Origin of the sequence: Rhodococcus sp. IEGM1339 (assembly GCF_050321925.1) — a bacterium.
GTDB classification, from domain to species: domain Bacteria; phylum Actinomycetota; class Actinomycetes; order Mycobacteriales; family Mycobacteriaceae; genus Rhodococcus; species Rhodococcus pyridinivorans.
Genome location: NZ_JBNQFT010000026.1, coordinates 1 through 57,671 on the forward strand (window position 1 = coordinate 1; position 57,671 = coordinate 57,671).

The 57,671-nt window shown below is 67.4% G+C and carries 49 protein-coding genes and 1 tRNA gene (1 of these 50 running past the window's edge); 29 read left to right on the forward strand and 21 right to left on the reverse strand.

Annotated features, from left to right (window positions below; translation table 11 throughout):
* Window positions 1-206: 206 nt before the first annotated feature.
* Together ACQR3U_RS19825 and ACQR3U_RS19830 are read right to left on the reverse strand one after the other, a co-directional pair.
* A complete protein-coding gene (locus ACQR3U_RS19825) occupies window positions 207-797 on the reverse strand; it encodes a lipocalin family protein (protein WP_230811224.1) in 591 nt (196 codons plus the stop codon).
* A gap of 30 nt (window positions 798-827) precedes the next feature.
* Window positions 828-1,499, reverse strand: a complete 672-nt coding sequence (locus tag ACQR3U_RS19830) for a fasciclin domain-containing protein (RefSeq protein ID WP_230811225.1) — start codon at window positions 1,497-1,499, stop codon at window positions 828-830.
* Between the two features lie 170 nt (window positions 1,500-1,669).
* On the opposite strand from ACQR3U_RS19830, the gene ACQR3U_RS19835 reads away from it, so the two are divergent.
* The 3 genes from ACQR3U_RS19835 to ACQR3U_RS19845 all read left to right on the forward strand — a co-directional run bounded on the left by ACQR3U_RS19835 (window position 1,670) and on the right by ACQR3U_RS19845 (window position 3,628).
* Window positions 1,670-2,167, forward strand: coding sequence for a DUF1365 family protein (locus ACQR3U_RS19835; RefSeq protein WP_230811226.1), 498 nt, complete (start codon window positions 1,670-1,672; stop codon window positions 2,165-2,167).
* Between the two features lie 77 nt (window positions 2,168-2,244).
* Entirely contained in the window at window positions 2,245-2,817 is a 573-nt protein-coding gene (locus tag ACQR3U_RS19840) for a sigma-70 family RNA polymerase sigma factor (protein ID WP_024102602.1), read from the forward strand.
* The gene (locus tag ACQR3U_RS19845) at window positions 2,810-3,628 is read left to right on the forward strand and encodes an anti-sigma factor (protein WP_230811227.1); all 819 of its coding nucleotides are present in this window, start codon (window positions 2,810-2,812) and stop codon (window positions 3,626-3,628) included. The genes ACQR3U_RS19840 and ACQR3U_RS19845 overlap by 8 nt, the downstream gene beginning before the upstream one ends.
* Before the next feature lie 22 nt (window positions 3,629-3,650).
* Here ACQR3U_RS19845 and ACQR3U_RS19850 read toward each other — a convergent pair whose 3' ends face one another.
* The gene (locus tag ACQR3U_RS19850) at window positions 3,651-4,427 is read right to left on the reverse strand and encodes a putative protein N(5)-glutamine methyltransferase (protein ID WP_019290411.1); all 777 of its coding nucleotides are present in this window, start codon (window positions 4,425-4,427) and stop codon (window positions 3,651-3,653) included.
* Window positions 4,428-4,719: 292 nt separating this feature from the next.
* Between ACQR3U_RS19850 and ACQR3U_RS19855 the strand changes: the two genes are divergently transcribed.
* From ACQR3U_RS19855 to ACQR3U_RS19865, 3 genes are all read left to right on the forward strand, one after another.
* The gene (locus ACQR3U_RS19855; protein ID WP_230811228.1) at window positions 4,720-6,834 is read left to right on the forward strand and encodes an MMPL family transporter; all 2,115 of its coding nucleotides are present in this window, start codon (window positions 4,720-4,722) and stop codon (window positions 6,832-6,834) included.
* A gap of 130 nt (window positions 6,835-6,964) precedes the next feature.
* The gene (lysX, locus tag ACQR3U_RS19860; RefSeq protein WP_269065967.1) at window positions 6,965-10,297 is read left to right on the forward strand and encodes a bifunctional lysylphosphatidylglycerol synthetase/lysine--tRNA ligase LysX; all 3,333 of its coding nucleotides are present in this window, start codon (window positions 6,965-6,967) and stop codon (window positions 10,295-10,297) included.
* 44 nt (window positions 10,298-10,341) lie between these two features.
* Entirely contained in the window at window positions 10,342-10,941 is a 600-nt protein-coding gene (locus ACQR3U_RS19865) for a histidine phosphatase family protein (RefSeq protein ID WP_230811229.1), read from the forward strand.
* Window positions 10,942-10,997: 56 nt separating this feature from the next.
* Here ACQR3U_RS19865 and ACQR3U_RS19870 read toward each other — a convergent pair whose 3' ends face one another.
* Window positions 10,998-11,480 carry a nuclear transport factor 2 family protein gene (locus tag ACQR3U_RS19870; RefSeq protein WP_033098119.1) on the reverse strand — a complete coding sequence of 161 codons (483 nt, stop codon included), beginning with the start codon at window positions 11,478-11,480 and terminating at the stop codon, window positions 10,998-11,000.
* 179 nt (window positions 11,481-11,659) lie between these two features.
* On the opposite strand from ACQR3U_RS19870, the gene ACQR3U_RS19875 reads away from it, so the two are divergent.
* Complete coding sequence (locus tag ACQR3U_RS19875) at window positions 11,660-12,301, forward strand: MSMEG_1061 family FMN-dependent PPOX-type flavoprotein (protein WP_006553337.1); 642 nt, start codon at window positions 11,660-11,662, stop codon at window positions 12,299-12,301.
* Between the two features lie 36 nt (window positions 12,302-12,337).
* Window positions 12,338-13,249 carry an SDR family NAD(P)-dependent oxidoreductase gene (locus ACQR3U_RS19880; protein ID WP_230811230.1) on the forward strand — a complete coding sequence of 304 codons (912 nt, stop codon included), beginning with the start codon at window positions 12,338-12,340 and terminating at the stop codon, window positions 13,247-13,249.
* 3 nt (window positions 13,250-13,252) lie between these two features.
* Here the strand turns inward: ACQR3U_RS19880 and ACQR3U_RS19885 are convergent, their stop codons facing one another.
* Complete coding sequence (locus tag ACQR3U_RS19885) at window positions 13,253-14,095, reverse strand: cutinase family protein (RefSeq protein WP_269065968.1); 843 nt, start codon at window positions 14,093-14,095, stop codon at window positions 13,253-13,255.
* A gap of 200 nt (window positions 14,096-14,295) precedes the next feature.
* Window positions 14,296-15,066, reverse strand: coding sequence for a hypothetical protein (locus ACQR3U_RS19890; RefSeq protein WP_230811232.1), 771 nt, complete (start codon window positions 15,064-15,066; stop codon window positions 14,296-14,298).
* Window positions 15,067-15,255: 189 nt separating this feature from the next.
* On the opposite strand from ACQR3U_RS19890, the gene ACQR3U_RS19895 reads away from it, so the two are divergent.
* A complete protein-coding gene (locus ACQR3U_RS19895; RefSeq protein WP_230811260.1) occupies window positions 15,256-15,615 on the forward strand; it encodes a DoxX family protein in 360 nt (119 codons plus the stop codon).
* A gap of 78 nt (window positions 15,616-15,693) precedes the next feature.
* On the opposite strand, the gene ACQR3U_RS19900 is transcribed toward ACQR3U_RS19895, so the two are convergent.
* The 3 genes from ACQR3U_RS19900 to ACQR3U_RS19910 form a co-directional block, all read right to left on the reverse strand.
* On the reverse strand, window positions 15,694-17,145 hold the full coding sequence (locus tag ACQR3U_RS19900; protein WP_230811233.1) for a glutamate synthase subunit beta: 1,452 nt from the start codon (window positions 17,143-17,145) through the stop codon (window positions 15,694-15,696).
* Complete coding sequence (gene gltB, locus ACQR3U_RS19905) at window positions 17,138-21,733, reverse strand: glutamate synthase large subunit (RefSeq protein ID WP_230811234.1); 4,596 nt, start codon at window positions 21,731-21,733, stop codon at window positions 17,138-17,140. Before gltB ends, ACQR3U_RS19900 begins: the two co-directional genes overlap by 8 nt.
* 300 nt (window positions 21,734-22,033) lie before the next feature.
* A complete protein-coding gene (locus tag ACQR3U_RS19910; RefSeq protein ID WP_269065969.1) occupies window positions 22,034-22,603 on the reverse strand; it encodes a TetR/AcrR family transcriptional regulator in 570 nt (189 codons plus the stop codon).
* A 59-nt stretch (window positions 22,604-22,662) separates the two neighbouring features.
* Between ACQR3U_RS19910 and ACQR3U_RS19915 the strand changes: the two genes are divergently transcribed.
* From ACQR3U_RS19915 to ACQR3U_RS19940, 6 genes are all read left to right on the forward strand, one after another.
* Window positions 22,663-23,691: an FAD-dependent monooxygenase gene (locus tag ACQR3U_RS19915; protein WP_064852552.1), complete on the forward strand. Its 1,029-nt coding sequence runs from the start codon at window positions 22,663-22,665 to the stop codon at window positions 23,689-23,691.
* Window positions 23,692-23,785: 94 nt separating this feature from the next.
* Window positions 23,786-24,103, forward strand: a complete 318-nt coding sequence (locus ACQR3U_RS19920; RefSeq protein ID WP_219129760.1) for a type VII secretion target — start codon at window positions 23,786-23,788, stop codon at window positions 24,101-24,103.
* Window positions 24,104-26,470: a hypothetical protein gene (locus tag ACQR3U_RS19925; RefSeq protein WP_230811236.1), complete on the forward strand. Its 2,367-nt coding sequence runs from the start codon at window positions 24,104-24,106 to the stop codon at window positions 26,468-26,470.
* Between the two features lie 91 nt (window positions 26,471-26,561).
* Window positions 26,562-27,329 (forward strand): hypothetical protein, encoded by a 768-nt coding sequence (locus ACQR3U_RS19930; protein WP_230811237.1) that lies wholly within the window; start codon window positions 26,562-26,564, stop codon window positions 27,327-27,329.
* Window positions 27,330-27,333: 4 nt separating this feature from the next.
* Window positions 27,334-28,125: a hypothetical protein gene (locus ACQR3U_RS19935; RefSeq protein WP_230811238.1), complete on the forward strand. Its 792-nt coding sequence runs from the start codon at window positions 27,334-27,336 to the stop codon at window positions 28,123-28,125.
* Window positions 28,126-28,177: 52 nt separating this feature from the next.
* Window positions 28,178-28,447 (forward strand): YbaB/EbfC family nucleoid-associated protein, encoded by a 270-nt coding sequence (locus tag ACQR3U_RS19940; RefSeq protein ID WP_230811239.1) that lies wholly within the window; start codon window positions 28,178-28,180, stop codon window positions 28,445-28,447.
* Window positions 28,448-28,558: 111 nt separating this feature from the next.
* Here the strand turns inward: ACQR3U_RS19940 and ACQR3U_RS19945 are convergent, their stop codons facing one another.
* The 4 genes from ACQR3U_RS19945 to ACQR3U_RS19960 all read right to left on the reverse strand — a co-directional run bounded on the left by ACQR3U_RS19945 (window position 28,559) and on the right by ACQR3U_RS19960 (window position 33,733).
* Window positions 28,559-30,676, reverse strand: a complete 2,118-nt coding sequence (locus ACQR3U_RS19945) for a catalase (RefSeq protein ID WP_230811240.1) — start codon at window positions 30,674-30,676, stop codon at window positions 28,559-28,561.
* A gap of 97 nt (window positions 30,677-30,773) precedes the next feature.
* Complete coding sequence (locus ACQR3U_RS19950; protein ID WP_230811241.1) at window positions 30,774-31,430, reverse strand: superoxide dismutase family protein; 657 nt, start codon at window positions 31,428-31,430, stop codon at window positions 30,774-30,776.
* Between the two features lie 85 nt (window positions 31,431-31,515).
* On the reverse strand, window positions 31,516-32,262 hold the full coding sequence (locus ACQR3U_RS19955; protein ID WP_230811242.1) for a Clp protease N-terminal domain-containing protein: 747 nt from the start codon (window positions 32,260-32,262) through the stop codon (window positions 31,516-31,518).
* 49 nt (window positions 32,263-32,311) lie between these two features.
* Window positions 32,312-33,733: a wax ester/triacylglycerol synthase domain-containing protein gene (locus tag ACQR3U_RS19960; RefSeq protein WP_230811243.1), complete on the reverse strand. Its 1,422-nt coding sequence runs from the start codon at window positions 33,731-33,733 to the stop codon at window positions 32,312-32,314.
* Between the two features lie 220 nt (window positions 33,734-33,953).
* Between ACQR3U_RS19960 and ACQR3U_RS19965 the strand changes: the two genes are divergently transcribed.
* From ACQR3U_RS19965 to ACQR3U_RS19995, 7 genes are all read left to right on the forward strand, one after another.
* Window positions 33,954-35,009: an ABC transporter substrate-binding protein gene (locus ACQR3U_RS19965; RefSeq protein WP_033098136.1), complete on the forward strand. Its 1,056-nt coding sequence runs from the start codon at window positions 33,954-33,956 to the stop codon at window positions 35,007-35,009.
* A 20-nt stretch (window positions 35,010-35,029) separates the two neighbouring features.
* Window positions 35,030-36,433 carry an LLM class flavin-dependent oxidoreductase gene (locus tag ACQR3U_RS19970; RefSeq protein WP_230811244.1) on the forward strand — a complete coding sequence of 468 codons (1,404 nt, stop codon included), beginning with the start codon at window positions 35,030-35,032 and terminating at the stop codon, window positions 36,431-36,433.
* Window positions 36,434-36,458: 25 nt separating this feature from the next.
* Window positions 36,459-37,346, forward strand: a complete 888-nt coding sequence (locus tag ACQR3U_RS19975; protein WP_230811245.1) for an ABC transporter permease — start codon at window positions 36,459-36,461, stop codon at window positions 37,344-37,346.
* Entirely contained in the window at window positions 37,322-38,044 is a 723-nt protein-coding gene (locus ACQR3U_RS19980; protein WP_019290435.1) for an ABC transporter ATP-binding protein, read from the forward strand. Before ACQR3U_RS19975 ends, ACQR3U_RS19980 begins: the two co-directional genes overlap by 25 nt.
* A 123-nt stretch (window positions 38,045-38,167) precedes the next feature.
* A complete protein-coding gene (locus tag ACQR3U_RS19985) occupies window positions 38,168-38,884 on the forward strand; it encodes an SOS response-associated peptidase (protein ID WP_019290436.1) in 717 nt (238 codons plus the stop codon).
* A 67-nt stretch (window positions 38,885-38,951) separates the two neighbouring features.
* Window positions 38,952-40,211 (forward strand): glycosyltransferase 87 family protein, encoded by a 1,260-nt coding sequence (locus ACQR3U_RS19990; RefSeq protein ID WP_039584461.1) that lies wholly within the window; start codon window positions 38,952-38,954, stop codon window positions 40,209-40,211.
* A gap of 164 nt (window positions 40,212-40,375) precedes the next feature.
* Window positions 40,376-42,037 (forward strand): catalase, encoded by a 1,662-nt coding sequence (locus ACQR3U_RS19995; protein WP_230811246.1) that lies wholly within the window; start codon window positions 40,376-40,378, stop codon window positions 42,035-42,037.
* A gap of 74 nt (window positions 42,038-42,111) precedes the next feature.
* Here the strand turns inward: ACQR3U_RS19995 and ACQR3U_RS20000 are convergent, their stop codons facing one another.
* From ACQR3U_RS20000 to ACQR3U_RS20035, 8 genes are all read right to left on the reverse strand, one after another.
* Window positions 42,112-43,110, reverse strand: coding sequence for an MDR family oxidoreductase (locus ACQR3U_RS20000; protein WP_088896886.1), 999 nt, complete (start codon window positions 43,108-43,110; stop codon window positions 42,112-42,114).
* A gap of 46 nt (window positions 43,111-43,156) precedes the next feature.
* On the reverse strand, window positions 43,157-45,439 hold the full coding sequence (locus tag ACQR3U_RS20005; RefSeq protein ID WP_059382001.1) for a heavy metal translocating P-type ATPase: 2,283 nt from the start codon (window positions 45,437-45,439) through the stop codon (window positions 43,157-43,159).
* 25 nt (window positions 45,440-45,464) lie between these two features.
* On the reverse strand, window positions 45,465-46,427 hold the full coding sequence (locus ACQR3U_RS20010) for a hypothetical protein (RefSeq protein WP_230811247.1): 963 nt from the start codon (window positions 46,425-46,427) through the stop codon (window positions 45,465-45,467).
* Window positions 46,424-46,630: a heavy-metal-associated domain-containing protein gene (locus tag ACQR3U_RS20015; RefSeq protein WP_230811248.1), complete on the reverse strand. Its 207-nt coding sequence runs from the start codon at window positions 46,628-46,630 to the stop codon at window positions 46,424-46,426. Before ACQR3U_RS20015 ends, ACQR3U_RS20010 begins: the two co-directional genes overlap by 4 nt.
* A gap of 40 nt (window positions 46,631-46,670) precedes the next feature.
* A complete protein-coding gene (locus tag ACQR3U_RS20020; protein ID WP_230811249.1) occupies window positions 46,671-47,018 on the reverse strand; it encodes a metal-sensitive transcriptional regulator in 348 nt (115 codons plus the stop codon).
* Window positions 47,019-47,265: 247 nt separating this feature from the next.
* On the reverse strand, window positions 47,266-47,472 hold the full coding sequence (locus ACQR3U_RS20025; RefSeq protein WP_033098101.1) for a hypothetical protein: 207 nt from the start codon (window positions 47,470-47,472) through the stop codon (window positions 47,266-47,268).
* A 185-nt stretch (window positions 47,473-47,657) separates the two neighbouring features.
* The gene (locus ACQR3U_RS20030; protein WP_230811250.1) at window positions 47,658-48,362 is read right to left on the reverse strand and encodes a methyltransferase domain-containing protein; all 705 of its coding nucleotides are present in this window, start codon (window positions 48,360-48,362) and stop codon (window positions 47,658-47,660) included.
* Between the two features lie 129 nt (window positions 48,363-48,491).
* Window positions 48,492-48,574, reverse strand: a tRNA-Leu gene (locus tag ACQR3U_RS20035).
* 202 nt (window positions 48,575-48,776) lie between these two features.
* Between ACQR3U_RS20035 and ACQR3U_RS20040 the strand changes: the two genes are divergently transcribed.
* The 7 genes from ACQR3U_RS20040 to pknB all read left to right on the forward strand — a co-directional run.
* Window positions 48,777-50,135, forward strand: a complete 1,359-nt coding sequence (locus tag ACQR3U_RS20040; protein WP_317752511.1) for a DUF3662 and FHA domain-containing protein — start codon at window positions 48,777-48,779, stop codon at window positions 50,133-50,135.
* Between the two features lie 154 nt (window positions 50,136-50,289).
* Window positions 50,290-50,751, forward strand: coding sequence for an FHA domain-containing protein FhaB/FipA (locus ACQR3U_RS20045; RefSeq protein ID WP_006550946.1), 462 nt, complete (start codon window positions 50,290-50,292; stop codon window positions 50,749-50,751).
* On the forward strand, window positions 50,748-52,277 hold the full coding sequence (locus ACQR3U_RS20050) for a PP2C family protein-serine/threonine phosphatase (RefSeq protein ID WP_230811251.1): 1,530 nt from the start codon (window positions 50,748-50,750) through the stop codon (window positions 52,275-52,277). Before ACQR3U_RS20045 ends, ACQR3U_RS20050 begins: the two co-directional genes overlap by 4 nt.
* A complete protein-coding gene (locus ACQR3U_RS20055; RefSeq protein ID WP_230811252.1) occupies window positions 52,277-53,725 on the forward strand; it encodes an FtsW/RodA/SpoVE family cell cycle protein in 1,449 nt (482 codons plus the stop codon). The genes ACQR3U_RS20050 and ACQR3U_RS20055 overlap by 1 nt, the downstream gene beginning before the upstream one ends.
* Complete coding sequence (locus ACQR3U_RS20060; RefSeq protein WP_006550943.1) at window positions 53,722-55,206, forward strand: peptidoglycan D,D-transpeptidase FtsI family protein; 1,485 nt, start codon at window positions 53,722-53,724, stop codon at window positions 55,204-55,206. Before ACQR3U_RS20055 ends, ACQR3U_RS20060 begins: the two co-directional genes overlap by 4 nt.
* Window position 55,207: 1 nt before the next feature.
* Window positions 55,208-56,773, forward strand: coding sequence for a serine/threonine-protein kinase (locus tag ACQR3U_RS20065; protein ID WP_230811253.1), 1,566 nt, complete (start codon window positions 55,208-55,210; stop codon window positions 56,771-56,773).
* On the forward strand, window positions 56,770-57,671 hold the 5' end (the start) of the coding sequence (pknB, locus tag ACQR3U_RS20070) for a Stk1 family PASTA domain-containing Ser/Thr kinase (protein WP_006550941.1). Its footprint extends 1,003 nt past the window's final position; the window shows 902 of its 1,905 coding nt (coding positions 1-902); it begins with the start codon at window positions 56,770-56,772; its stop codon lies off the right edge, out of view. The genes ACQR3U_RS20065 and pknB overlap by 4 nt, the downstream gene beginning before the upstream one ends.

Below are 57,671 nucleotides of genomic sequence, written 5' to 3' on the forward strand. Positions count from 1 at the left end.
TGTCGGTGTTCGGCCGACTTCGACGTCGATCATGATGCTTCCGTTTCCCCGCGTCCGTCCCTGAATGTGTCTCACGACCATCCTGGCAACCAACGAATTTGCCGTAGCGGATGGCGAATTCGCGAGCGGATCTTCCGAGACAACGAATCGGGGGTGGTGTGCGGATTTTCCTCTGGACCCGCACACCACTCCGATCGTCCCGAGAGTCACACGGTGCAGAGCGGTTTGATCTCCTGCAGTCCCTCGGTGGTGGGCGAGGTGAGCATCAGGCACGAGTTGTACCCGCTCGCCTCGACGACGTTCCGGATCTCGCGCCACGCGTCGTCGCTGACGACGGGCGAACGCGACAGCACGAATCCGGAGATACGCGTCGGGTCACCGACGAATGCCCACGAGTAATCGTCCGCGAGATACGTGACGATGTAATTGCTCGGTCCGTCGAGCGAATCCTGGAACGGCACCCCCGGGAACGACACGTGCAGTGCGGCGGTGTCGTTCACACGAGCGTTCCCGATGATCCCGCGACGATCACCGGTGAACGTGGTGCACGAGTTCTCCACGCGCACGTTGCGTTCGTCGAGCAGCGTGTAGAACGCCGTCGTGTCGCGAGCGCAGTCGATGTTGTAGGGAGCCGGATTGGCGGCGAGCTGATACCACTGCCCCACATACCGGTTCACGTCGAGCTCGGGAACCGGAGTGAGCGGCGCTGCGGCGGCGGGCGTGACGAACAGGAGTGCGCCTGCGGCGGCGATGAACGCCGCCGCAAGCCCCCGAACGCCGTGTCGGGATCTACGCATGCCTTCTACCCTTCCGTCGTCCGGTATCGGTTACTGCTGGGGCATGAGAACGCCGTCGATCAGGTACACGGTGGCGTTCTCGGTCTCGATGCCACCGCAGATGACGTTGGCGTCGTTGACGGTCCACATCTCACCCTCGCCGGCGACCTCGACGGTGCCGCCCTGGACGGTGGTCTGCGTGCCGGCGATGTCGGCGGTGGTCAGCTCACCGGGAACCACGTGGTAGGTGAGGATGTCGGTCAGTAGAGCCGAATCCGTCTGCAGCGTCTGGACGGTCTCCGGCGGCAGGGCGGCAAACGCGTCGTCGACCGGTGCGAAGACGGTGAACTCGCCACCGTTGAGCGTCTCGACCAGGTTGACGTCGGGGTTGAGCTGGCCGGACAGGGCCTGCGTGAGAGTGGTCAGGATCGGCACGTTTCCGGCGGCCTCGGCGACAGGCTGGTTCGCGAGTTCCTCGACGGACGACGGGCCGGTAGGGTTCGCGGCGACATAATCGGCGCAGCCCGGTCCGACGGGGCCGGCAGCGGGGGCTGCGGTACCGGTTGCAGCCGTGGTGGTTTCCTGCATTGTCTCCTGGGTGGTCTCCATCGTGGTGGTGTCGGTGGTGTCCGTGCCCGAATCATCCGAACACGCCGCGACACCCAGCAGGGACATCGCACCGATTCCGACGACGGCCAGGCTCTTGCGCGCAGTGATGTTCATGACTGTGGTTCCCTTCGTAGGCCGTGGCCGGAAACGGCCACGTCGATCAGGTGTGTCATCGGTCATTCGAACCTCGGGTCGGCCCGGATGGGTCGGATCGAGAGATTTTCTTTCGGATCGGTATCCGGTGTTCGACCCATCCGTATTGCGGTCGGCTCCGAATGCAGGTCATGGACGACGTCGAGGATCTCCGACCGGCTCACGTATTCGTGTTGCCCGGTGGGCGTCCGGTCGGCACCACACCGCCGCGTCCGTGGCATCTGTCGCAGTGGGACCACTTCGTCGCGAGCGATTCGGACACCTTCCGCGGGCGGGTCGAGGATCAGCTCGTGGCCGACGGGGTGCGGGTTCCGGTCGGGCGCATCACTGCGCTGCTGAACATCCGGCGCCTCGGTCTCGGATCGGATCCGCTGAACCTGTTCTGGTGTCACGATCCGAGCGGTTCCCTGGCCTGCGTGGTCGCGGAGATCCATTCGCGCCGGAACGGACGGCACTGTTACACGCTGCGCTCGGACGAGATCGACATCATCACCCGGGCCGGCGACACGTTCGCGGTCTCGGTCGCCCTGCGGCGACCCGGCGTCCCGGTGTTCACCGCGACCGTCAGCGGCGAACGGCTGCCGGCCGATCTCACGACTGTTCTACGTGCTCGGATGTGGATGGGGTGACGCTCGTGGTCGACACGGTTGCCTTGAGTGGAGGGAATGCCCAGGCTAGGCTTTCCCTCGATGAGCGGACTGAGCCGATGACCGGCGTCGGAGGCCATACCGATACCCTCGGCGAACTGCTCGGGCGGGTGGCCCGGCAAGACCCTACGGCGTTCGCCGAACTGTACGACGCGACGCGTTCCCGAGTCTTCGGCATGGTGCTGCGGGTCCTGCGGGATCCCGGTTACAGCGAGGAGACCACCCAGGAGGTCTACCTCCAGGTATGGAGGTCGGCCGACAAGTACGACCCGCGTCAGGGTTCCGCTCTGTCGTGGATCATCACGCTCGCCCATCGGCGTGCCGTCGACCGGGTCCGCAGCGAACAGTCCGGAGCCGACCGCGAGTCGCAGTACGGTTCGACGAACGTCGACGCGGCCTTCGACTCGGTGAGCGAGGAGGTCGCGCAGCGCGACGATCGCCGCCGGGTGAACGAGTGTCTGGGTTCGCTCACCGAACTGCAGCGACGCTCGGTCGAGCTCGCCTACTACAGAGGCTTTACGTATACCGAAGTGGCAGAAGAACTTTCGTCCCCGTTGCCGACGGTCAAGTCGCGCATCCGGGACGGCCTGAAACGACTGAAGAATTGTCTGGGGGTGACTGTGGATGGCTGACGAGGCGAACGATTCCTCGCACGATCTGCTCGACATGGCACCCGTCTTCGCATTGGATGCCGTCACGCCCGACGAACGTCGAGAGCTCGCCGAGCGACTCGCGGAAGCAGACCCGGAGGTGGCCGAACGGTTCGGCGTCGAGGTCCGCGAGGTCCGCGAGACCCTCGCAGCGATGTCGGCCGGTACCGCGACCGAGCCGCCGCCCGAACTCCGGGTGCGACTGCTCGATCTGGTCCACGCCGAACTCACCGCGAAGACGCCCGCCGAGAAGACGCACACGGAACGACCCGGTGACCCGGAGGCGACCGAGGCACCTCGGGCGGAGGACGATCACCCTCCCCCGCCCGTCTCCCTCGACGAGCGCCGCCAGGCCCGACGGCGGAACTTCCTGCTCGCCGCGGCAGCGGCCGTGATCGTCGCGATCGGCGGCGTCGTGGTCGCCGGTCAATGGCAGAACACGTCCGAGCCGGGCACGAGCGAGCGGGTCTTCGCCGCCGAGGACGTACGGACCTCGTCGGGCGAGCTCGACGGTGGCGGCACCGCGACCGTGGTGTTCTCCAAGGAGGAGGACGCCGGCGTGCTGGTGATGAACAACGTCGCCCCGCCGGCCGAGGGCAGCGTCTACCAGATGTGGCTGGTCGGGCCCGAGGGAATGGAGCCCGCAGGCACGATGACACCCGACGACGTCGCGCCGTCGACGACCGCGGTGCTCGAGGACATCTCGGGTGCCACCGCGCTCGCCTTCAGCGTGGAACCGACGGGCGGGTCGACCCAGCCGACCGCGCTCTTCGCTCAGCTGCCGCTCGACTGACATGTTCGCGGCAGCGAGCACGTCATCGGCGGGTGCCGATGACGACGGTCGCGTCGGCCTCCTCGAAACCCCGCGTGTCGGCGTCGAGTCCGGCCCGGGTCATGAGGTCGCGCACGACGGGTGCCTGCGACGCGGCCGACTCGACGAGCAGCGACCCACCGTCGGTGAGCCACCGACCCGCGTCGGCGACGAGCCGACGGTGGACGTCCAGTCCGTCGGGTCCGCCGTCCAGTGCATGTCGCGGCTCGCTGCAGCGCGCCTCCCGCGGCATCGACGCGATCGCCCCCGACGGCACGTAGGGCGCGTTGGCGACGAGCACGTCGACGCGACCGCGCAGCGTGCCCGGCAGGGCGTCGAACAGATCGCCGACGAACACCCGGTGGGGCGGCAGGTTCAGGCGGGCACACGCGGTGGCGACGGGATCGATGTCGGCCGCGTAGACCTCGCAGGCCTCGACGGCGGTGGCGAGCGTGGCACCGACGGCACCGCACCCGCAGCACATGTCGACGATCACGGCGCCGGGCCGCGCGAGTTCGATCGCGCAGTCCACCAGGTACTCGGTGCGGCGACGGGAGACGAACACCCCCTCTCGCACCGCGATGCGCCTGCCGTGGAAGAAGACCTGTCCCAGTACGTGTTCGAGGGGTTCTCCGCCGGCCCGCCGCGCGATGAGCCGCTCCAGATCCGAGGGTGTGGGAGCGGCTTCGACGAGCAGCTGCGCCTCCTCCTCGGCAAACACGCACCCGGCCGCTCGCAGTGCGGAGACAACGTCGGCGTGGGTCCGGTGGGCGGAGACCATGCGGAACCCTACCGCGCGCTCATCCGGCGAATCTCTCCGTTTCCCGGGGCGGGGGCCGGCTCACACCCCGTGAAGGGGTGGAATCTCCCGATCATGGGTATTCCGCGGGCTGTCACGAGGAGCGCTGTGGGAACGAACGATCTCGAGCAGGAGCCTGCGCAGGGTCGCCGGGTCCGAGACCGCGACCGGAGAGTCGCCACCGGTCGCGTCGTCGCGCTCGAGTTCGATCACACGCCGGTAGGCGTCCACGCCCCCGGGTGGGTCGACATATCCGTTCACGCCAGGAGGAATCTTGAGCACTGCTACCGCGCCCCCACGTAGAACCGGCCGATGGCGGTGGCTGCTACCCGCCCTGTTGCTCATCGCGTGGCTCGTGGCCGCCGGTGGCGGCGGCCCGTTCGCAGGCAAGCTCAGCGAGGTCGCCTCCAACGACGCGAGCACCTTCCTCCCGGCATCGGCCGAATCCACCCGCGCGGACGAGCTGTACGCGCAGTTCAACGAGAGCGAGTTCATCCCCGCGATCGTCGTCGCCGAACGCGACGGTGGGATCACCGACGAGGACCTCGCCTTCCTCGCCACCGAATCGGCCGGACCGCCGCCGATCCCGTCCGAGGACGGCGCAGCGGCGCAGATGATCGTGCCGCTCGACGCCTCCGGGGAGGTCCAGGAGGCCGTCGAGGAACTCCGGACGGCCCTCGAAGGCGCACCGGACGGCCTGACCGTCTACGTCACCGGCCCCGCCGGGCAGGCCGCCGACCTGTCGTCGGCCTTCGGCGGCATCGACGGACTGCTTCTGCTCGTCGCGGGCGGTGTCGTCCTCGTCATCCTCGTGGTGGTCTACCGCAGCCCGATCCTGCCGTTCGTCGTCATCATCTCGGCGCTGTTCGCACTCGCCCTCGCGAGCCTGCTGATCTATGTGCTCGCCGACGCCGGAGCGATCGCGCTCAACGGCCAGAGCCAGGGCATCATGTTCATCCTCGTGTTCGGCGCCGCCACCGACTACGCGCTGCTGCTGGTCTCCCGGTACCGCGAGGAACTGCGACTGCAGCAGGACAAGTACGCCGCGATGCGCAGCGCGCTCCGCGGCTCGATCGAGCCGATCGCGGCGTCGGCCGGCACCGTCATCCTCGGTGTGCTGTGCCTACTGCTGTCGGACCTGAACTCCAACCGCGGTCTCGGCCCGGTGGCCGCCATCGGCATCGCGACGTCGTTCCTCGCGTCGCTCACCTTCCTGCCCGCAGTGCTCGTGCTGCTCGGCCGCGTCGCGTTCTGGCCCACCCGCCCGGTCTACGACCCGAACGCCGACGCCGACGACATGCAGAAGTCCCACAAGGTGTGGGGTCGGGTGGCCGACTTCGTCGGGTCGAAGCCGCGTCCCATCTGGATCGTGTGCAGCCTCGTGCTCGTCGCCTTCGCCCTGCTGGCACCGCAGTTCAAGGCGAGCGGTGTCGCGTCCTCGGATCTGTTCCTCCTGCAAACCGATTCGAAGTCCGGCCAGGAGGTGCTCGGTGAGCACTTCGACGCCGGCACCGGTTCGCCCAGCATCGTCGTCGCCCGCGAAGGCGCGCTCGAGGGTGTCGTCGGCGCCACCGAGGGCGTCGAGGGCGTGACGACCGTCCAGCCCGTCCCCGGCCCCGACGGCGCGCCGCGCGTGGTCGACGGACTGGTCGCGGTGCAGGCGACGCTCTCGGATCCCGCCGACTCCCTCGCCGCCGAGGAGACCGTCGAACGCATCCGCGAGGCGGTGCACGCCGTGCCCGGGTCCGAGGCACTCGTCGGCGGACCCACGGCCGTCGACCTCGACACGAAGGACACCGCGACCCGCGACCGCACCGTCATCATCCCGGTTGTGACGCTCGTGGTGCTGCTGGTGCTCATCGCGTTGCTGCGGGCGGTCGTCGCACCGATCCTGCTGATGCTCACCGTGATCGTCTCGTTCGCGGCGACCCTCGGTATCTCGTCGCTCGTGTTCAACCACCTGTTCGGTTTCCCGGGCGCCGACCCGGTGGTGCCTCTGTTCGGGTTCGTCTTCCTCGTGGCGCTGGGTATCGACTACAACATCTTCCTCATGACCCGCGTCCGCGAGGAGACGAAGAAGGTCGGTACCCGTGCGGGCACCCTGCGGGCGCTGACCGTCACCGGTGGTGTCATCACGTCCGCCGGCGTGGTGCTCGCGGCCACGTTCTCGGCGCTGGCGGTGATCCCACTGCTGTTCCTGGCTCAGCTGGCGTTCATCGTCGCCTTCGGTGTCCTGCTCGACGCGCTGCTCGTGCGGTCGCTGGTGGTGCCGGCCCTGACGATCGACATCGGCAAGAAGATCTGGTGGCCGAGCAAGCCGGCGCGGGCCGAACCGTCCGAGCCGGACGCCACCGAGGACGTCGCGACCGCGGGAGCGCCGCGCTCATGAGCGCGCTGAGCGCGCAGTGCTACTGACAGGCGCATGAGCGGATGAGAGCGGCCGCGGGACCGGGCATGTGATCCGGTCCCGCGCCCGTTCGTCCCACGGCTGCCGCGTTTGCCCGTTACCGTTCTATCCCATGTCTGCGGATTCCGCCGCTCCTGTCGAGCGCCCGCGTCCGGTGGAGGACGCCCGACCGCCCTCCCGACCGTCGCTGACCGACCGTGTCGGTGGACGTCTGTCCGCCGTACCGCACATCTTCGGCCTGATCCTGGGCATCTACGCGGTCGTGGTCGCATTGTGGTCGATCTCCCCGACCCTGCGTTACTGGATCCACGCCCCGCGCGAATATCTCGACGAGTACTACTTCGACGCCCCCGACACGAGCCTGTCGTTCGCGCTCGTCCTCGGCCTGCTCGCCGGTGCGATCGCCGGCCGAAAACGCATCGCGTGGTGGATCCTGACGATCTACCTCGGCGGATTCTCCATCACCAATCTCGTGATGAGTATCGTCGAGCGCGACCCGAACCACCTCGTCGCGTTGGTCGTCCATCTGCTGATCGTCGCGCTCCTGCTGCTGTCCTATCCCGAGTTCTACACGCGCGTGCGGCGCGGAAACGCCTGGGCCGCACTCGGTGTGCTCGTGGGTGGTCTGGTCGTCGCGACGCTCATCGGCTGGGGCCTGGTGGAACTGTTCCCTGGCACCCTGCCCGCTACCGACCGGTTCCTGTGGGCGCTCAACCGCGTCACCGCGCTGACGTTCATCGACAACGACCAGTTCGGTGGCCGCCCGCACGGGCTGGTCAACACGATCCTCGGCCTCCTCGGCGCCCTCGCCGTGCTCGCGGCGGTCGTGGTGCTGTTCCGTTCACAGCGAGCGAGCAACGCGCTCACCGGCAGTGACGAATCGGCCATCCGCGGTCTGCTCGCCCAGAGCGACGATTCGCTCGGCTACTTCGCGACCCGCCGCGACAAGGCCGTGGTGTTCGCCCCCAGCGGCAAGGCCGCGGTGACCTACCGCGTCGAACTCGGCGTGTGCCTCGCGAGCGGTGATCCGATCGGCAACCCCGAAGCGTGGCCACACGCCATCGACGAATGGCTCGACCTCGCCCGCGCCTATGGGTGGACACCCGCGGTGATGGGGGCGAGCGAGGACGGTGCGACGGCCTACCACCGTGCGGGTCTGAACGCGCTGCAGCTCGGCGACGAGGCCGTCCTGCTCACCCGCGACTTCAGTCTCGCCGGACGGGACATGCGACCGGTGCGGCAGGCCGTCAACCGCGCCCGCAAACACGGTGTGACCGCGCGGATCATGCGTCACCGCGAACTGTCACCCATCGAGCTGTCGGCAGCGATCCAGCGCGCCGAGGCCTGGCGCGACACCGAAAACGAGCGCGGTTTCTCGATGGCCCTCGGCCGGCTCGGCGACCCGCTCGACGGCGACTGCCTGCTCGTCGAAGCGGTCGCGGACGGCAAGGTCGTCGCGATGCTCTCGCTCGTGCCCTGGGGATCGGACGGCGTGTCACTCGACCTCATGCGCCGCGACCCGCAGGCCCCCAACGGCGTCGTCGAACTCATGGTCTCCGAGCTCGCCTCACGCGGTGCCGAATTCGACGTCGAGCGGATCTCGTTGAACTTCGCGGTCTTCCGGTCGGTCTTCGAGGAGGGCGCGCGGATCGGTGCCGGCCCGATCCTGCGGTTGTGGCGGTCGATCCTGCTGTTCTTCTCACGGTGGTGGCAGCTCGAGGCGTTGTACCGGTCCAACGTCAAGTACCACCCCGAATGGGTGCCCCGCTTCCTGTGTTTCCGCGACAACCGGCTCATCCCGCGCGTCGCGCTCGCGTCGGCGATCGCCGAGGGCTTCCTCACCCTCCCCACCTTCGGTCGTCGGAACACCCAGCAGCACACGGGAACACACTCGGCGTTCCCCGAGGACCAGGTGGCCGCGGCAGAACTGCACGACGACGGCAGCGCACCCGACGTCGAGCTTGCCGACGGCACGCCCGCCGTCTCGCACGGACGTCGCCGCCCCGAACAGGTCCAGGTGCGGATGAACACCCTGCAGCGGATCGTCGAGCACGGTGTCGATCCCTATCCGGTCGCGCATCCCCCGACCCACACGGCCGCCGAGGCCCGGGCCGCGAAGTCCGGCACCCCGGTGACCGTGGCGGGACGCCTGCTGCGCATCCGCAACTTCGGCGGTGTGCTGTTCGCGGTGCTGCGCGACTGGTCGGGCGACGTCCAGATCCTCATCGACCGGCAACGGGTTGCCGGACAACGCTTCCTGTTCGACCTCGGTGACCTCGTCGAGGTGTCGGGCGAGGTGGGACGCAGCCGCACCGGCGAGATCTCGGTGCTCGCCGACTCGTGGCGCATCGACGGCAAGTGCCTGCATCCGCTGCCCGACAAGTACCACGGCCTCGTCGACCCGGAAGCCCGCGTGCGGCAACGCTATCTGCATCTCGCGATCGACCGCGGGGCACGCGACCACCTCGCGGCACGCAGCGCGGTGGTGCGGTCGCTACGCGACGAACTGCAGGCGCGCGGCTATCTCGAGGTGGAGACCCCCATCCTGCAGTCGGTGCACGGCGGCGCGAACGCCGCACCGTTCATCACGCACATCAACGCCTACGACGCCGATCTGTACCTGCGGATCGCCCCCGAGCTGTATCTGAAGCGGTTGTGCGTCGCGGGCATGGCGAAGGTCTTCGAGATCGGCCGGGTGTTCCGCAACGAGGGTGCGGATTTCAAGCACAACCCGGAGTTCACGATCCTCGAGGCATACGAGGCGCACAGCGACTACGAGAAGATGCGGGTGGTCGCACGCGAGTTGATCCAGGCAGCGGCCCGCGCGGCACACGGACGCGAGATCATCCTGCGGCCCGGACCCGACGGTATCCCGGTCGAGATCGACATCTCCGGCGAGTGGCCCGTCAAGACCTTCCACGACGCGATCTCCGAGGCGCTCGGGACATTCGTCGATGCGCAGACCCCCGTCGACGTCCTGCGACGCCTGTGCGACGAACACGAGATCCCCTACAACCCGGCCTGGGACGCCGGCGCCACCGCGCAGGAGATGTACGAGCACCTCGTCGAATCGAAGACGGAGTTCCCCACCTTCTACACCGACTTCCCGACCTCGGTGTCGCCGTTGACCCGGCCGCACCCCCGCAAGCCGGGTGTCGCGGCGAAGTGGGACCTGGTGGCCTGGGGTGTCGAGCTGGGGACCGCCTACAGCGAGCTCACCGATCCGCTCGACCAGCGTGCTCGCCTCACGGAGCAGTCGCTGCTCGCCGCGGGCGGTGACGAGGAGGCGATGGAACTCGACGAGGAGTTCCTCGAAGCACTCGAATACGCGATGCCTCCCACCGGCGGCCTCGGTATGGGTGTCGACCGGATCGTGATGCTCGTACTCGGAGGGAGCATCCGCGAGTCGCTGGCGTTCCCGTTCACGAAGCCGCGGCGCTCCTGACGGGTGGTTTCACGTGAAACCGCTCCACCTGGCATCGTGAGGTCGTGCAGCTACTCCTGATCCGTCACGCCGAGCCGAACAACGCCCGCGCCGAGACCGGGGGCGCCGACCCGCCGCTCACGGAGGCCGGTCGTCTCCAGGCGTCGCGGTTGCCGGACGCGCTGTCCCCCTACAACATCACCCGCCTGTTCTCGAGCCCGCAGTTGCGGGCCCTGCAGACGGCCGCGCCGGTCGCGGAACGACGCGGGCTCGACGTGGAGAAGATGGAGGACATCGCCGAGTACGACTACGGCCACGACCACTACTTCACGATCGACGCCGCGAAGGACGTCGCACCGGCCGCCTACAAGCGCATCCTGGCAGGTCACCTGCCCGATTTCGTGGACGGGGACGCCTTCCGCACGCGGGTGCTGCGAGGGATCGACCAGGTGGTGGACACGTGCGACCACGCCGAGACCGTGGCGCTGTTCGCCCACGGTGGGGTCGTGAACATCGTGCTGCAGCACCTGCTCGAGCTGCCCCGGCCGCTGATGTTCCCCATCGAGTACGCGTCGGTGACGCGCATCCTCGTCTCACGCAGCGGCGCGCGCCGCGTCGCGTCGATCAACGAGACCGGGCACGTACGCGACACCCTGCGCGTCTGAGCGCCCCGGGAGTCGGCCGCGGGTGAGCCCCCAGCGCCCACCCGCGAGTCGTGGGTTCAGCGCCGTGCGCTCGCGAGGAGGTCGCGGGCGGCGGTGCTGCCGTCGAGCAACCGCGACGTGCGGCGCACGATCTTCCAGCTGCCGTCGATCCGGGCGAGTTCGAAACGATTGGCGCTCACCCGCCACACCCGGAACGAATCCGAATCGGCGTTGCGGCGCAGCAGCAGGGAGTGGCAGGTCGCGACGGCGGTGTCGCCGCCGACCCGGATGTGCACCGGGTCGAGCAGATGACCGCAGCCCTCCTCGATGTAGTCCTGGTGCGGTCGGGTGCGCACCATCTTCATGATGGCGTCGCGACCCTCCATCAGGCGGATGTCGACGTCGTAGACGGCGTCCTCGGCCCACAGTTCCCCCACCGCCTCGGCGTCACCGGCGTCGACGGCCGGGCCGTACGCCGTGAGGACCTCGTGGATCGCAGCCTTGTCCTCGAGGAGCTGTACGCGTTCGAGGAGGGAGGCCAGCAGGGCGGAGTCGGTCATCTCGATCCTTCCGGGCGGGGGCGTCGCCACCCGTTCTACCGGGGTCCGGAGTCCTGCCTCCCGGGTCGTCCCGGTGACCGGAAGCAATCGACTGTGCAGCCCCTGACCAGGGCATGACACGGACGCCGACATGATCTTCCCGTGCAGGATTGATACGGTCACCGCCGGAGGTGCACCGGATGGATGCGGACAGGATCGACGAACTCGTACAGGGCGGGATACGGACACAGGACGAGCTCGAGGCCGTCCTGGGCATTCCGCACCCGGCGATCGTCGACAAGGCGCGACCACACCTGACGCCGCTCATCAGGCATTTCCTGTCGCTGGCGCGGTTCTTCACGATCGCCACCGCCGACGCCGTCGGCAACTGCGACTGCTCGCCGCGCGGCGACATCGAGTCGGCGGTGCTCGTCCTCGACGACCACACGATCGCGCTGCCCGACCGGCCCGGCAATCGCCGCGCCGACTCGTACCGGAACATCCTCGAGAACCCTCACGTCGGGCTGCTGTTCTTCGTCCCCGGCGACGAGGAGGTGCTGCGGATCAACGGCCGCGCCACGCTGTCGACCGACCCCGACCTGCTCGGGAAGCTGTCGCTGCAGAACAAGCCGGCGCAGCTCGCTGTGATCGTGCAGATCGACGAGGTCTTCCTGCACTGCGCGCGGGCGTTGCTCCGCGCCAAGCTGTGGGATCCGTCGACCTATCCCGACCGTGCGGCGGTCCCCTCGATGCGCGACATGCACGCCGAACTCCACTCGATCGAGATCCCGGCCGACGCCGAGCCGGGCAAACGCGAGCTCTACCGCGAGTTCCTGTACTGACCGGACCACACGCGGCGAGTGCGTCACGATGGTGGGGTGACCTCTCGGATCGCCCAGATATGCCGCTGGCGCGCCGGCGCTGCACTACGCAGCCGCCTGCGCGACCTGACCGGCGCCCTCGTCGTCGTCACCGGTGGTGGTAGCGGGATCGGCCGGGCCTCGGCGATCGCCTTCGCCGCCGAAGGTGCCATCGTCGTCGTGGCAGACAAGGATCTCGACAGCGCCCGCGAGACGGTGGCGCTCGTGAACGTCCCGGCTCCCGGTGCCGGAGGTTCCGAGGCCGTCTTCGGCGGCGCCGCTCACGCCTACGAACTCGACGTCTCCGACGAACAGCAGGTCCGGAAGTTCGCGCAGACCGTTCGCGAGCGGCACGGCGTCGCCGACGTGCTCGTCAACAACGCGGGCATCGGTGTCATCGGTGCCTTCGCCGACACTCCGCAGAGCGTCTTCCAGAACGTGATGGACGTGAACTTCTGGGGAGTGGTCTACGGCTGCCGCGCCTTCACGGAGCAGATGATCGAGGCCGGCACGGGCGGGCAGATCGTCAACGTCTCGTCGGCCGCGGCGTACATGCCGCAACGCAACCTCGCCGCCTACACGACGAGCAAGGCCGGGGTGTTCATGCTGTCGGAGTGCCTGCGCGCCGAACTGCTCGAACACGGGATCGGCGTGACCGTCGTGTGTCCCGACCTGGTGGACACCAACCTCACCCGGGCGACGGAGTACGTCGCGCCGAACAAGGAACTACGAGCAGCACGACGCACCCGCACCCTCGCGATGTACCGGCGCCTGCACATCGCGCCGGAGAAGGTGGCCAAGGCGATCGTCGGGGCGGTCCGTCACAACAAGCCTGTGGTGACGGTCGCCCCGGGCGTGAAGGTCCGCAAGTGGCTGATGCGCTTCGCGCCCCGTGTCATGCGTGTGGGCGCACGATTCGACATCGATTGATGGTCAGGCCTTCGAGGCGATCCAGTCGTGCAGCCACCGCGTGGCCGTCGTTCCGCGACCGTCGACTACGTAGTTCGAGTAGTCCTGGTGGATCTGCGACTCGTAGAAGGTTCGGATCTTCTGCTCGCGCACCTCGTTCGCCTCGGGCGTGAGCTGTAGCTGCAGCATCGGGATGCCCCCGGCGGTCATGATGTCGTTGTAGAGCGCCGTCGCCTCGTCGCGGTAGTTCTCGAGTTGCTCGAACGGGCTGCCCGCCGAGATCGCGAGGAAGCCGGCCAGTCGCGTGACGAAGTCCTCCGGCGGCGTCGAGCAGTAGAGGTCGCCCACCGCGCAGATGGTGCGCACGTTGGGCGTTACGAATCCGAAGCCTCCCGCGCGGGCACCTCCCGCACCGGTGCCGGCGACGGGCGGACCGACGAACGGGTCGAGTTCGGAGCGGCGCGGATCGGACAGCAGACCCACCGCGACGAGGCGGTGCGGACCGATCACTCCCAGCCCGGTGCCGATCTCGGCGGCGAGATCGCCTGCGGCATCGGCACCCTGGCTGTAGCCGACGAGGGCGAAGTTCGTGAGGGGGCACCGCTCGGCGGTGGCCGCGATGATGCCGCGTGCGTTGTCGACGGCGCGATTGCGGGAGGCCGCGTACACGTCGCCCTCCCACGGAAAGGCCGTGGCGGGATACGCGACGTAGTCGACGCGGGCGCCGGCGGGAAGATTGGACGTGACCTGGGCGAGCATGCCGTTCCCGCGGCCGGGGTCGGGGGTGTTCGAGGTCTCCCATGTTCCAGGCACAGCGACCACGTTCAGGGTCGGACATCCGGGCGGATTGGCTTGCGCCGCAGGCATTGCGGCGAATACTGCTGCACATGCCGCCACTGCGGCCACCGTTGCCGCCCACACTCTTCTCATAGCCATGTCCCCGCCCCGCTACTGTCCTGGTGCCGCGTCCCTCCCCGGCAGTATCGAGTAGAAGGATGACATATTCGTGAACCGGATGTGATGTATCCGAGTCCGGAACGTTGTCGGGAAACGACGGGGCCGGCGGATCAGCCGCGGACGACGGTCACCTGTCCCCCACCGATGTTCGTCACGAAGACGTTGCCCGTCCCGTAGTCGACCGCCGTTCCCGGAACCGGCCGCTCGACGACGCTCCCTTCGGCGGTCGAGGCGGGTTCCGCGACGACGATGTCGGTCCCGAAAAGGTTTGTCACATAGATGTTTCCGCTGAACGGATCGGTGACCACCGCGCCCGGCGGAGGCGGTGGCGGGGCCGGGAGCTCCGCCGGCGCGACGGCACGGTCGACGACCGTGACACCGCCCGTACCGACATTCGTGACGAAGACGCCGTCGGTTCCCGCGTCGAGGATCAGCTCCGGCATCCCGGGGAGCGGAGCCTGTGCAGGCCCCGCAACGGGCTCGGGCGTGACCTCCGTCCGGTGCACCGTGACCGCACCGGTACCGACATTGGTGACGGCGACGTTGCCGAGCCCGCCGTCGACCCGCATCTCCACGAGCGCGGTGGACACCTCGGTGCGTCCCGGGACACGCCCCTCGGGATGCGTGACGGTCACGGCGCCGGGACCCACGTTGGTGATGCATGCGTTGCCGACGCCGCCCTGGAGTCCGAGCAGGCGGGGACCGTCGAATCCGAAAACCGGTGGGACGGGCTCGGCGCCGTCGATCGTCACGAGCCCGCCACCGTTGCGGATGCACGCGTCCGCAGGGTCCGCGGTCGCGGCCGGAGCCGCCGCGACGGCAGCCACGACGGCACCCGCACCCATCACGACCGTCGCCAGTGCCCGTCTCGTAGCCGTCATGCGCAGAACCATAACGGGTGCGACGCCCGGCGACACGGAAATATCACAAGCGCAGCGCGTCCGGTGGTCCCTGTTGAGCGGATTTCTGTGGATCCACCCCCGGAAAGCAGGGGCAGCTCCACCGAAACCCGAGGAACGATGACCAAGCACCCCGCATGTAAGGGTAGGCATGCTTTACTTCCGCACGTGATGAACTCAGTTCGCCATTGGCCGGACCGTTTCGGCGATCACGCCGTCGCCGCCTTCCGCATCGCCGTCGGTTTCCTGTTCCTCTGCCACGGCACCACGAGCCTGTGGGCGTGGCCGGCGGAACCCTACGGCGGAACCACCGCACAACTCGGCGCATGGCCCGGCTGGTGGGGTGCGATCATCCAGGTCGTGTGCGGCACCGCCCTGATCGTCGGTCTCGGTACCCGGCTCGCGGCCTTCCTCGGCTCCGGATCGTGGGCCGTGGATCGCCTCCTCGCGCGGCGGCGCGAGGAGGCCACACCCGAACCGGCGCCGGCCACCGCAACCGACACCGATCCCGCGTCGCTCGTCGACGCCTGACCCCACCCACGAACGCCGCCCCCCGAACGCCACTGGGCCGCACACCTTCCGGTGTGCGGCCCAGTGGTCGTACCTCGTTCAGCGCTGCGGCATCGTGGTGGTCGCGATCGGCGCCGGCAACGCCGTCTCACCCTCGAGGAAGCGGTCCACCGCAGCGGCGCACGCGCGACCCTCGGCGATCGCCCAGACGATGAGCGACTGTCCGCGACCCATGTCGCCGGCGACGAAGACACCGTCGACGTTGGTGGACCACTCCGACGAACGGGCGACGTTGCCACGCTGGTCGAAGTCGACCCCGAGATCGGTGAGCAGACCCGGCTTCTCGGCACCGGTGAAGCCCATCGCGAGCAGCACCAGATCGGCCTCGAGTTCGAAGTCGCTTCCTTCGACCTTCTCGAAGCGACCGTCGACCATCTGCACCTCGTGCGCCTTCAGCGCGGTGACCTTGCCGTCCTTGCCGATGAATTCCTCGGTGTTGACGGAGAAGACACGCTCGCCGCCCTCCTCGTGCGCCGACGAGACGCGGTACATGAGGGGGTAGGTCGGCCACGGGGTGGACTCGGCGCGCTGCTCCGGCGGCCGCGGCATGATCTCGAACTGGTGGACGCTCTCCGCACCCTGACGGTGCGAGGTGCCCAGGCAGTCGGCGCCGGTGTCACCACCGCCGATGATGACGACCTTCTTACCCTCGGCCGTGATGGTCGGGGCCGGAAGATCGCCGAGCTGCACGCGGTTGGCGATCGGCAGGAACTCCATCGCCTGGTGGATGCCGTCGAGCTCGCGTCCGGGGATCTGCAGGTCGCGGGCGACGGTCGCGCCGCCGGCGAGCACCACGGCGTCGAACTGCTCGCGCAGCTCATCGGCGGTGATGTCGACACCCACGTTCACGCCCGGCTTGAAGACGGTGCCCTCGGCCTCCATCTGCGCGAGACGGCGGTCGATGAAGCGCTTCTCCATCTTGAACTCGGGGATGCCGTAACGGAGAAGACCACCGATGCGGTCGGCCAGCTCGAACACCGTCACCGAGTGACCGGCACGCGTGAGCTGCTGTGCCGCAGCGAGACCGGCAGGCCCGGAGCCGACTACCGCGACCTTGCGGCCGGTGAGCTTCGACGGCGGAACCGGCTTGACGCGGCCGTCGTCGAATGCCTTCTCGACCAGCTCGACCTCGACCTGCTTGATGGTCACCGGGTCCTGGTTGATGCCGAGCACGCACGACGCCTCGCAGGGCGCCGGGCAGAGCCGGCCGGTGAACTCGGGGAAGTTGTTCGTGGCGTGGAGACGCTCGATCCCGTCCTCCCACTTACCCTTGTAGGCGAGGTCGTTCCACTCGGGGATGAGATTCCCGAGCGGGCAACCGTTGTGGCAAAAGGGGATACCGCAGTCCATGCAACGGCTTGCCTGGGTCCGGAGGGTGTCGAGCGGGAACGGCTCGTAGACCTCCTTCCAGTCGAGGAGTCGCAGCGGGACAGGCCGGCGGACCGGCGTCTCGCGGGAACCGTGCTTGAGGAAACCGGTGGGATCAGCCACGAGCAGCCTCCATGATCGCCTCGTCCACGTTCGCACCACGGATGGTGGCGTCCTTGATAGCCATGAGTACCTTCTTGTAATCGCGAGGCATGACCTTCGCGAAGTGGCTGACCTGTTGTGACCAGTCGGCCAGGATGCGGGCTGCGACCTCGGAGCCCGTTTCGTCACGATGCCGTTCGACGGCGCCCTTGAGCCACGCGAAGTCCTCGCCCTCGAGATCCTCGAGGTCGACCAGCTCGGTGTTCAGGTTGTTCTCGAAGTCCTTGTCCGGGTTGTACACGAACGCGACGCCACCGGACATGCCCGCACCGAAGTTGCGGCCGGTCTTGCCGAGGATGACGACCTTGCCACCCGTCATGTACTCGCAGCCGTGGTCGCCGACGCCTTCGACGACGGCCGTGGCTCCGGAGTTGCGGACCGCGAAGCGCTCACCCGCGATGCCACGGATGAGGACCTCACCCGAGGTGGCACCGAACAGGATGACGTTGCCGGCGATGATGTTGTCCTCGGGCACGAAACCCTCGGCCGCATTGTGCGGCGGGCGCACGATGATGCGACCACCCGACAGGCCCTTGCCGACGAAGTCGTTCGCGTCGCCGTTGAGCCGCATCGTGATGCCGCGCGGGACGAACGCACCGAAGCTGTTGCCGGCCGAACCTGCGAAGGTGATGTCGATCGTGTTGTCCGGCAACCCTTCCGCACCGTACTTCTTGGTGAGCTCGTGGCCGAGCATCGTGCCGACGGTGCGGTTGACGTTGGTGATCGGAGTGTCGAACGAGACCGACGTACCCGACTCGAGAGCGGGCTGCGCTTTCGCGATCAGCTCGTTGTCGAGTGCCTTGTCGAGAGCGTGGTACTGCTCCTTGGTGCAGTGCATGTCCTGCTCCCCGAAGATCGGGGAGGTGACCTTCTCGAGCAGCGGCGACAGGTCGAGCTTCGACGCGCGGTAGTGCTCGACGGCCTTGCGGGTGTCGAGGACGTCCACCTGGCCGATGGCCTCGTCGAGACTGCGGAAACCGAGTTCGGCGAGGTACTCGCGCACCTCTTCGGCGATGTACAGCATGAAGTTCTCGACGAACTCCGGCTTGCCGGTGAACCGCTTGCGCAGCACCGGGTTCTGCGTCGCGACACCCACGGGGCAGGTGTCGAGGTGGCACACACGCATCATGATGCAGCCCGAGACCACGAGCGGCGCGGTCGCGAAACCGTACTCCTCGGCGCCGAGGAGAGCGGCGACCACGACGTCGCGGCCGGTCTTCATCTGGCCGTCGACCTGCACGACGATGCGGTCGCGCAGACCGTTGAGCATCAGCGTCTGCTGGGTCTCGGCGAGACCGATCTCCCAGGGAGCACCCGCGTGCTTGAGGGAGGTCAGCGGCGACGCGCCGGTACCACCGTCGTGACCCGAGATGAGCACGACGTCGGCGTGTGCCTTCGACACACCCGCGGCGACCGTGCCGACACCGAGCTCGGAGACCAGCTTCACGTGGATGCGGGCCTTCGGGTTGGCGTTCTTCAGGTCGTGGATCAACTGCGCGAGATCCTCGATCGAGTAGATGTCGTGGTGCGGCGGCGGCGAGATCAGGCCGACGCCGGGCGTCGAACCACGGACCTCGGCGACCCACGGGTACACCTTGTGCGGCGGCAGCTGGCCGCCCTCACCGGGCTTAGCGCCCTGCGCCATCTTGATCTGGATGTCGGTGCAGTTGCTCAGGTAGTGCGCGGTCACACCGAAGCGACCCGAGGCGACCTGCTTGATCGCCGAGCGCCGCCAGTCGCCGTTCTCGTCCGGGGTGAAACGGCTCGGATGCTCGCCGCCCTCACCGGAGTTCGAGCGGCCACCGAGACGGTTCATCGCGATCGCGAGGGTCTCGTGCGCCTCGGCCGAGATGGAGCCGTAGCTCATCGCACCGGTCGAGAAGCGCTTGACGATCTCGCTCGCCGGCTCGACCTCGTCGAGCGGCACCGGCGGGCGCACGCCCTTCTTGAACTCGAACAGACCGCGCAGCGACGCGAGTCGCTCCGACTGGTCGTCGACGAGCTTCGTGTACTCCTTGAAGATCGAGTACTGGCCGGTGCGGGTCGCGTGCTGGAGCTTGAACACCGTGTCCGGGTTGAACAGGTGGTACTCGCCCTCACGACGCCACTGGTACTCGCCACCCACCTCGAGCTCGCGGTGCGCGCGCTCGGACTGGCGGTCGAGGAAGGCCGTGCGGTGACGGGCCGCGACGTCCGCGGCGATCTCGTCGAGACCGACACCGCCGAGCTGCGACTGCAGACCGGTGAAGTACTCGTCGACGAGTTCCTGCGACAGGCCGATGACCTGGAACAACTGCGCACCGGTGTAGGAGGCAAGCGTGGAGATGCCCATCTTGGACATCACCTTGAGCACGCCCTTCGAGGCCGCCTTGATGTAGTTGGCGATGGCCTTGTCGAGGGTCATGCCCTCGGGCAGGTCGCCGTTCTGCAACAGCTCGTCGATGCTCTCGAACGCCATGTACGGGTTGACCACGGCCGCACCGAAACCGCACAGGGCGGCGATGTGGTGGACCTCGCGGGCGTCGCCGGCCTCGACGAGCAGACCGACCTTGGTGCGGGTCTTCTCGCGGACGAGGTGGTGGTGCACCGCGGAGGTGAGCAGCAGCGACGGGATCGGCGCCAGCTTCTCGTCGGACTCGCGGTCGGACAGCACGATCAGGCGTGCGCCCTTCTCGATGGCCTGCGAGACCTGCTCGCGGATCGAGGCGAGGGCGCGACGCAGACCCTCACCGCCCTCCGCGACCGGGTACAGGCCGCGGATGATGACGCTGTTGAAGCCGGGGAACTGCTTCTCGTCGTTGACGTGGATGAGCTTCTGCAGGTCGTCGTTGTCGATGACCGGCGCACCGATGAGAATCTGCCGGCACGACGCCTCGGTCGGGTTCAGCAGGTCGCCCTCGGGGCCGAGCATGCCGCCCATGCTGGTGACGATCTCCTCGCGGATCGCGTCGAGCGGCGGGTTGGTGACCTGGGCGAACAGCTGCGAGAAGAAGTCGAACAGCTGACGCGGACGCGACGACAGCACGGCGATCGGCGTGTCGGTGCCCATCGAGCCGAGCGCCTCGGCTCCGGAGGCCGCCATCGGCTTGACGAGGAGATCAACCTCTTCGCGGGTGTAGCCGAATACCTGCTGCCGCAGCACGACACGCTCGTGCGACATGTAGGTGTACTTGCTCTCGGGCAGATCCTCGAGACGGGTGACGCCGCCTGCGACCCACTCCTCGTAGGGATGCTCGGCGGCGAGCTCGCGCTTGATCTCCTCGTCCTCGACGATGCGGCCCTTGGCCGTGTCGACGAGGAACATGCGGCCCGGCTGCAGGCGACGCTTGCTGACGATCTTCTCGGTGGGGATGTCGAGCACACCCACCTCGGAGGCCATGACGACGAGGCCGTCGTCGGTGACCCAGGCACGCGAGGGGCGCAGGCCGTTGCGGTCGAGCACGGCGCCGATGACGGTGCCGTCGGTGAAGCACACCGAGGCCGGTCCGTCCCACGGCTCCATGAGGGCCGCGTGGTACTCGTAGAACGCGCGACGGGCCGGATCCATCGAGTCATGGCGCTCCCACGCCTCGGGGATCATCATGAGCACGGCGTGCGGCAGGCTGCGACCACCGAGGTGCAGCAGTTCGAGCACCTCGTCGAAACGCGCGGTGTCGGACGCACCCGGCGTGCAGACCGGGAAGATCTTCTCGAGCTTGTCGCGACCGCCGAAGACCTCGGTGTCGATGAGTGCCTCACGGGCGCGCATCCAGTTGGCATTGCCCGTGACGGTGTTGATCTCGCCGTTGTGCGCCACGCGGCGGAAGGGATGCGCGAGCGGCCACGACGGGAACGTGTTGGTGGAGAAGCGCGAGTGCACGAGACCGAGGGCCGAGACGACGCGCTCGTCCTGCAGGTCGCGGTAGAAGCCCTTCATCTGGGGCGTGGTGAGCATGCCCTTGTAGACGAAGGTCGACGCCGACAGGCTCGGGAAGTAGACGGTCTCGCTGCCGGGACCGTCCTCGCCCGCGCCGTGGTGGCCGAGCTCGTGCTCGGTGCGCTTGCGCACGACGTACGCGCGGCGCTCGAGCTCGAGGCCGGTGAGCGCGCGAGCGCCGGAGGCGATGAAGATCTGCCGGAAGGTGGGCATGGCGTCCTTGGCCATGGAACCCAGCTCGGACTCGTCGATCGGCACCTCGCGCCAGCCGAGGACCTCGAGGCCCTCTTCGGCGACGATGCGGTCGACCTCGGCGGCCGCGGCGTCGGCCTCGGCGGTGTCCTTGGGCAGGAACGCGATACCGGTCGCGTATGCGCCTTCGGCGGGAAGATCGAAGTCGACGACCTCACGGAAGTAGGCGTCGGGGACCTGGATCAGGATGCCGGCGCCGTCGCCGGTGTTCTGTTCCGCTCCCGCTGCACCGCGGTGTTCGAGATTCACCAGGGCGGTGATCGCCTTCTCCACGATGTCGCGACTGCGACGACCGTGCATGTCGACGACGAACGCGACGCCACAGGAGTCGTGCTCGTTCGCCGGGTGGTAGAGCCCTCGAGGCCCGGGGAGATGAGTCATACCTAGCCTTCGTTGATGCGATAGCACCGACGACCAGCAGCGCTGATGGCCATCTACTGCCGTAGACGGGTATCGGCCGGGTGCCCGATACCTTCGACATCGCCAGTATCCGCTCATCCGCGACGGTGCGGGTGCCTTTTCGGCAGCGCGAGCGTGGACCCGGCGACCGGTGGGACGTCGTGGTCCCACCGTCTTCGAAACGAACGATATGCCAGGTGGCGGGGGGTAATGCAAGCAAGCCTGCCCTATTCTTCCGCCCACCTGCGGAAACGCAGCCGTAACGCACCGGAATCGCGGACGTCACCCTGCCGTGGAAAGCAGCATTCGCACCATTCGGGACACGCCGTCGCGCGGGTCCGGCCCGTCGTCCTGCGAGGTGCAGCGATGCAGGATCAGTCCGTCCAGGTAGTCGATGAGAACCCGCGCGGCGGTGGCGGAATCGTCGACGCCGAGGCCCGCGAGCACGGTCCCGATCCATCCGCGCAGTTCGCTGCGGCGGGTTTCGACCCCGGCACGCAGTTCGGGCGTCGCCATCGCCTCGACGAACATCGCGAAGCGTGCGCGGGTCCGCACGAGGTCGCCCCCCGTCACGAACATCACATATCCGTGCGCCAGGTCTTCGAGCTCACGTGCGTCCCCCGGCAACGCGGCGCCGATCGCCTCGAGCTGGACCCGGTCCCGCTCGAGGAGCCTGTCGAGCACCCCTTCGACGAGAGCCTGGCGGGTGCGGAAGTAGTTCGACGTGGAGCCGGCCGGCACACCGGCGATGGCATCCACGCGGCGGTGGGTGAGGGCGCGCAATCCTTCGGTCCCCACGAGTTCGATTGCGGCGTCGAGGACGGTGGCGCGTTTGTCGGTCACGAGAGACATTCTACGAGGATCACTACAGGGGTAGTCACTGTCCACTACATACGTAGTACCGTCATGACATGACCGTGAAGCCAGGCAGTGCGGCGATCCTCGGCGGCGGAATCGGAGGGCTCACCGCCGCGAACACCCTCCTCCGCCACGGATGGCACATCGACGTGTTCGAACGATCTCCGGAGCCTCCGCGCACCGGCACCGCGCTCGGGATGTGGCCTCCTGCCCTGGCCGCACTCGAAGTTGCCGGCGTCGGCGGACGGGTGGAACAACTCGGCGTGCCACAGCGCTCCGCGACGCTCAGGCGCTGGGACGGTGTGGTGCTCGCCCACGTCGGGGACCTTCGCCGGGCACCGGTCATGGTTTCCCGGCCCGCCCTCCTCGACATCCTGCTGTCCGGCCTCCCCGACCACATCGTGAAGTTCGACGCCCCCGCGCCACCGCTCACGGCCCTCGCCGGATACGACGTGATGATCGGCGCGGACGGAATCGGCAGTGCGGTACGTGACGAGGTGTTCGGTCCGGCCTACCGGCCCGTGCACACCGGGTACGGAGCGTGGCGCGGCTGGGTCGGCGGCTCCACCACTAACCATGGAGAAACCTGGGGTCCCGGCGCGCTCTTCGGAATCACCGACCGCGACGGCGACCTCACCAACTGGTTCGCCGCCGTCCGCACCACCGAAGGCACCGGCGGCACCCTCGACGACCTGTACGGCCGCTTCCACGACTGGCACCCCGGCGTACGCGACATCCTCGGCCGCCTCGACCCCGACGACGTCATGTACCACCACCTGTACGAATCCCCCCGTCTCCCGTCGTACGTCCGCGGCAACACCGCACTGATCGGCGACGCGGCGCATGCGATGGCACCGAATCTCGGCCGCGGCGCATGCGAAGCAATCGTCGACGCCACGACACTCGCGACGCTGTTGTCCGAGCATCCGGTACCGATCGCTCTGCAGCGCTATGACCGTGCCCGTCGACGCCGCACCCAGCTCCTCGTGCCCGCGTCACGGGCGGTCGCCAGGATCGCGACCGCGTCCCGGCTGACATCTCTCCGCGACTCCTCCATCACAGCATTCGGCCGCATCGCCTGAAACGTTCCGAAAATCACCCGGTCGAGGGAACCGATCGTCACGCTGCTGCGTCCAACCCTGATGGAACGTCTGCCGGACGGGAGTTGGTGAGCTGATGTCAGCGCTGAAGGTCGACCCGGACTCGTTGAAGAGCCTGGCCCATGCCCTGGAGGGAGAAGCCGAGACCATCTACGCGTTGGAACCGTCCGCGGCGCTCGAGTCGGTAGCGGGCGCGATGCCATCCTCAGCGGTCGGTGGTGTCGCCGGACGCGCGGGAGCACCACTCGACACCGCCTACCGCGCTATGGCCAACTGCCTGCGACGCATGGCCGAGGCCACCGAAGCGGCCGCACGGAACTACGAGGTGGCCGAGGAGGAATTCGGCCGCCAACTCGCGGCCGTCGGATCCGACTTCGAAGGAACGGCCCCGTAGATGTTGTCTCCTTCCGCGATCCGCTCGCTCGATCCGGCTGCGCTCACCACGGCTGCCGACGCGGTCGAGTCCGCAAACAACACATTCCGGGAGTCGACCCACCGCGTCGACCAGAATGTGGATGCCACGTTCGGTGAATGGGACGGTGAAGGCGGGGCGGCCGCCGCGGCACGTGCGTGGAGTGACCGGGTGGCCGGCCAAGGCATCAGCCGCGCTGTCGACGAGCAGGTCGACGCCCTCCGCGACGCCGCAAACACGCTCATTCCCGCCCGCGCCACCGTCGTCGGAATCGTCGACAACGCGGTTGCAGCCGGCTTCACCGTCCACGACGACGCGCGGGTCGAGGCACCCCGAACCCACACGGGCGACGCGCAGACCGACCTCGTCGTACAAGCGGGTCTCGACGACACCGCCATGAACTTCGAGGTCCAACTGAAATCGGCGGTGCGCACATTCGACGAACTGGATCGAGACGCCGCCGTCCGACTCGAGCAGGTCAGCATCCGGATCTCCACGTTCGGCGGTGAATTCCGTTCCCAGAACACACATTCCATCGATGCTCCGGACGGTGCTGCCGACGCTGCGCTCCTAGCATCCGGGGCTGCACGCGATACCGATCTCGAACGCATCGGACGCACCCTGTCGCTACCGTCGGGTGCGAGCATCGAGTACCTCGACGCCTTCTACAACAGCCTCGACGAGGACGAACTGGCGAACCTGCACGAGACGTACAAGACATGGGAAGCCGAAGGCAACCCCGACGCGGCGCGCTGGGCCGACGGTCTCGGCAACGGTCTGCTCATCCTGTCGAATCCCGAATACGGCGGGTCGTGGGAGTCGGTGCCGCAGGACATCCGAGACACCATTCGATACAGCTACGAACCCGACCCGAACGCCGAGCACCCCGGTGAACCACTGGACCGGCTGGATCGACTCGGCGCGATACTCGGCGAGGCCAACCCTCAGTATCGACCCGGAACCGAGGTGGGCATCGAGATGAGCCGGGTCGCCGGATATATGGCGGGCATCCCCACCTACGCCGATCCCCACATCATTCCCACCCCCGACCCTTCCTATTACGACCACACGGCAAGCACATTCCTCGACATCGCCACCCGGAACACCGACACGTCGTATCACCTGCTCACCGGCACCGACGTCGACGGCAGCCCTGCGGACTTCAGTAGGGACGAGGTGCTCGTTCCGCTGCTCACCCGCGAATGGGCCGACGACGGAGCAACTCTGGCCGGCCTTACGGATTGGATCGCTGCCGACGCGTTGCCCGCCGACCCGGGTGACCCCGTCGCAGTAATCCGAGCCGAACGTGCGGGCGAGGCAGCATTCGGTTTGGCCGAGGTGTTGTCTGCGCCGGAATCGGAGTGGAACTCCGACAACAACTTCAACCGTTTCCTCCATATGCCGGGTGCCTTCCGGGAGGAAACCGACCTGACCATAGGTGAAGTCAATCCTGTTGCTGTCCGTTCCTTCGCGACCGCCCTGTCACCGTTCGTCGGCGACATGGTCGGTTCCGTCGACGACGCCACCGCCACCAGCGGCTTCGGTGAACTCGGCCCCGTCCCGGCGACGCGCGTATTCACCCTCATGAACACCGACCCTGCGGCAGGTGCCCTTCTCAACGGTGCAGCAATCGCGCAGGCCACCGATTTCGACCGCCGGTTCGCTCTCGAACAACTCGACGGTGTGAACAAGTACAGCTACGGAACGTATTCGGGCCGGTTGCAAAGCCTCGTCGAGGTCGGTTTGAGCAGCACCTACGAGAACGAGAAGCTGGTCGAGCAGGCGGCGATCGACAACCGGAACCAGTCCAGAGCAGACGCGTATGCCGTGGCCCAAACCCTCGTCACCGGTGCGGTGACGGCGTTGCCGGGTGGCGTGGTCACGGGTCCGCTCGTGTACTCGACAGGGGTTCTGCTGCAATCCGAAATCGTCGATGCTGAAGGGCGATACGTGGGGCATCCGTCGGGGGTCGAGGGGTTCGATTCCGAAATGTATCTGACGGAGACGGGTGCTGATAATACTCGGAGATACAACATGATCGGCGCGTTGGTCGATTCTGGCACAGTCGATCCGGCGAACCTCCCATTGGCATGGCACGAGAACGGCGCCCTCAAAGATCGCAACAACATCGGGGACGCTGCCTTGGCGAATATCGGGGATAACACGCTGGTCGAGTCAGGGATAGAACGGCATGCTATCGACGGCTATCTCCGTAGTTCCTTCTTGGGTCAGGGCGACCTCCGGAACATTGTCTACGCAGATCAAAGAGACGGTGAGGACAGTTTCCGCGACATTGTCGTGAACGATGTCGTTCCGCACGGAGGCGAACGCTGGAACTACGGTGCGTGATTTCGTGGCTGTATCTTCGTCGTCATCTTCACGAATACACGTTATCGAAGGGTCCGCAATGAATTATCCGCCGAGGCTATTCGTAGCGGTAATGAGTGCTCTTGCAATCGCTGCAACGGCATGTACAACCAACGAGATCACACCGGTCGAGACCAGTCGGCCTCCCGCCACGCCGACGATCTATCAGCCACCCGGACAGGTCCGAAACTCCACCTTCGTGTGGTCCGCAGAACCGGGAATCGACCTTGCGGATCAACGCAGCATCCTCACCCGAGCCGCGTACGAATCCATGATCATCGCCCACTACGGCGGACTCGATACCACCTATCCCGGGTTCGCCGGAGCACTCGTCCCTTCCTACGCACGCAAAGTCCCAACTGCGCTGGAAACGTCCCTCGTCGGAACATTTCGGGCGCACATCCTCCAGGTGCTCGATACGGCGGCTGGGTTCAAAGCAACCGTGTGCACCCAATGGTCGAAGGTGGGCATCAGGGTCCGAGACGGCGACTATCGCATCAACCAATTTTCCGGGCAGGAGGAATTTGTCGAGTTCACCCGTGACACCGAGGAACATCGGCTCGAAGGGCAACTCCACAGGCACGACCCGGAACCACCGACACCAAGCGATCAGTACCTGACTTCTCTCCCCACCACCGAGCACCAATGGTCCGCTCCTACGGAAGATCTGTTCACCGATACCGGACTCAGAATCGACTTCGGGGGCGACTTGGGCGAAACGATGTATCGATGCGAAGCATGGGGTCGCAGCATCGAACCCAGCTTGCCGCCCTACAGAAGTTCCGAAACCATCATCTCCCCCACCCCACCCGAAACCCTGCCCGCCTACCCGGGCTGGTGAGCACATGAACCGAATTATCTGCGCTGCAATAGCATTCCTTGTCGGATCATCCCTCCTTGCAAGCTGCACACCCGATCGAGCGCCGGCACCGGTTGCGCCCCAGACCATCATCACCGCCGAGTACGAACCACCCGGACAGGTCCGAAATACCACGTTCGTGTGGTCCGCAGAACCCGACGTCGACCTGTTCGATGAACGCGGCAGGTTGATTCGCGCAGCACAGGAATCGAAGATTATCGCCTACTACGCAGGAATCGATGTCACATACCCGGGCTTCGCCGAGGCGCTCGATCCACACTACGCAATCGGGATCAGTACAACACTGCAGACATCTCTCGCTGGCACCATCCGCGCACATATCCTCAAAATCAACGACATACACGAGGGATTCGAAGCGACCATCTGCAGTCAAGAATCGAATTTGGCCACACGAGTACGCGATGAGGACTATCGGATCAAGGTTTTCTCCGGCCGTGAAGAGTTTGTGGAATTCGGCCCGACAACCGAAGCGCACCGCCACGAAAAATGGATGCAACGGCACGAACCACCGCGCCCCGCGCCGGAAACACAATACTTGTCGGCGCTCCCCACCTCTGAGCATCGATGGTCTGCCCCAACGGAAGATCTGTTCACCGGAACGGGACTGACAGTCACCTTCGGCTCCGACCTCGGCGAGACGATGCATCGCTGCGAGGAGTGGGGTCGCAGTATCGAACCCGATGTGCCGGACAGAGGGTCCGAGCTCATCATCTCCCCCACCCCACCCGAAACTCTCCCCGCCTACCCGGGCTGGTGAGAAAGGAACCGTGTTGACGTATCCGGAAGAACTCTCTGTCACCGTCAGGCGTGTGCAGGACACGATCGAACGGATAGTAGGCAACGGATCGGTCCACGGCATCCGTATCAGCGTCACCCCGACCGGCCGCATCGTCGCCCTCGAGATCCCGCCCGAGGCGTACAACTGGTCGCCGGACGTGCTCGCGACTCGCATTGCCGCCGCCCACGACCTCGCATCCGCGGACGCCGACGAGCAGGCCCGCTACGCGCGCGCCGAGTTGGCCGACGACCCGCGTATCCGGCGCATCGTCTCTGGGATCGGGCAGCTGACCTCGAGGTGAACGGCCCGTAAATAACAACTGGCCGCAGCGATAAGAATCAGCTGCGGCCAGAGGTAACGAAAGAATAACTTGGGGCACCCGAAACCGTAAGCCCGTCTCAGGTGAGGTCTGTCACAAAGTGTCTCGTTCCCACACCCGGTGGGTACCGAGCAGATCGAGCACCTGCGTAACCGCCGTCTGGGGATCGTCCGCGACGACGACACCCGGTGCCGCCAGACCCTCGAGTGCCGCAGCTCCCGGACCCCACGCCGCCAGCGTTTTCTGGTGGCGGAACGTCTCGTCCACGAGGATCTGCACCCTCTTATCTGCGGGTGCAGCGGCCAGAATGACCGCGTCGAACTCGATCGAGCGGGCCGTGAGGAAGGTGCGCGAGATCGGCACGACTCCCCCGAGCATCCCGCCGTGCGGGGCGACGACCAGCGGGACGCAGTCGGCCGCGTCCACGGCCTGCACGGCCGCGAGCACCTGATCGACGTCGGTGGTGTCGTCGGCGACGATGCCGATCAACCGGCCCTGCACGGGCCACGTCTTGCCGACCTGCGCCAGCGCGGGGCTCTGCGGGAGATCGGAGACCTCGACGGTCGGCTTCGGAGCGGGCAGACCGAGACCGGCCGCCACCTTCTCGCACAACCCGGTGTCGATGTTCGCCAGAATCTGCAGCTGCCGCTCCTTGATGGACTGCTCGTAGCACTTGCCCAGCTCGAAGGTGTAGGCGTAGGCCACGTGGTCCTGCTCTATCTCCGACAGGCTCAGGTAGAACTGGCGGACCTGCGTGTAGTGGTCGTCGAACGACCGGGAGACCTCACGCTCCTTCCTCGCCGCCGGTACCTCCACCGGCAGGTCGACGAAGGCACCCTCGGTGACACCGGCCATGAACGGGCATCCCGCGTCGAGCGAGTTCGGCTTGTACGGAGCGACACCGGTGTGGACGGCGTGCTGGTGGAAGCCGTCGCGGAACATGTCGTTGACGGGTGCGTGCGGACGGTTGATCGGGATCTGCCCGAAGTTCGGTCCGCCGAGTCGCGTCAGCTGGGTGTCGAGGTACGAGAACAGGCGGCCCTGCAGCAGCGGATCGTCGGTGACGTCGATGCCCGGAACGAGATGGCCCGGGTGGAAGGCGACCTGCTCGGTCTCGGCGAAGAAATTGGTGGGGTTGGCATTGAGGACCATTGTGCCGATGATCTGCACGGGCGCGAGTTCCTCGGGGACGATCTTGGTGGGATCGAGCAGGTCGATGCCTTCGAAGACCTGCTCCGGGGTGTCCGGGAAGACCTGTACGCCGAGATCCCATTCGGGGTAGGCACCGGCCTCGATCGCGTCGGCGAGGTCGCGGCGGTGGAAGTCGGGATCGAAGCCGTTGATGAGCTGGGCTTCCTCCCACACCAGCGAATGCACGCCGAGCCGCGGCTTCCAGTGGAACTTCACCAGCGCGGTATCACCCTCGGCGTTGACCACACGGAAGGTGTGGACGCCGAAGCCCTCCATCATGCGGTAGGAGCGCGGGATGCCGCGGTCGGACATGTTCCACATCGTGTGCGCCGTGGCCTCGGTGTGGAGCGAGACGAAATCCCAGAACGTGTCGTGAGCGCTCTGTGCCTGCGGGATCTCGCGATCCGGGTGCGGTTTGGCCGCGTGGACGACGTCCGGGAACTTGATGGCGTCCTGGATGAAGAACACCGGGATGTTGTTGCCGACGAGGTCGAAAGTGCCTTCCTCGGTGTAGAACTTCGTCGCGAAGCCACGAGTGTCGCGCACCGTGTCGGCCGAGCCACGGGAACCGAGCACCGTCGAGAACCGCACGAACACCGGTGTCTCCACGTCCTTCTGGAGGAACTGGGCACGCGTGATCGAGCTTGCGGCACCCGTCGCGCGGAAGACGCCGTGGGCACCGGCGCCGCGGGCGTGCACCACGCGCTCCGGGATGCGTTCGTGGTCGAAGTGGGTGATCTTCTCGCGGAAGTGATGATCCTGCAACAGGATCGGCCCGCGCCGACCGGCCTTGAGCGAGTGGTCGGTATCCGTCAGCCGCGCCCCCTGAGCCGTCGTCAGGTACTCGCCCTGCTGGGCACGGCCGCGCGGCAGATCCGCGGGAGTGCCGGTGGCCGTCCTGACCTCGGGCTCCGCCTGATCGGACTTGGGCTCGGGCGGAGTCGTGGTCGTCGTGGGTTCCTCCACGGGTGGCACGGTGGACGAGGGAACACCAGGGATCTTCGGGGTGTCGGCGGGCATGGGAACTCCGATTCGTGTGCTGTCGTCGGGGCTGGACACGTCTTTTCCACGGCTACCCGGAAGGACGGCGGCCAAACGCGGCGGCGGGGCCGTCGGGTCAGAAGTCCTCGTCGATGCAGGCGAGCCGGTCGCCGGCCTGTCCGGCCTCACCCGGTGCGGTCTTGGTGTGCTGTGCGTGGAGCACCACCGAGTTGGCTTCGCCGTCGCGGAACTCCCAGTCGACGGTCGTGGACGCCTCGGCGTTGCCCTGCGCGTCGGTGGTGATGTCGAGCCAGATCTCGTTCTGCGGATTGGCGTAGGCGGGATCGGTGGACGGGGAGTCGGGGTTCGCCGCCGGGTCGACCCGGTTCTGGTAGTGCGGCCCCGAATCGGACGGGTTCGGCCCGCACGGCCGGGTGTGGACGTGCGCCCCGAAGTCCCGATCGGGTTGCAGACCCAGCACCCTGAGGGTGACGGTGGTCCGGCCGTTCTCCTCTTCGGATTCGACGTCGAAGGTCGCGCCGACCGGCACGGCCGCTTCGTCGTAGGTGAAGGCGTTGTCGTCGTCGCCTCCCTCGTTCGGGAGCCCGAAGGCGTCGCCACTCATCCCGGGCAGCGGCGTGGGCATGGAATCGGTGGTGGTGGTCGTGAGCGAAGTGGGTGGGGTCTCGACGGTGGTCTCGGTGTCGGTGGACGAGTCGTCGCTGCTGCACCCGGCAGCCACGAGCGTGGCGACGGAGAAGCCCGCGACGAGACATGCGTGACGTGTGTTCATGACTTCGACGTACCCCGAGGGGCCGTCGGCGAACCTGGCCGCGGGGAACGTGCCCGCGCCGGGGGCGCGCAGGTCCTGCCCGGTGTTACGACCCGGCCTCGCCGTCCTCGGCCTTCTGTGCCTCGACGATCGCGGCGAGATCCTCCGCGACCTTCTTCTCCACGGCGCTCTTGTTCACGCCGGCCGCCGAGAGCACGCCGTCGCCGTTCTCGAGTTCGAGGAGCGCGAGGAGGATGTGCTCGGTGCCGATGTAGTTGTGCCCGAGTCGCAGGGCTTCGCGGAAGGTCAGCTCGAGGGCCTTGCGGGCACCCGCGTCGTACGGGATGAGTTCGGGGACGTCGCTCGACGGTTCGGGGAGCGTCGCCACGGCGGCCGAGCGCAGCGCCGCGAAGTCGACATCCTGGGCCGCGAGTGCGCGGGCGGCGAGCGACTCGGTGTCGACGAGCAGACCGAGAATCAGATGGACGGGCGTGATCTCGGGGCTTCCCGTGGCACGCGCTTCGTTCATCGACGCCATCACGGTGTTCTGCGCGCGCGGGGTGAATCGCGAGAACCCCTGCTCGGGGTCGAGGTCGTTGTCGCTCTTCGAGACGAACCGTTTCTGGGCTGCCTGCTTGGACACGCCCATGCTCTGCCCGATCTCGGACCACGACTTGCCGGACCGTCGGGCCTGATCGACGAAGTGGCCGATCAGGTGATCGGCGACCTCACCGAGGTGGTCGGCCGCGATGACGGCATCGGAGAGTTGTTCGAGCGGATCTTCGTGGACCTTTTCGATCGCATCGATGAGGTCGTCGAGCCGGATGAGATGGGACGGCCGAATGGGTTCCATGCGTCAACTCTAAGTTGACGCATGGTTTTCGTCAACCTTGGGTTGACGATCAGGTTTGCGCGGTCGTCGTAGCGGAGAGCGAGACCTCGATGCGCGTGCCCTCGCCTCCCACGGCGAGCACGTCGCCGAAGCCCTCCACCAGCGACTCGACGAGGACGGGCAGGTCGGGGACGGCGGCGGAGTCTGCGTTGATTCCGATGCAGCAGTGGCTCGTGTGCGACATCAGCGTGATGTTGACGGCCGAACCGACGGTGGGAGCGAACGGGTAGTACCTCAGCACCTCCGCACCGGCCATGTACAGCGGGATCGGGGAACCCGGGACGTTCGACGCGAGAAAGTCGATGTGCTCGAGGATCCCACCCAGCACACCGGCCGGGAGCACGTTCAGCACACCCGCGATGGCGGACGAGAGCGGCACGGCCGGTTCGTCCCGCCACGACCGGACGATCCGGTCCACCCGGTGCATCGACGCGACCGGATCGGCGACATCGAGGGGAAGAGCGAACCGCGCCAGGGTGATCCGGTTTCCCCCGATCGCGTCACTCTCGCGCCGGAGACTGATCGGCAGCGTCGCCCTCAGTTCGGCGACCTGCGCGCCGTGCCGGGAATGGTAGTGCTTCAGCCCCAACAGGATTCCTGCCAGGAAAGCGTCGTTGAGCGAGGAGTTCGCTGCCCGTCCGGCCTGCCGCAGAGCGTCGAGCGGCAGATCGAGGGCTGCGACCTCCCGGACGGTGCTGCGGCCGACCATCACCGGGGACAGCGTCGTGAACACCGGTTGCACGAACCGGGCCGTCGAGCGGGTCGTGTCCACCACGCTGCGCAGCGCCGCGACCGGATTCGTCACCGACCTCAGACCGGAACGCACGAGCCACGGCACACCCCTCCCCACCATCTCGCCGGCCGTCGAGAGGTACCAACCCACGGAATCGGCGAGGGCCGACGCCGGAGCCGAGGTCGGCGGATCCTCGGGCAGTGGCCCGCGGTCGGTACCGTCGCGCTCGAAGTCGACCATCTCGTTCGCGATCTGAATGCCGCCGATGCCGTCGGTGAGCGAGTGGTGCACCTTGAGAACGATCGCGGCGCGACCGTCGGCGAGGCCGTCGACGATCGTCGCCTCCCAGAGGGGACGGTCCTTGTCGAAGGCCGACATCGCCGCGGCGCGCACGAGCGGGAGCACGGCGTCCAGTCCCCCGGGATGCGGGAGCGCGATGCGCCGCAGATGCCAGGACAGGTCGAAGTCGGGGTCGTCCACCCATCGCGGTGGGGTCCGCCCGAACGGGGATTCGACGAGCTTGCGGCGGAAGCTCGGCACCGCACGTGTTCCGCGCTCCATCATCCGGACGAAGCGCTCCTGGTCGGGTGACCGGTCGAGCAGAGCCACCGCGACGATCGTGGACCGCAGGACGGGGTCCTTCTCCATCCGCCACGACATCAGATCCGGCTGCGACATGTGCCGACCGTCCGCACCCATGCGCACCACCTCCCGCCTCCGGTTCTCCTCGCACGGTAACCACCGCGATGTGCGGATACCGGCGCTATCGGCCCGCGAACAGCACCGATGGGCCGGATCGAGGACCTTTCGCTCATGCTGACGCAAACCCTGGTCCCCCGCCGACGGATCGCACAGGATCGGTGACGACTTCGACGCCGTCGAAGTTCGCTCCCCCATCGCCAGTACCGTGAGGAAGTCCATGCCCCGTCTACGTCGTGCCGGATCGACGGCCGTCATCGCGCTCCTTCTGACCGCGGTCGCGGCATGTAGCTCCGGTTCCTCGGGCGACGGCCTCGCTTCCGACAGCGCGCTGCCCACGGAGATCCCGGCGGGCACCAAGCTCGTCATCGCCGACCAGGGTGAGCGACAGCTGTCCCTCCTCACCGGTTCCGGACAACTCGACGCCCTGCCGTTCGAGTACGAGTTCGCGACCTTCCAGGGCGCGCCCGCGATCCTCGAGGCCTTCCGCGCCGACGCGGTCGACGTCGCGTGGGCCGGCGAGATCATGACCGTCCAGTCGCTGGTCGCCGGTGACGACGTGCAGGTCGTCGCGGCCATGCAGACGAACAACAGCCTCAACATGGGCATCGCCCCGAACGCTTCGGACATCACGACGCTCGCGGACCTGAAGGGCAAGCGCATCGGCTACGCCGAGGGCACCTCGCAGCAGGCCTTCGTGCTCCGCGGTCTCGACAAGGCCGGCCTGTCGGTCGACGACGTCGAGCTCGTGTCGATGTCACTGCCGGACTTCCCGGATGCACTGCGCTCCAACCAGATCGACGCCGCCCCGATGAGCGAGCCGGTCTTCTCCCGGTACATGCAGACCCCGGGTGCGACGTCGCTGCCGCGCCCCGAGATCGAGGACCTCAGCGAAGGCATCTCGTACCTCTACTCGAGCAAGAAGGCCCTGTCCGACCCGGCGACCGCCGCAGCGGTCCGCGCCTACGTCACCGCGTACATCACGTCCGTCGACTGGGCCGACAACAACCGCGACGCGTACATCGACACCTACTTCGTGAAGAGCCAGGGCCTGACGGCCGAGGCCGGCGAGCGCATCCTCGACACCTCCGGGATCACCACCTTCCCACACCTCGACGAGGAGCTCATCGCGACCCAGCAGCACACCATCGACGTGATCAATGCCGCCGGTGAACTGCCCAAGCCCGTCGACGCCGCCGACGCCTTCGATCTGCGCTTCGACGAGGTCGTCACCGAAGCGGTCGCCGAGACCGGCGCCTCCCACACCCGCAGCTGACCTTCCGAGGGGAATCCGACATGACGAACCGCCAACTCAACCTCAACGCCTTCATCTACCCGACCGGCCACCACGAGGCCTCGTGGCGCCATTCCGGCAGCGTGCCCGAGCGTCTCTACGACGTCACCTACTTCCAGGAGCTCGCCCGCCTCGCGGAGAGCGCGAAACTCGACGCGGTGTTCTTCGCCGACGGTCCGGCTCTGCGCACCGAGGTGAAATACCGTCCGGACTACGGCCTCGAACCGATCACCACGCTGGTCGCGATGGCCACGGTCACCACGCATCTCGGGCTGATCGCCACGGCGTCGACCACCTACTACGAGCCCTACAACCTCGCCCGGTTGTTCTCCTCGCTCGATCACATCTCCGGTGGCCGCGCCGCCTGGAACATCGTCACCACCGCGACCGACGCAGCGGCAGCGAACTTCGGGTACACCGAACACCCCGACGTGCACGAACGATACGCCCGGGCACGCGAATTCGTCGACGCCGCGATCAAGCTGTGGGATTCGTGGGAGGACGACGCACTCGTCCTCGACAAGACCGCCGGCGTCTACGCCGACCCGGACAAGATCCACCGCATCGACGTCGAGGGTGACTACGTCAAGGTGCGCGGCCCGTTCGGTTCGGCCCGCTCGCCGCAAGGGCGCCCGGTGCTCGTGCAGGCCGGATCCTCCAACGACGGCCGCGATTTCGCGTCGACCTACGCCGAGGCGATCTTCACCGCGCACCAGCGCATCGAGGACGCCCAGGCCTTCTACACCGACATCAAGACCCGCGCAGCAGCATTCGGACGCAACCCCGATCACGTGAAGATCCTTCCCGGCCTGAGCCCGTTCATCGGCGCAACCGAGGCCGAAGCGAAGGAACTGCATCGCGAGTTCAACGAACTCACCATCGTCGAATACGGTCTCGGGCAGCTCCAGAAGATGGGCCGCATCGACGTGTCCCGGCTCGAGTTGGACGAGAAGGTGCCGGTCGATTTGTTCGCCGGCGCAGGCGACATCACCGACAACAACAACAGCCGCCGCCTGGTCTTCGCGAAGATCGTCGAGCGCGAACAGCCGACCCTGCGTCAGCTGCTGCACAAGCTCGCCGGCGCACGCGGCCACAACGTCGTCGCGGGCACGCCGGTGCAGATCGCCGACATCATCGAGGAGTGGTTCACCAACGGCGCCGCCGACGGCTTCAACATCATGCCGCCGCAGTACCCGCAGGGCCTCGAGGCGTTCGCTTCCCAGGTGGTGCCGATCCTGCAGGAGCGCAGCCTGTTCCGGACCGAGTACACCGGCACCACCCTGCGCGACCACTACGGCTTGCCGCGTCCGGAGAGCCAGTACGCACACGAACTCGCCCTGTCCGGTGCCACCGGTGATTTCGCACCGGGCGGCGCCACCGGCGACTTCGCACTGTCCGGCGTCTGATCGAACCGACGAAAGGACTGGAGCCATGAGCGTCTCCGTCGAACCCCGGCGTTTCGGCAGTGGCCTGGCCGGTGACGCCGACACCGACCAGAAGCCCGACTCCGGCGCGACGGCCGACCTGTCGCCGCGCACGACCCGCAGCCGCCTCGCTCCCGGCAAGCCGATCAAGTTCGGCCTGGCGATCGGCCCGGCGCTGCTGCTGGTGGCATGGATCGTCACCTCGGCCACCGGGGTACTCGATCCGAAGACCCTCTCGGCGCCGTGGACGGTCGTCACCACCGCATGGGAACTGATCGGCGACGGGCGACTGCAGTCGAACCTGTGGACCTCCGTCCAGCGCGCCCTGATCGGCGGGGTCATCGGCGTCGTCCTCGGACTGGTGCTCGCACTGGCCGCCGGCCTGTCGCGCATCGGTGAGGCGCTGATCGACGGACCGGTGCAGATCAAGCGCTCCATCCCCACCCTGGCGTTGATGCCGCTGGCGATCCTGTGGTTCGGCATCGGCGAGGAGATGAAGATCCTGCTCATCGCCCTGTCGGTCTTCGTCCCCGTCTACATCAACACCTACTCGTCGCTGCGCGGCATCGACGCCCGCTACGTCGAACTGGCCGAGACGCTGGATCTGTCCCGCGCCCAGTTCGTCCGGCGCATCGCCCTGCCGGGGGCGCTGCCCGGTTTCTTCACCGGCCTGCGCCTGGCGGTGACCATCTCGTGGCTGGCCCTGGTGGTCGTCGAGCAGGTCAACGCTTCGAGCGGTATCGGCTACCTGATGTACCAGGCCCGCAATTACGGCATGACCGAGATCATCATCGTCGGACTGGTGGTCTACGCGATCCTCGGATTCGGCAGCGACCTGCTGGTCCGTGCGGCAGAGAGGAAGGCGCTGGCATGGCGCAGGACGATCGGCAACTGACCGTACGCACCCGGGGACTGAGCCGCGGCTTCGACGGACGCGCGGTGCTGAACAACATCGACCTCGAGATCGCCCCCGGCGAGTTCGTGGCACTGCTCGGCCGCAGCGGCTCGGGCAAGAGCACCCTGTTGCGTGCCCTGGCCGAACTCGACCACGGCGTGCCCGGTTCTGGCACCCTCGAGGTGCCGCAGAAGCGGGCGGTGGTCTTCCAGGACTCGCGACTGCTGCCCTGGGCGCGGGTGCTCGACAACGTGATCCTCGGCCTCGACGGCGACGACGCCGCCGAGCGCGGCCGCACGGCCCTGGCGGAGGTCGGGCTCGCCGGACGCGAGAAGGCCTGGCCCACCGAGCTGTCCGGGGGTGAACAGCAGCGGGTGTCGCTGGCGCGGTCGCTCGTGCGCGAACCCGAACTGTTGCTCGCCGACGAACCGTTCGGTGCCCTCGACGCACTGACGAAGATCAGGATGCACGGACTGCTGCAGGAACTGTGCGCCAAGCACCGGCCCGCGGTCCTGCTCGTCACCCACGACGTGGACGAGGCCATCGCTCTCGCCGACCGCGTGCTCGTGCTCGACCACGGCTCGTTCGCCGTCGAACTGACCATCGACCTGCCGCATCCGCGAGCCGATCACGTCGTCGAGATCGCGGAGTACCGCCGCACCCTGCTCGAGGCACTGGGGGTCGAGGTCGCCGTCTGAGCGATCCACGCTGTCTCCGATGGAGCGACCCCCCGCTCCGTCTCCGTCCGAGCGATCCGCTCCGGAGCGATCGATGAGAGAGAATCGAATCGTCGCTCCGGAGTCGCCGACGGGAGATGCATCGTGTGTGGACGCTATGCCAGCACCAGTACCCGTGGGGATCTGCTCGCGGCCTACGACGCCGTCGAGGCAGTGGGTGAGGAACTGCCCCCGTCGTACAACATCGCCCCCACCCAGCGCGTGAACGTCGTGCTCGAGCGGGCGCCACGCGAGGACCCGGATGCCGAGCCGATCCGCATCGTGTCCTCGCAGATCAAGTGGGGGCTCGTGCCGTTCTGGGCGAAGGACCCGAAGATCGGGTCGCGGATGATCAACGCCCGGTCCGAGACCATCACCCAGAAGCCGGCCTTCAAGGCGGCCGCGGCGAAGCGGCGGTGCGTGCTGCCGGCCGACGGATACTACGAGTGGATGAAGGGTGAGGACGGGAAGAAGATCCCGTTCTTCCTGCACGCGGACGGGCCGATCTCGATGGCCGGGCTCTACGAGCTGTGGCCGGACCCGGAGCTGCCGGAGGACCATCCCGACCGCTGGTTGTGGACGTGCACCGTGCTGACCCGTCCGGCGACCGACGCCGCCGGGCACATCCACGAACGGTCGCCGGTGATCCTGCCCGACACCTTCGTCGATCCGTGGCTCGATCCCGACCTGAAGAACCGCGACGACGTCGACGCCCTGCTGAATTCGATTCCCGAACCGACCCTCGAACCCTACGAGGTGAGCACGGCGGTCAATTCGCCGCGGAACAACAACCCCGACCTGCTGCGTCCTGTCGATTCGTGATATTTCGGCCGTATGGCGTTCCCCACGTCGGACCGGAACGAATATCGGAATTGACTAAAGTTGCCGGGTGCGACAATCACGGCTGACTCCGACCGGTTCGACGACGCCTCCGTTCCTCACCGGATCTCGCGGTACCGCCGTCGCGGTGATCGCGTCGCTCGTCTCCGCGGGTGTGCTCATCGCGATCCTCGTCAGAAGCGAACTCATCGACTTCCTGGTCTACCGGATGGGCGCGCGGGTCCTGCTCGACGGCGCCGACATCTACGGGCAGATGCCTCCGGTGACCGATGACTTCGCGTTGCCGTTCACCTACCCGCCGCTGTCGGCGATGCTCTTCGCTCCCCTGGCGCTGATCCCCGTGACGTTCGGCAAGATCGTCTTCACCCTCGTCTCGGTCGCCGCGCTCGTCGTCACCCTACGGGTCGTGCTGGACCGGCTCCGTCCGGACTTCGAGGCGCGGACGGCGTGGATCGTCACCGCGGTCGCGGTCGCCGGAGCACTGTTGCTCGAACCCGTGCGTGAGACGATCTCGTTCGGGCAGATCAACCTCGTCCTGATGGCGCTCGTCGCCCTCGACGTCCTGGTGAAGACCCCGAAGTGGCCGCGCGGAATGCTGATCGGACTGGCCGCCGCCGTCAAGCTCACGCCCATCGCGTTCCTGCTGCTGTTCCTGCTGCGGCGCGACCGGCGGACCAGTGCCATCATCATCGCGTCGACCTTCGGGTTCACCGCCCTCGCATTCGCCGTGATGCCCGCGACCTCCGCGAAGTACTGGCTGGACACCCTGCCCGACACCGGCCGGATCGGCGCGGCGTACTTCGCCACCAACCAGTCCTTCAAGGCCGTGATCTCCCGCTTCGGGCCGCCCGAACTCATGGCTTCCGTGCTGTGGCTGCTGGCCGTCGCGGTGATGCTGCTGGTCGCGGTGGTGGCCATCCGCCGTGCCCTCGAGCAGGGCGATCTCGTGCTCGCCCTGTTCGCGAACGCGACGGCCGTGCTGCTGGCGTCGCCGGTGTCGTGGTCGCACCACTGGGTGTGGGTCGCGCCGGCACTGCTGGCCCTCGCACTAGCGGCGGGGCGCGCAACCGATGCGCAGAGACTCACCGCGATCGCCGTCGGCGTCACGCTCGTTTTCCTGATCGGCCCGCACCACCTGTTCCCCACGGGAGGCGATCTCGAACTCGGCTGGGCCGCATGGCAGCACCTGCTCGGCACGCTCTACGTCACGGCCGGATTCGGATTCCTGCTCTGGCTCGCCTTCGGTCGGCGGACCGATCCGGACTCCGCCTCACCGAAACAACTGCCGAACGCGGAGACCGCGAGTTGATCGTGTAGACGGTGCGCCGGTTGTCGGGCATCCGGGTTGTTGTTCGCGAAAGGCCGACGAGAACCCGGAAAGAACGTAATAGTGAGAGGATGTCGCCCCCGCACAGGACGGTCGACAACTCGATTACGAGATAGCCCATCAACTGCATCCGAGGGGAGAACACCGTGACCGATGTTTCGTCGCAGGGCCCGGCCCGGAGAGACGACCGACGTGTGTTGACGAACCGCCAGGGCCATCCCGTATACGACAACCAGAATCAGAGGACGGTGGGCCCACGCGGACCCGCGACGCTGGAGAACTATCAGTTCCTCGAAAAGATCAGCCATTTCGATCGAGAACGCATTCCGGAAAGAGTGGTGCACGCGCGCGGTTTCGTCGCCTACGGATATTTCGAAGCCACCGGGAAATGGGGCGATGAACCCATCACGAACTACACGCGCGCGAAACTCTTCGCCGAGCCGGGGAAGCGGACCGACGTCGCTATCCGGCTCTCCACGGTCATCGGTGGACGCGACTCGTCGGAAACCGCCCGCGATCCGCGAGGTTTCGCGGTCAAGTTCTACACCGAGGACGGTAACTGGGATCTTGTCGGAAACAACCTCGCGGTCTTCTTCATTCGCGACGCGATCAAGTTCCCCGACGTCATCCATTCGCTGAAGCCCGACCCCGTCACTTTCCGGCAGGAACCCGCACGCATCTTCGACTTCATGTCGCAGACCCCCGAAGCAATGCACATGCTGGTGAATCTGTTCAGTCCCCGGGGCATTCCGGCCAACTACCGGACTCAGCAGGGCTTCGGGGTCAACACCTACAAGTGGGTCAACGCCGAGGGCGTGACACACCTCGTGAAATACCATTGGATTCCGAAGATCGGTGTCAAGAGCCTGACCGAGGACGACGCGGCGGCCATTCAGGCGCACGATCTCGGGCATGCCAGCAAGGACATGTACGAGGCCATCGAGCGCGGTGACCATCCCGAATGGGAACTGCGCGTACAGATGATGAGCGACGACGACCATCCGGAGTTGAACTTCGACCCCCTGGACGACACGAAGGTCTGGCCGGAGAACGAATTCCCCGCCATGTCGGTCGGCAGGATGGTGATCGACCGCAACGTCGAGAACCACTTCCTCGAGAACGAACAGATCTCCTTCGGCACCGGCGTCCTCGTCGACGGACTCGACTTTTCCGACGACAAGATGCTCGTAGGACGCACGTTCTCCTATTCCGACACGCAGCGTTACCGGGTGGGTCCCAATTACCTGCAACTTCCGGTCAACTCGGCGAAGAACGCCCACGTGGCCACCAATCAGCAGGGCGGACCGATGGCATACGGCGTCGACGATGTCGGCGACAACCCGCACGTGAACTACGAACCGTCCATCACCGGCGGTCTGCGCGAGGCCGAGTTCCCGACCCACGACGATCAGGGGCCGGAGATCCGGGGTCGTCTCACGCGCAAACGTATTCCGCGTACCAACGACTACGAGCAGGCCGGTCAGCGCTACCAGCTCATGGAGCAGTGGGAGAAGGACGACCTGGTGAAGAACCTCGTCGACGGTATCGGTCAGGCCGTCCGCGACGTGCAGGAGCGGATGGTGTGGCACTTCTTCATGTACGACGACGAGCTCGGACAACGCGTCGGCGACGGACTCGGTATCAGTGCCGACGACGTACGGGATCTACCTCCGTTGCAGAGCCAGACCCTCGACGAGGACGAACTGCAACGCGCAGCGAATCTCGGCAAGAACGGTCCCCGTGATGTGACCGGATTACAGATGACGCATTGCGTGCCCAACGAGCGCGAGGTCCACGCGTCCTCGTAGCGTCCGTCCGTCTCGGCCCGGTGGGCAGTCACTTGTCGAAGTGGCTGCCCACCGGTCGTTCTCCGGAACCGTTCTCAGGCAGTGACGTCGACGACCACCCGGCCGCGCACCTTGCCCGCGAGGATCTCCTCGGCTAGTCGTGGGACGTCCGAGAGCGGTTCGACCCGCGACAGCGAATCCAGGGTGCTCGCAGGCAGATCGCGGGCGAGACGATCCCATGCCGACCGGCGCAGCGGAGCCGGCGCCATCACCGAGTCGACGCCCAGCAAGGCGACGCCGCGCAGGATGTGCGGCATCACCGTGGCATCGGGCATCGACGGCGACTCCGTGAGACCGCACGCGGCGACGGCACCGCCGTAGCGGATCTGCGACAGTACGTTCACGAGCGTCGAACCGCCCACCGCGTCCACCGCGGCATCCCAGCGTTCCTTGCCCAGGGGCCGGCCCTTGCCCTGCAGTTCGGCGCGGTCGACGAACGACGACGCACCGAGTTCGCTCAGGAAGTCGTGGGTCTCGGGACGGCCGGTCGCGGCGACGACCGTGTGTCCCGCGGCAGCGGCGAGGGCGACGGCGATCGACCCGACGCCACCGGCCGCGCCGGTGACGAGCAGTTCCGCGTCCGATGCGATCCCGTACCGCTCGAGCGCGTCGAGGCACAGGGCGGACGTGTAGCCGGCGGTGCCGATGGCCATGGCGTCGCGGGTGGAGAAGGCGTCGGGGATGCGGACGAGCCATTCGGGCTTCACACGCTGGCGCCGGGTGTACCCGCCCGATTGCGTCTCGGACAGACCCCAGCCGTTGACGACGACGCGGTCGCCGGGCTTCCAGTCGGGGTTGCTGCTCTCGAGGACGGTCCCGGCGAGATCGGCTCCGGCGACCAGCGGGGTGCGTCGCGCCATCTTCTGCGGTCCCGCGATCACGAGACCGTCCTTGTAGTTCAGCGAGGAGTACTCGACCTCGACGAGGACGTCGTGGTCGGGAAGGTCGGTGTCGGTCAGTTCGCGGAACTGTGCCACCTGGCCGTCGTCGGTGTCGTCGACGACCAGGGCACGGAAGGAGGACGGCTGTGTCATGGATCCGATCCTGACAGGCCGTCCTCCTCGCTGCAGCCGAAAGCGGTCAGGCCGCGTGTGCGCGGAACCGTCGCAGTCGCAGGCTGTTGGAGACCACGAACACCGACGAGAACGCCATCGCCGCACCGGCGAGCATCGGGTTGAGCAGGCCCGCGGCCGCCAGCGGCAGAGCCGCGACGTTGTACGCGAACGCCCAGAACAGGTTGCCCTTGATCGTCGTCAGCGTGCGGCGCGACAACCGGATGGCGTCGACCGCGACCATCAGGTCGCCGCGGACCAACGTCAGGTCGCTCGCCTCGATCGCCACGTCGGTGCCCGTGCCCATCGCCAGACCCAGGTCGGCCCGGGCGAGCGCCGCGGCGTCGTTGACACCGTCGCCGACCATCGCGACCACCGCACCCTCGCGCTGGAGTCGCTCGACCACATCGACCTTGTCGGTGGGCAGCACGTCGGCGATCACGTCGGCCTCGTCGATGCCGACCTCGGCCGCCACGGTGTGCGCGACGGCGGCGTTGTCACCGGTGAGCAGGATCGGACGCAGACCGAGTTCCCGCAGTTCGGCGACGGCCTTCGTAGAGGTCGGCTTGACCGCGTCCGCCACGACTACGATGCCGCGCGCCTTACCGTCCCAGCCGACGGCGATGGCCGTGCCACCGGACTTCTGGGCCTGCTCGAACGCCTGCTGCAACTTCTCGGAGAGATGCTGTGACCAGTCGGCCAGCAACTTCGGGCGTCCCACCAGCACGGCGCGGCTCGTGTCGCCGTCGACGAGCACTCCCTGAACGCCGAGACCCTCGACGTTCGTGAAGTCCTCGACCTCGGGCAGACCGCCGAACCTGTCCGCCGCCGCATCGCTGACGGCACGTGCGATCGGGTGTTCCGACGCCGACTCGAGTGCCCCGGCGTACCGCAGCACGTCGTCGGCGTTCTCACCGTCGTCGGCGACGACCTCGCGCAGGGTCATCCGGCCGGTGGTGACCGTACCGGTCTTGTCGAGGACCACGGTGTCGACCGAACGGGTCGACTCGAGGACCTCGGGTCCCTTGATGAGGATGCCGAGCTGGGCGCCGCGACCGGTACCGACCATCAGCGCGGTCGGGGTGGCGAGGCCGAGGGCACAGGGGCAGGCGATGATCAGCACCGCGACCGCCGCGGTGAAGGCCGCCGCGGCTCCGTTGCCGGTGCCGAGCCAGAAACCGAGCGTGCCGGCGGCGATCAGCAGGACGATCGGCACGAAGATGCCGGAGATCCGGTCGGCCAGGCGCTGCACCTGGGCCTTGCCGTTCTGGGCGTCCTCCACCAGCTTCGCCATCTGCGCGAGCTGGGTGTCGGAGCCGACGCGGGTCGCGCGCACCACGAGTCGTCCACCCACGTCGACCGTGCCGCCCACGACACTGTCGCCCACACCGACCTCGACGGGAACGGACTCACCGGTCAGCATCGACGCGTCGACGGCCGACGTGCCCCGCTCGATCACACCGTCGGTGGCGATCTTCTCGCCCGGCCGTACGACGAACAGATCCCCGACCGCCAACTGCTCCACCGGCACCCGGGTTTCGGTGGTCCCGTCCGGTCCGAGGACCGCGACGTCCTTGGCCCCGAGTTCGAGCAGGGCACGCAGGGCGGCGCCTGCGCGTCGCTTCGACCGTTGCTCGAAGTAGCGTCCGGCGAGGATGAACGTCGTGACACCGGCCGCGGCCTCGAGATAGATGTTGCCGCTGCCGTCGCCCCGCTCGATGGTGAACTCGAACGGGTGGACCATCCCCGGTTCACCCGCCGTGCCCCAGAACAGGGCGTAGACCGACCACCCCAGGGCGGCAAGGGTTCCCAGCGACACGAGGGTGTCCATGGTGGACGTGCCGTGGCGCAGGTTGATCCACGCTGCCCGGTGGAACGGCCACGCACCCCACACCACAACCGGTGCGGCGAGGGTGAGCGAGAGCCACTGCCAGTTGGTGAACTGCAGGGCCGGGATCATCGCCATCGCGATCACCGGCACCGTCAGAATCGCCGAGACGACGAGCCGGTGACGAAGCGCCGCAACGGGATCGGCTTCGGGCACGTCATCGGTCCGGTCGGCCCCCTGCGCGGGCGGCGGCGGCAGTGCGGCGCCGTAGCCGGCCTGTTCGACGACCGTGACGAGTTGCTCGGGTGTCAGGTCGTCGGGGTAGGTGACCTTCGCCTTCTCGGTGGCATAGTTGACGGTCGCGGTGACGCCGTCGAGCTTGTTGAGCTTGCGCTCGATGCGATTGGCGCAGGATGCGCAGGTCATGCCGGTGATGGCGAGTTCGATCGATTCGGCGGCGACCGGCTGACTCTGCGTGGTCATGTGTGTCTCCTCGGGAAAAGGGCCGTCAGCGGCCGGAATGGCTGTGGTCACCGTGCGCGCCGGACCCCGACTGCACCTCGCCGGTGCCCCCGGCGGTGAGGGTGAACGCCGCGGTGCGAACCACTCCGTCGTGCTGGAAGTCGAGATAGAGGTGATAGGTGCCGGCACTCGGGACGGAGGTGTGGAAGACGACCTCGGGACCGGGTCGTGTGGTGCCGTCGCCGGGTGTCCCGTCCGGGTGGACGTGGAGATAGGCGAGGTCGCCGCCGCGCAGTGCCACCAGGTGTCCGTAGGCACCGAGATAGGGCTGCAGGTCGGTGAGCGGCCGTCCGTCCTTGCTCACCGTGAGGGTGAGCATCGCGTCGCTGCCCGACGACAGGTCGCCGTCGAGGGTGACCTCGTAGTCGTCGACGGTTGCGGTGCGGTTGTCGGCCTGCGGTGCGGCAGGAACGAATTCGCCTGCCACCGCGAGGTCGGTGCCCAACGTGAGCGGCTCTCCCCCGGTGGGTGTGAAGTCGGTGAAGACCCGCCACGTGCCGGGCGTGAGGTCGACGTCGACGGACCAGATGCCGGTGTTCTCCTCGAGCACGGGATGGACGTGCTGGAATCCGGTGAAGTCGCGGCGCACGGCGATCAGGTGCAGCTCTTTGTCGTGGGTGACGTCGAAGTCGGTCACCGGCGCGCCGCCGGGACCGTTGATCGCGAATGTCAGGTTCCTGTCCTCGCCCGACTCGAGGTCGGTCTCGGCGAGTGCGAGGGCATAACCGTTCCGGTACGTCATCAGACCTCCCAGGATCTCCTCCACAGCAGGTGTTTCGGCGGCGCTGCCGGTGACGGTGCCATTACCGTGACCGGCGTCGTGGGCGCTCGCGGTCGGATCCTCGGTCTGCTCTTCCACCGGGCCGACGGCCGCGCCGACGAGCAACGCGATACCGAAGACAGCGGCTACGGCGGTGACGAAGCCGGTGAGCTTGGCCGGGGTGTTCATGCGAGGCTGTAGCCGGCCTCCTCGACGGCGGCCGCGACGGCGGCATCGTCGAGGGACTCGGCGCTCGTGACGGTGACGACACCGGTGGCCAGATCGATCGCGACGTTCTCGACGCCCGGGATCTCCTGGACCTCTTCGGTGACCGACGCGACGCAGTGCTGGCAGGTCATACCGGTGACGGTGTAGGTGCTGGTCCGGCTCATGGGAACTCCTCGGATACGGGTCGTGAACGGGTCTGGACGATCAGGAACGGACGAGGCGCGCGATGGCGTCGCCGGCTTCCTTCAACTTGAGGTCGGCCTCGTCGCCGCCGGCGCGCACGGCACCGGCCACGCAGTGCGCCATGTGCTCGTCGAGCAGACCGAGCGCGACGGCCTCGAGGGCCTTCTTCATCGCCGCGATCTGCGTGAGGATGTCGATGCAGTACTTCTCTTCCTCGACCATCCGCTGCAGGCCGCGGGCCTGCCCCTCGATGCGACGCAGTCGCTTGAGGTAGTCGGCCTTGGTGTTGTTGGCGATATAGCTGTGCCGATGCGCGCCGTCGTGTGCGACGGCATCGGTGTGCACGGTCTCGCTCGGGGTATTCGGCATCGGAATCGTCCTTGTCGCGTCGGTCGTCCTGCCAGATACCATACCCCCCTAGGGTATGCACGGCAACCAACAGACTGCGCAGGCTATTTGCGCAGGTAGAGGCGCATGACATCGTGATGGCTGCAAGAGTGCCCAGCATCCCTCGAAAATGCGGGGCCGCTCCGAAGAGGTTCCGTAGCCGGTGGACGACATGCCCGAGCGCCTCACGAGGCGATCGAGCGCCTCGTAGCCGATTCGTCGCGGGACGTCACGGCACGTGCATCATCTTCCCGGCGAGGGTGAACAGCCGGCGGGAGAGCCGGATGACAGGGATACCCAGTGGGATCAGCAGGATCGTCACGCACAACACCGCACCCAGGAGCATCACCACGGCGGCGACGATCCCCAGAACGGTGCCGAGCAGGGCGGTGAGAAGTCCGAGCACGACATTCAGTAGGCCACTCAGAGCACGCATGACGACCTCCTACCCCCATCTCCCATTGTGCGCCGGTCTCGCGCTGTATCTCACCGGACCGCAACTCGCCGGCGCGCACGGCAATCGACGGACACGAGTACCCACCGGAGTGCCGGTACCGCGGAGTTGGTCGAGCGAGTAGCCGGATCGGGAAGGGCGCGGCCACCCTGCGCCCTTCCTTTCGCTCAGGGAAACCCGGTGCGGCGGCACACCAGCATGTGGTGGGCGCCCTTCTGGAATCGGTAGTCGACCTCCACGACCTCACCGTCGATGCCGTGTTCCCGGAGATCGGTGAGCAGTTCGTCCAGGTAGGGGCAGAGGACCGAGGTTCCGGACTCCACGAGCGGGAAGATGCGCAGTTCGTCCCGGGCGACACGCATCAGTTCCCGGATCGCGTCGAGGTGGAAGGTGCGGTCGAGTCGGTCGGCGTAGCTGAACAGCAGGTGCGAACTGAGCACGAGATCGAATGCCGCATCGGGGAACGGCAGGGACGGCAACCACCCGGCGACATATCGGTGCGGATGCCGACGGATGTCCTCGGCGAAATCCCGGACCGCCTGCCGCCGCACCCGTGCGTGTTCGTCGGGTTCGGCGAAGAACGTCCAGGCGTAGTTCTCGGCGTGGTCCCGGATGTACCGGTTCCCGCGCTCGGCCTCAGCAGCGGCAACGACGGTGAGGTGCTCAGCGTCGGAGTCGGAGTAGGCCGTGTCGCAGGCCGTCACGTCACCACCGAGGCGGTTCACCACGGCGGTGAAGCCCGCCGCGCCGGCCGGGCAGTCCAGGATCCTCCGCGACAGATCGTCGTCGGAGAGGTCGAACATCGACCGGTACTCGTCCAGGGAGCGCGAGCTGATGAGGATTGCGCCGATATCTGCCGTGTTGGGAGTCACCGGGCCATCACCGCCCCAGTAAAGCACGGCCGAAAAGGCATCGGATCGGGGCCGGACAAACGAAAACGAGGTCACGATCTCCGAAGAGTTCGTGACCTCGTCCGTCGCAGTTCGTGGAACTGCACACTGTGGGCGAAGGGGGACTTGAACCCCCACGTCCCGAAGGACACTGGCACCTGAAGCCAGCGCGTCTGCCATTCCGCCACTCGCCCGAGCAACGCCGAAAACAGTAACACACACCGGAGCCGAACAACTATTCGCCTGGTCAGAGGGCCGCGAACACTTCCGGCTCGATCGCCGAGCACATCCGGGCGAGACGTGCCGCATACCGCAGGGTCGAATCCGGGGAAAAGTGGATACCATGCAGTGACGAGATCTGCATTGCGACACGCTGAGTACGGAAAGGGGGTCGCCATGGGCATCGCCCAGCGCTTCGAGCGCAAACTCCAGGCCGCGATCGGCGACGCTTTCGCCCGCGTGTTCGGCGGCGGCGTCGTGCCCCAGGAAGTCGAGGCGGCGCTGCAGCAGGAGGCAACGGACGGCGTCCGACAGCTCGATCGGGGCCACATGCTCGCCCCCAATCACTACGTCATCACGATCAGCGAAACCGATCACGACGCCCTCGCAGCGGATCGGGACTTGACTGTGAAGGCATTCTCCCGTCACCTTGAGGACTTCATCCGAGAACAGGGATGGCAGACATACGGTGAGATCCAAGTCGTCTTCGAGTCGTCGTCGGCACTGCACACCGGGCAGTTCCGGACTCGCGGCTCGGTAGATCCCGATGCGGGGCGCTCAGCGACGCGTGCTCCGTCACCGCGGAACCCGCAGAACCGCCCACCCGTGACCTCTGAACCAGGAGCTGGCCCAATGACGCAGAACCCCGGCTACGACCCCAGCCGTGACCCCGCCGAGGCGGAACCGCAGTACGCACGCAACGGTCACGCGCACGTCGGCCAGGAGCAGCGCTACAACCAGGGCTACGGCAACGCCGGCTACGACCAGGCTCCCGGCGGTTACGACCAGCAGGGCGGTTACGACCAGCAGGGCGGTTACGACCAGCAGGGCGGTTACGACCAGCAGGGCGGTTACGACCAGCAGGCGTACGGCCAGGCCTACAGCGAGCAGGACTACCAGCAGGGCGGCTACGACCAGGGTGGCTACGACCAGCAGGCCTACGGCGCTCGAGGCGCCCAACCGCAGGCGTACGGCCAGGACTACCCGCAGCAGGGCGGGTACGACCAGCAGGCGTACGGCCAGCAGGGTTACGCACAGCCCGGTTACGACCAGGCCTACCAGGACCAGGGCTACCAGCAGGGCGGCTACGACCAGCAGGCCTACGGCCAGCAGAGCTACGCACAGCCGGGTTACGACCAGCAGTATGGCGCGCAGCAGGGCGGTTACGACCAGGGCTACGCCGCCGCGGCCCCCGGCTACGACCAGGGTTACCAGCAGGCCGGCTACCAGTCCCCCGCCGCCGGTCGGGTGCTGACCGCGACGCTCCAGCTCGAGGACGGCAGCGGCCGCTACTACCAGCTCCGCGAGGGCAGCAACATCATCGGCCGCGGCCAGGACGCACAGTTCCGCTTGCCCGACACCGGCGTCTCGCGTCGCCACATCGACATCCGCTGGGACGGCCAGGTCGCGATGCTCTCCGATCTCGGGTCGACGAACGGCACGACGGTCAACGGCGCCTCGGTGCAGGACTGGCAGCTCGCCGATGGTGACGTGATTCGCGCCGGGCACTCCGAAATCCTCGTGCGCATCCTCTGATCAGCCGGTATCGAAGGACCCACCGGACCCGTTCATACCGTCCGACGCGTGTGACAGCGCGTCGGACGCTGCATGGAGTCGTCCGGTGTCCGTATTGTGAGTGACCGCACGACCTGGAACACGACCGGTCGACTACCCCGAAGGAGGATGCACCGTGCAGGGGCTGATTCTGCAGCTGACCCGAGCGGGATTCCTCCTCCTGCTGTGGTTGTTCGTATGGGCGGTGTTGCGCACGCTCCGGTCCGACATCTACGCCGGTGCCGCGCGACCGCTCCCGCGTTACTCGCCCAAGCAGTCGGTGCTGCCGACGCTGAGCCGTAACAAGACCGCCAAGTACCTGGTAGTCACGCAGGGCGCGCTGGCCGGCACGAGGATCACGCTCGGCACCCAGCCGGTTCTCATCGGCCGTGCCGACGACTCCACACTCGTGCTGACCGACGACTACGCATCCACGCGCCACGCACGCCTGTCGCCACGAGGTTCCGACTGGTACGTCGAAGACCTGGGGTCGACGAACGGCACGTATCTCGACCGCGCGAAGGTCACCACCGCTGTCCGTGTCCCGCTCGGAACCCCGGTCCGGGTGGGCAAGACCGTGATCGAGCTCCGCCCGTGACCCTCGTACTCCGATATGCCGCCCGCAGCGATCGCGGCCTCGTGCGCTCCAACAACGAGGACTCCGTCTACGCCGGTGCCCGCCTGCTCGCCCTCGCCGACGGCATGGGCGGCCACGCGGCCGGTGAGGTCGCCTCACAGCTGATGATCGCGGCGCTCGCCCACCTCGACGACGACGAGCCGGGCGGCGACCTCCTCGGTAAGCTCGCCGCGGCCGTCCGCGAAGGCAACGCCTCCATCGCCGACCAGGTCGAGGAAGAGCCCGAACTCGACGGCATGGGCACGACGCTCACGGCCATCCTCTTCGCAGGCAGCAAACTCGGACTCGCCCACATCGGCGATTCCCGCGCCTATCTGCTGCGCGACGACCAGCTCACCCAGATCACCCGCGACGACACCTTCGTGCAGTCGCTCGTGGACGAGGGCCGCATCACCCCCGAGCAGGCGCACACGCACCCGCAGCGGTCGTTGATCATGCGCGCCCTGACGGGCAGCGAGGTCGAACCGACCCTCACCGTGCGCGAGGCCCGCGCCGGCGACCGCTACCTCGTGTGCTCCGACGGTCTGTCCGACGTCGTCAGCGACGAGACGATCGCCGACACCATGCGGCAGGGCACGCACGACGAGTGCGCCGACCGGCTCATCGAGCTGGCGCTGCGCAGCGGCGGCCCCGACAACGTCACCGTGGTCGTCGCCGACGTGATCGATCTCGACTACGGCCAGTCGCATCCCATCGTCGCCGGAGCGGCATCCGCGGACGACGACGAGGACACTCCCCCGCCGAACACCGCAGCGGGTCGCGCCGCCGCGATGCGGCCACCGCGCGCCACCCCGAAGCGGGTCATCAACAAGGCCCCGGAACCGGCGCCGAAGAAGAAGCGCAGCCGCCTGTGGTGGCCGGTCGCCGCCGTCGTGATCATCGCGGTGCTGGTCGGTGGCCTGTTCGTCGGCCGCCAGCTGATCCGCAACAACTACTACGTCGGCGCCGACGACGGTCGCGTGACCGTGCTGCGCGGTATCCCCGGCGACGTCTTCGGTTACTCGCTGCAGGAGGCCGCGCGCGTCGGGTGCGTCACCGACGAGGGCGACCTCACGCTCGTCGATCCGAACAGCGCGTCGTGCCGGGTCATGCTCGTCGACGACCTGTGGCCCGCCGCTCGCGAGCAGGTCCGTGCCGGGCTTCCGTCGGGGTCGCTCGACGACACCCGCGAGCAGATGCAGCGGCTCGCCGAACTGGACCTGCTGCCGGTGTGCACCCCGGAGGAACCCGAGCCCGCTCCCGCACCGGCCCCCGGCCCGGGAGAGCCGGCGCCGGCTCCCGGACCGAACGGCACCCCGCCCACCGAGACACCCACGGTGCAGCCGCCGGCGTCCGGTGAGCCGCAGCCGGGCCAACCGGCACCGGCCTCCCAGCCCGGCGAACTGCTTCCCGGCGAGCCGACTCCCGGCGAACCCGCTCCGAACACGGAGCCGGCTCCCGAGCCCGCGCCCCAGATCCCCGGTCAGAACTGCAGGGTGGGCGCCTGATGTCGGTGTCCCATGGTGTGGGGGACTTCCCGAGCCCTCCGGGAGGTTTCGCCCCGGCGCCCGTCCAGTCGACCCGGCGCAACACCGAACTGGCCCTGATCGTCGCGGCCATCGGTGTCACGACGGTGTCGCTCATGCTCGTCGAGGTCTCGATGGAGCAGGCGCTGACCCTCGACCTGCTCAAGTACGGGGTGACCTTCGGTGCGCTGTTCCTCGCCGCGCACCTCGCGGTCCGGCGCTTCGCGAAGTACGCCGATCCCCTGCTGTTGCCGATCGTCGCGCTGCTCAACGGTCTCGGACTCGTGCTCATCCACCGGCTCGACCTGTCCGATCAGGAGAACGCCCGTTACATGGGCCTGCCGCCGCCGTCGCCCGATGCGACGCAGCAGGTGCTGTGGACGGCGCTCGGCATCGCGCTGTTCATCGTCGTGCTCGTGTTCCTGCACGACTACCGTTTGCTCGCGCGGTTCAGCTACACGCTCGGTCTCATCGGCCTGATCGCACTCGCGATCCCGGCCCTGCTGCCGAGCAGGTTCTCCGAGGTCAACGGCGCCAAGATCTGGATCCGGCTGCCCGGTTTCAGCATCCAGCCCGGCGAGTTCGCGAAGATCCTGCTGATCATCTTCTTCGCATCGGTCCTGGTGGCGAAGCGCGACCTGTTCACCACCGCAGGCAAGCACTTCCTGGGGATGGACTTCCCCCGCGCCCGCGATCTCGGCCCGATCCTGGCGGCCTGGATCATCTCGATCGGTGTGATGGTCTTCGAGAAGGACCTCGGCACGTCGCTGCTGCTGTTCACCACCGTGCTGGTGATGCTCTACATCGCGACCGAACGTGTCGGCTGGCTGATCATCGGATTCTCGTTGCTCGCCGTCGGCTTCTACGCGGCGTACCAGATGTTCGGTCACGTGCGGGTGCGCGTGGAGACCTGGCTCGATCCGCTCGCCGACTACAACAACACCGGCTACCAGATCTCCCAGTCGCTGTTCGGTCTCGCGACCGGCGGAGTCGCCGGCACCGGCCTGGGCAGCGGACGGCCGGGGCAGGTGCCGTTCGCGAAGACCGACTTCATCGTCGCCGCGATCGGTGAGGAACTCGGCCTGATCGGCCTGGCCGCCATCCTGCTGTTGTTCCTGATCCTCGTCGTCCGCGGCATGCGCACGGCGCTGGCGGTGCGCGACAGCTTCGGCAAGCTGCTCGCCGCCGGCCTGTCGTTCACCCTCGCCGTCCAGCTGTTCGTGGTGGTCGGCGGTGTCACGAAGTTGATCCCCCTGACCGGCCTGACCACACCGTTCGTGTCCTACGGTGGTTCGTCGCTGCTCGCAAACTATCTGCTCCTGGCTCTGTTGATGAAGATCTCGCACGCTGCCCGCCAACCCGCGATCCCCCGTAAGAAAGCGCCCACGCCGATCGCCGAGGCCAAGACGGAAATGATGGGGCGCGAATGAACGGTCCGCTCCGCAAGGTCGCGATGGCCGTGATGTTCATGGTCGTCGCGCTGCTCGCAAACGCCACCTACGTGCAGGTCATCAAGGCCGACGATCTCCGTACCGATCCGCGCAACTCGCGTGTGCTGATCGACGAGTACTCCCGTCAGCGCGGACAGATCGTCGCGGCCGGTCAGGCTCTCGCGGTGTCGGTGCCCACCGACAGCCGCTACAAGTACCTGCGCGAATACCCGGCGCCGCCGACCCAGCCGATGAGCCCGCTGGCCTACGCGCCGGTGACCGGCTTCTACTCGATGCAATACGGCAGCACCGGACTCGAACGGTCCGAGGATTCGCTGCTCAACGGTTCCGACAACCTGCTGTTCGGACGTCGACTGTTCGACCTGGTGTCGGGCCGCAACCCGCGCGGCGGAAACGTCGTGTCCACGATCGATCCGGTCGTTCAGCAGGTGGCCTACGACGAGCTGACCTCGAAGGGTTACACGGGCTCGGTGGTCGCGATCGAACCGAGCACCGGCAGGATCCTCGGGATGGTGAGCACGCCGAGTTACGACCCCAACCGGTTGTCGGGACACGACGGCGCCGCGACCTCGCAGGCCTGGGACGAGCTCAACGCCGATCCCGAGAAGCCGATGCTCAACCGCGCGATCTCCCAGACCTACCCTCCGGGCTCGACCTTCAAGGTCGTCGTGACGGCGGCCGCGCTCGAGAACGGCGTCACCCCCGACACGCAGTTCACCGCAGCGCCGCAGATCACCCTGCCCGACACCGCGACGACCCTCGAGAACTACGGCGGGGCCGCGTGCGGCGACGCATCGACGGTGACGCTGCGGGAGGCGTTCGCGCGGTCGTGCAACACGGCCTTCGTCGAGATGGGCATCGACGACGGACGCGAGGCCCTGGTCTCGCAGGCGGAGAAGCTCGGCATCGGCGAGACCCTCGACGTCCCGCTGCCCGTCGCGGCGAGCACCGTCGGCCCCATCCCGGACGGCGCGGCACTCGGCCAGTCGAGCATCGGCCAGCGGGATGTGGCCCTTACTCCGTTGCAGAACGCGTCGATCGCCGCGACCATCGCCAACGGCGGGGTGCGCATGAAGCCGTATCTCGTCGACCGTCGGCAGGGGCCCGACCTGACGGTGCTCGAGGAGACCAAGCCCGAATCGCTGGGCCAGGCGATCTCGCCGGAGGTCTCGGCGACCCTCACCGACCTGATGATCGGTGCCGAGAACAACGCCGGCGGTGGCGGTGCCATCCAGGGTGTGCAGATCGCGTCGAAGACGGGCACCGCGGAACACGGCAACGATCCGCGGAACACCCCGCCGCACACCTGGTACATCGCATTCGCACCTGCACAACAACCCCGCATCGCCGTCGCGGTGATCGTGGAGGACGGCGGCGACCGAGCTCTCGCCGCGACCGGCGGTTCGGTGGCCGCCCCGATCGGACGGGCCGTCATCTCGGCCGGATTACAGGGAGGCTGACATGGCTCTGAGCAGCGGCGCCATGATCGCCGACCGTTACCGTCTCCAGCGACTCATCGCGACCGGCGGAATGGGTCAGGTGTGGGAAGGACTCGACACCCGCCTCGACCGGCGGGTCGCGGTGAAGGTCCTCAAGGCCGAGTTGTCCGGCGACGAGGACTTCCTCGCCCGGTTCCGTTTCGAGGCCCGCACCACCGCCCAGCTCAACCATCCCGGCATCGCCGGGGTGTTCGACTACGGCGAGACCACCGACGCCGAGGGCCAGTCCATCGCCTATCTCGTGATGGAACTCGTACACGGCGAACCGCTCAACGCCGTCCTGTCGCGGCTCGGACGCCTGTCGCTGCCGCACGCGCTCGACATGCTCGAGCAGACCGGACGCGCCCTGCAGGCGGCCCACAACGCCGGCGTGGTGCACCGCGACGTCAAGCCCGGCAACATCCTCATCACCCCGACGGGCCAGGTGAAGATCACCGACTTCGGTATCGCGAAGGCAGTCGACGCCTCCCCGGTCACCCGCACCGGCATGGTGATGGGCACCGCACAGTACATCGCTCCCGAGCAGGCACTGGGTCAGGAGGCGACGTCCGCGAGCGACGTGTACTCGCTGGCCGTCGTCGGCTACGAGGTGCTGTCGGGACGCCGTCCGTTCCTCGGCGACAGCGTCGTGACCGTCGCGATGAAGCATGTCCAGGAGACCCCGGCGCCGCTGCCGACGGATCTTCCGCCCGAGGTGCGCGAACTCATCGAGATCGCGATGTCGAAGGACCCGGCCTACCGCTATTCGAACGGTGGCGAATTCGCCAACGCCGTCGCTGCGGTGCGGTCCGGACGGCCCGTGCCCCCGCCCGGCAACGTGCCGCCGGTGACCAGCGCCAACCGCGTGCTTCCGCCCGGCGTGCCCGGGACGACGGCCCACACTTCTTCGACCCGTGCCCTGCACCCGACGCAGTACGACCAGACGGCCTATTCGTCGGTTCCCCGCTCGGCTCAGCCGCCGACCGCCGGCCGTCCGCCGGTGGCAGGTCCGCCGACTACGGGAGTGCCCGCCGACGATGACGGACGACGGTCCCCGAGTCGCACAGCGCTGGCCTGGGCCGCAGGTGCGGCAGTGGTGCTCGCCCTCGTGACGCTGGGAATCGTGCTGTTGGGTGGCGACGACGAGGAGACCCCGCGCGCTCCGTCTCCGACGACGCAACTCACCACGACCCGCGCGACCACCACGACGACCCGTCCGCCGCTGACCACCACGACGACGTTCGTGCCGCTGCCGCCGCCCGTCGAGACGGAGACCTTCACGCCTCCTCCGACCACGACGACGACGCAGCCGCCGACGACCACGGTGGAGCCGACGACCGAGCCGACCACGACGCAACCGCCCACCACCACGACCGCCCCGACCACGACGACGACCACCACCACAGCGGAGGACACGGGTGGCGGCGACGGCGGCACGGGCGGCGCGGAGGGTAACGGCGACGACGAGACCGACCCCGAGGCCGCCGGTGGAGGGGACGACAATTCATCCGAAACCAGCAACGGTACGAACAACCAAGGAACGTCATGACCACACCCCGCAAGCTCTCCTCCCGCTACGAGCTGGGTGAGATCCTCGGCTTCGGCGGTATGTCCGAGGTGCACCTCGCGCGGGATCTGCGGCTCGGCCGGGATGTGGCCATCAAGGTGTTGCGCGCCGACCTCGCACGCGACCCCACGTTCTACCTGCGCTTTCGGCGCGAAGCGCAGAATGCCGCTGCGCTGAACCATCCGGCGATCGTCGCCGTCTACGACACCGGTGAGGCCGAGACCGAGGCCGGGCCGCTCCCGTACATCGTCATGGAGTACGTCGAGGGCGACACGCTGCGCGACATCGTGCGCGCCGACGGGCCGATGACCCCCAAGCGGGCGATGGAGATCATCGCCGACGTGTGCGCGGCCCTGGACTTCAGCCACCGCAACATGATCGTGCACCGCGACGTGAAGCCGGCCAACGTCATGATCAACAAGGCCGGCGCGGTGAAGGTCATGGACTTCGGCATCGCCCGGGCCATCTCCGACGCCGCGAGCCCGATGACGCAGACCGCCGCGGTGATCGGCACCGCACAGTACCTCTCCCCGGAGCAGGCGCGCGGTGAACAGGTCGACGCCCGGTCCGACGTGTACTCGGTGGGCTGCGTCCTGTTCGAGATCCTCACCGGCGAGCCCCCCTTCAAAGGCGACTCGCCCGTCGCGGTGGCCTACCAGCACGTGCGGGAGGATCCGCCGCTGCCGTCATCGGTGAATTCGTCGGTGCCGCCCGAGCTCGACTCGGTGATCCTCAAGGCGATGGCGAAGAACCCCGCGAACCGCTACCAGTCGGCTGCGGAGATGCGCAGCGACCTGATCCGCGTGCTGAGCGGGCAGCGTCCGAGTGCGCCGATGGTGATGACCGACGAGGACCGCACGACGCTGATCGACTCCGTCGA

Excerpts from the sequence above, each read along its gene's own strand:
- ACQR3U_RS19825 (WP_230811224.1), bottom strand. The coding sequence starts at position 797 with ATGCGTAGATCCCGACACGGCGTTCGGGGGCTTGCGGCGGCGTTCATC.
- ACQR3U_RS19830 (WP_230811225.1), bottom strand. The coding sequence starts at position 1,499 with ATGAACATCACTGCGCGCAAGAGCCTGGCCGTCGTCGGAATCGGTGCG.
- ACQR3U_RS19835 (WP_230811226.1), top strand. The coding sequence starts at position 1,670 with ATGGACGACGTCGAGGATCTCCGACCGGCTCACGTATTCGTGTTGCCC.
- ACQR3U_RS19840 (WP_024102602.1), top strand. The coding sequence starts at position 2,245 with ATGACCGGCGTCGGAGGCCATACCGATACCCTCGGCGAACTGCTCGGG.
- ACQR3U_RS19845 (WP_230811227.1), top strand. The coding sequence starts at position 2,810 with ATGGCTGACGAGGCGAACGATTCCTCGCACGATCTGCTCGACATGGCA.
- ACQR3U_RS19850 (WP_019290411.1), bottom strand. The coding sequence starts at position 4,427 with ATGGTCTCCGCCCACCGGACCCACGCCGACGTTGTCTCCGCACTGCGA.
- lysX (WP_269065967.1), top strand. The coding sequence starts at position 6,965 with ATGTCTGCGGATTCCGCCGCTCCTGTCGAGCGCCCGCGTCCGGTGGAG.
- ACQR3U_RS19870 (WP_033098119.1), bottom strand. The coding sequence starts at position 11,480 with ATGACCGACTCCGCCCTGCTGGCCTCCCTCCTCGAACGCGTACAGCTC.
- ACQR3U_RS19875 (WP_006553337.1), top strand. The coding sequence starts at position 11,660 with ATGGATGCGGACAGGATCGACGAACTCGTACAGGGCGGGATACGGACA.
- ACQR3U_RS19885 (WP_269065968.1), bottom strand. The coding sequence starts at position 14,095 with ATGCCTGCGGCGCAAGCCAATCCGCCCGGATGTCCGACCCTGAACGTG.
- ACQR3U_RS19890 (WP_230811232.1), bottom strand. The coding sequence starts at position 15,066 with ATGACGGCTACGAGACGGGCACTGGCGACGGTCGTGATGGGTGCGGGT.
- ACQR3U_RS19895 (WP_230811260.1), top strand. The coding sequence starts at position 15,256 with ATGAACTCAGTTCGCCATTGGCCGGACCGTTTCGGCGATCACGCCGTC.
- gltB (WP_230811234.1), bottom strand. The coding sequence starts at position 21,733 with ATGACTCATCTCCCCGGGCCTCGAGGGCTCTACCACCCGGCGAACGAG.
- ACQR3U_RS19910 (WP_269065969.1), bottom strand. The coding sequence starts at position 22,603 with ATGTCTCTCGTGACCGACAAACGCGCCACCGTCCTCGACGCCGCAATC.
- ACQR3U_RS19915 (WP_064852552.1), top strand. The coding sequence starts at position 22,663 with ATGACCGTGAAGCCAGGCAGTGCGGCGATCCTCGGCGGCGGAATCGGA.
- ACQR3U_RS19920 (WP_219129760.1), top strand. The coding sequence starts at position 23,786 with ATGTCAGCGCTGAAGGTCGACCCGGACTCGTTGAAGAGCCTGGCCCAT.
- ACQR3U_RS19925 (WP_230811236.1), top strand. The coding sequence starts at position 24,104 with ATGTTGTCTCCTTCCGCGATCCGCTCGCTCGATCCGGCTGCGCTCACC.
- ACQR3U_RS19930 (WP_230811237.1), top strand. The coding sequence starts at position 26,562 with ATGAGTGCTCTTGCAATCGCTGCAACGGCATGTACAACCAACGAGATC.
- ACQR3U_RS19935 (WP_230811238.1), top strand. The coding sequence starts at position 27,334 with ATGAACCGAATTATCTGCGCTGCAATAGCATTCCTTGTCGGATCATCC.
- ACQR3U_RS19945 (WP_230811240.1), bottom strand. The coding sequence starts at position 30,676 with ATGCCCGCCGACACCCCGAAGATCCCTGGTGTTCCCTCGTCCACCGTG.
- ACQR3U_RS19950 (WP_230811241.1), bottom strand. The coding sequence starts at position 31,430 with ATGAACACACGTCACGCATGTCTCGTCGCGGGCTTCTCCGTCGCCACG.
- ACQR3U_RS19955 (WP_230811242.1), bottom strand. The coding sequence starts at position 32,262 with ATGGAACCCATTCGGCCGTCCCATCTCATCCGGCTCGACGACCTCATC.
- ACQR3U_RS19960 (WP_230811243.1), bottom strand. The coding sequence starts at position 33,733 with ATGGGTGCGGACGGTCGGCACATGTCGCAGCCGGATCTGATGTCGTGG.
- ACQR3U_RS19965 (WP_033098136.1), top strand. The coding sequence starts at position 33,954 with ATGCCCCGTCTACGTCGTGCCGGATCGACGGCCGTCATCGCGCTCCTT.
- ACQR3U_RS19970 (WP_230811244.1), top strand. The coding sequence starts at position 35,030 with ATGACGAACCGCCAACTCAACCTCAACGCCTTCATCTACCCGACCGGC.
- ACQR3U_RS19975 (WP_230811245.1), top strand. The coding sequence starts at position 36,459 with ATGAGCGTCTCCGTCGAACCCCGGCGTTTCGGCAGTGGCCTGGCCGGT.
- ACQR3U_RS19980 (WP_019290435.1), top strand. The coding sequence starts at position 37,322 with ATGGCGCAGGACGATCGGCAACTGACCGTACGCACCCGGGGACTGAGC.
- ACQR3U_RS20000 (WP_088896886.1), bottom strand. The coding sequence starts at position 43,110 with ATGACACAGCCGTCCTCCTTCCGTGCCCTGGTCGTCGACGACACCGAC.
- ACQR3U_RS20005 (WP_059382001.1), bottom strand. The coding sequence starts at position 45,439 with ATGACCACGCAGAGTCAGCCGGTCGCCGCCGAATCGATCGAACTCGCC.
- ACQR3U_RS20010 (WP_230811247.1), bottom strand. The coding sequence starts at position 46,427 with ATGAACACCCCGGCCAAGCTCACCGGCTTCGTCACCGCCGTAGCCGCT.
- ACQR3U_RS20015 (WP_230811248.1), bottom strand. The coding sequence starts at position 46,630 with ATGAGCCGGACCAGCACCTACACCGTCACCGGTATGACCTGCCAGCAC.
- ACQR3U_RS20020 (WP_230811249.1), bottom strand. The coding sequence starts at position 47,018 with ATGCCGAATACCCCGAGCGAGACCGTGCACACCGATGCCGTCGCACAC.
- ACQR3U_RS20025 (WP_033098101.1), bottom strand. The coding sequence starts at position 47,472 with ATGCGTGCTCTGAGTGGCCTACTGAATGTCGTGCTCGGACTTCTCACC.
- ACQR3U_RS20040 (WP_317752511.1), top strand. The coding sequence starts at position 48,777 with ATGGGCATCGCCCAGCGCTTCGAGCGCAAACTCCAGGCCGCGATCGGC.
- ACQR3U_RS20055 (WP_230811252.1), top strand. The coding sequence starts at position 52,277 with ATGTCGGTGTCCCATGGTGTGGGGGACTTCCCGAGCCCTCCGGGAGGT.
- ACQR3U_RS20060 (WP_006550943.1), top strand. The coding sequence starts at position 53,722 with ATGAACGGTCCGCTCCGCAAGGTCGCGATGGCCGTGATGTTCATGGTC.
- ACQR3U_RS20065 (WP_230811253.1), top strand. The coding sequence starts at position 55,208 with ATGGCTCTGAGCAGCGGCGCCATGATCGCCGACCGTTACCGTCTCCAG.